Below are 55,528 nucleotides of genomic sequence, written 5' to 3'. Positions count from 1 at the left end.
GTCGTCAAGAACCGTTCCGGGCTCGCCCTGCCCCTCGCCGATTTCCGACAGAAGAACCTTCACACGCTCCAGCTTGCCGTTGATCTCCGCCTCGAACCATGCGCCCGGGAAAGGCGACAGACCGCGGATGTGGTTATGCACATCCGCTGCGGGTTTCGAAAAATCGATGCGCGTCTCGCCCTTGTCGATCTTGGCGGCATAAAGCACGCCTTCCGGCGATTGCGGCGTCAGCGGCAAGTCGTTGGCTTCGAGTTTTTCCATCGCCTCGACCATGGCTCGGGCACCAACCAGCATCAGCTTGTCGTGCAGTTCGCCTGCCGTCATGTTCTCGCCGATTTCCACTTCCCTCGTCAGCGCAACGGGGCCGGTATCGAGGCCCTTTTCCATCTGCATGACCATCATGCCGGTCTTCTTGTCACCCGCCATGATCGCCCGCTGGATCGGTGCGGCACCGCGCCAGCGTGGCAGGAGCGAAGCGTGGCCGTTGTAACAACCGAGTTGTGTGCCCGTCAGGATCGCTTCCGGCAGCAGCAGGCCGTAGGCGACGACGACGGCAACATCCGCCTTGAGCCCGCGGAATTTTTCGCGCTCTTCCGGATCCTTGAAATTCACCGGCGTAAAAACGGGGATGCCCAGCAGTTCGGCGGCCTGATGGACCGGCGACTTCACCAGATCGAGCCCGCGGCGGCCACCCGGGCGCGGCGGCTGGGTATAGACTGCGACGATCTCGTGCCCCGCGTGCTTGAGGCTCTGCAGCGTCGGCACGGAAAATTCCGGGGTTCCCATGAAGATGATGCGAAGAGACATGGACGTTCCGCGTCTCAAGAGACCGCGCCTTCTTAACTCGGATCGCCTGAGCGACGGTTCAGACCGCCTTGGACTTGGCAGCCTTGGTGAATTTCTTGATCACCATCTCGCGCTTCAGGCGAGAAATATGGTCGATGAAAAGCACGCCATTCAGGTGATCGATCTCATGCTGGAGGCAGGTGGCGAGCAGGCCATCGGCCTCCACCACATATTCCTTGCCGTCGCGGCCGAGATGCTTGACGCTGACGGTCGCCGGCCGTTCGACCTCCGCATAATATTCCGGAATGGAAAGGCAGCCTTCTTCATATACGGAGATGTCGTCGGAGGATTTGACGATCTCCGGATTGATGAAGACTTGCGGCTGCTTTTCCTCGCCCTCGCGCGCAATGTCGACGACCAGCAGGCGGCGTGGCACGCCGATCTGGATCGCTGCAAGGCCGATGCCCGGCGCGTCGTACATGGTCTCCAGCATGTCGTCGGCGAGCCTCAGAAGCTCGGCGTCAACACGCTCTATCGGCTTGGAAACCTGACGCAGGATCGGGTCAGGCAGAATAATCAGAAGCTTGATCGTCATGGCTTCCCATAACCCATCTTTTTTTCCGAAGAAATAGAAATTACGGCCGGAGGAAGTGGAATGTTCACGTTTTGATCTTTTCAAGTGGCAAAATTCTGTTAGTTTCCCGCCATGGATAACCTTGTTGCGAGCCTTTCCCGTTTCTTCGACGACCCGCGCGCTGCCGTCGTGGCGGTGATGTGTGGAGCGGCATTGCTGCTGTTATGGCTGTTTCTGACGCGCCGGGCATCCCTTCAGCGGCAGGAAGATGCGACATTGCGGGTGATGGAAGGCGAGGCCCGGCTTTCCGAACTTCTGAGAGCGCAAAGCGAGATGCAGGGTCGGTTGTCGGCAATGGCGGAGACGCTTTCGACACGGCAATCAGAACTGAACCAGTCGGTCAGCCAGCGGCTCGACGGCATGACCCACCGGATCGGCGCTAGTATCACCGAACAGACCAAGTCGACGCACGAGAACCTGCAGCGACTGCAGGAACGGCTGGCGGTGATCGACGCTGCCCAGAACAATATCCAAACGCTGGCAAAGGACGTCGTCGGCCTGCAGGCGATCCTGTCGAACAAGCAGACACGCGGCGCCTTCGGCCAGGGCCGAATGGAAGCGATCATTGCCGACGGATTGCCGATGGGGGCCTACGGCTTCCAGACCACGCTTTCGAACGGCACCAGGCCCGACTGCACGATCAGGATGCCGAACGGCGCGCCGCCCTTGGTGATCGATGCCAAATTTCCGCTCGAAGCCTGGAACGCATTTCGCGAGGCTGCGGCACCCGAAGCGAGAAGGGCCGCCGCCCAGGCCTTCAAGCGCGACCTCGAGGTTCACATCCGCGATGTCTCGGAAAAGTACCTGATACCGGGCGAAACGCAGGAAATGGCTTTCCTCTTCGTGCCATCGGAATCGATCTTCGCGGAGATCCACGAGCATTTCGAAAGCGCTGTGCAGAAGGCGCAACGTTCCCGCATCGTCATTGTCTCGCCCTCGCTGCTGATGCTGTCCATCCAGGTCATCCAGGCCGTGCTGAAGGACCAGCGGATGCGCGAGCAGGCACATCTCATCCAGGGTGAAGTGGCACTGCTGATCGAGGATCTTTCCCGCCTCGACGACCGCACCCGCAAACTGCAGACACATTTCTTCGCGGCGCAGAAGGATGTCGAACAGATCCTCACCTCCACCGACAAGCTCAACCGCCGCGGCGCCAAGATCGAGGCTCTCGAACTGGAGGCTCCGGCGGAGGCCGGGGCAGCCCGCGACCTGCCACAGGCGAAAGTGGTCGAAAGCCGCACCGGTCTTCTCAAACTGCGGGTGGTTGACGAGGAGTGATCCTCTCGGGCAGTGTCGCGCGACTTCAAATCAAGCACGCAGGCCCGCCATGATCACCGTCCTCGGCTCCATCAACATGGATCTCATCGCCACGACCGAGCGCCTGCCCCAGCCAGGGGAGACGGTTGCGGGATCGAGCTTTGCGACGGCTGCCGGTGGCAAGGGCGCCAACCAGGCGCTCGCCGCACGCCGTGCCGGAAGCGCCGTGCATATGGTCGGAGCCGTTGGGGAAGATGGTTTTGCTGTGCCGGCGCTGGCACTTCTCGATGACGCCAAGGTCGACCTCTCAGCGGTCGCGCGCGTAACCGATCCAACCGGCACGGCTCTGATCCTGGTGGGGGGCACGGGCGAAAACATGATTGCGGTGGTGGCCGGCGCCAACGGTACGGTGAGCGCGGCGCAGGCCGAGGCGGCGGTCGAAGCCATGAAGACCGGCGATATCCTGATGCTGCAGCTCGAAATCCCGGCCGAGACGGTAGAGACGGCGCTCAACGCGGCGCGTGCCAAAAGCGTGCTGACGGTGATCAACACGGCGCCGCTGACCGGCGATGCGGCCCGGCTTGCCCGGCTCGCGGATATCGTCGTCGCCAATGAAACGGAATTCGAACTACTGGCCGGAAGCCCGATCCCCAACGCTGCGGCGCGCCAGGAGATGTTGAAAAAGCTGCATGCGGAAACCGGCCAGACATATGTCGTCACGCTCGGCGGCGACGGCGTGGTCGCGATCCGCGACGGAGAGATTGTCACGGCCGAGGGATTGAAGATCGAACCGGTCGATACGGTCGGCGCCGGCGACACGTTTTGCGGTTATCTGGCCGCCAGCCTCGAGCAGGGGCTCGATTTTGCGAAAGCGCTCCGCCGCGCCGCGGTGGCCGGTTCGCTCGCCTGCCTCAGCCGCGGCGCCCAGCCGTCGATCCCGCCCGCCGAGGCGGTCGACGCCAGGGTCTGAGCTGCTTCGATCGAGTATTTCCCCCTACTTTCGCCGTTGCGGCAGAGCAAGCATTTGCAATTTTAGTCAACGTTAACATATCGCTTTTAGGGTCGCGGTCATATCTCTGCGGGGACGAGATTCGATCCGCCTCGCGGCCGCTCCATGAAGGAGCCTCACCCTGTCCGCACTCCGAGGCAATTGATGTTTTCGCTCAAGGTCAAGTCGCTCTCCACGAAGCTCATACTGGTAACGAGCCTGGTGATCGCAGGCGTTCTGGTTCTCTCCAACTTCTTCCTGATTTCCCAAACCCGCAACCGCGTATCGACGCTGACCATGGCGCAGGCGCAGGCCGAGGCGCGCTCGATCGCCAATGAGGTCGCCGTCGACATGGGCCAGCTTGCCGGCGCGGCACGCTCGATGGCGGGCGTGATCGGCCGCGGCCATGCCGCGGGTTATCTCGACCGCAAGGGCGTCACCGACGCTCTCAAGGCCAACCTGGAGCAGAATGCTTTTGCCTATGGCAGCTGGTTCGCCGAAGTTCCGGGCGTATTCGACGGGAAGAACGCCGAGCTCGTCGGCAACAAGGAGATGGGCGCCAACAAGAAGGGGGAGCTTGCTCCTTACTGGACCAAGAGCCGCACCGGCGATATCGCTTATAGCGTCTTCGACATCGACACCCAGGCGGAATGGTATTCGCTCGCGGCAACCTCGAAGAAAGGCTCGCTCACCCAGCCCTATATCGAAAGCACGACGGGTGATGCTGTCGCCATGAGCTCTGTCGCCTATCCCGTCATGTCCGGCTCCAAGCTCCTCGGCGTTGCCGGCCTCGACGTGTCGATGGCGACCCTGACAAAGAAACTCCAGGCGATGCGGCCGTTCGGTTCCGGCCGGGTTCTCCTGGTGTCCCAAGGCGGCAAATGGATCGTGCCTGTCAATCCCGACAAGCTGATGAAGCCGGTCGAAGGCGAAAAAACGAGCGAGCTGCTGGCCGCGCTGAAGTCGAACCAGCCGATCCAGCTCGACAACCTGACCGCCGATGCGGCGGAACCCTTTGAACGCGTCGTTTATCCGTTCACGGTTCCGGACCTCAACGCCACCTGGGCGATCGTCCTGGACGTGCCGCAGAGCGTGATTGCCGCGCCGGTTCAGGACCAGACGCTGATGATGGTGCTCGGCGGGATCGTCATCATGGGGGCCTGCATCGCGACCCTCTATTTCGGCAGCACCGTCTTCGTGCGGCGGCCTCTAGGCGCGCTGCTCGGCAGCGTCGACACCTTGAGCAAGGGCCGCTTCGAACAGCCGGTCGAAGGCCAGGATCGCACCGATGAAATCGGATCGCTGGCCGGAGCGCTCGAAGGCTTCCGCCACACGCTGGCGGACGGCCGCCGGCTTGAAACGGAAGCGGAGGCCCAGCGCCATGCGGCGGAAAACGAGCGCCACCGCTCCGAAGGCGAGCGCGAAGCGAACGCACAGCAGCAGCAGCGCGTCGTCACCTCGCTCGCCAATGGCCTGGCGGAGCTCTCCAACGGCAATCTCGGCTATCGCATCCAGGACGACTTCCCGGGCGAATAGCCAAGCTGAAGGTCGATTTCAACAAGGCGCTGGAAAGTCTTGAGGAGACGATCGCGACGGTCAGCTCCACCGTCTACAATATCGGCAATGGCAGCCGCGAAATCACCACCAGCGCTCAGGACCTGTCGCGCCGGACGGAGCAGCAGGCGGCAAGCCTGGAGGAGACCGCCGCCGCGCTCAACGAGCTCACCGCGCAGGTGAATTCGAGCGCCGAAAACGCCAGCTCCGCGGCCGCCACGGTCAACCTCGCCTGCGACGATGCGGAAAAATCCGGCGAAGTGGTGCAGAAGGCCGTCGCCTCGATGCACGGCATTGCCCAATCGTCGCAGGAAATCTCCCGCATCATCGGCGTCATCGACGAGATTGCCTTCCAGACCAACCTGCTTGCGCTCAATGCCGGCGTCGAAGCTGCCCGCGCCGGCGAGGCCGGCAAGGGGTTTGCCGTCGTCGCGCAGGAAGTCCGGGAACTCGCCCAGCGTTCCGCCACCGCCGCCAAGGAGATCAAGGCGCTCATCAACGCATCGACCAGCCAGGTCAGCGATGGGGTGGAACTGGTCGGCAAGGCCGGCGACACGCTGCAGAAGATTGCCGTGCAGGTGATGCAGATCAACGGGTTGATCCGCCAGATCTCCGCGTCGGCAAGCGAACAGGCCGTCGGCCTCAAGGAGGTCAATTCGGCGGTCAACCAGATGGACCAGGTGACCCAGCAGAATGCCGCGATGGTGGAAGAGACCACCGCCGCGAGCACGGTACTGAGCACGGAAGCGGAAACGCTGAAGTCGCTGGTCGCCCGGTTCCGCGTTTCGACGCATGCGACAGGCCATGCCCAGAGCGCGCCTCAGGCGCTGCGCCAGGTCGCGCAGACCATGCGGGCAACGCGGCCGACCCCGCCCGCACCGGCCCCACGCGCCAAGCCAGCGCCAAAGGCTGCGATCTCCCACGGTTCGGCCGCCGTCGCATCGGACGACTGGCAGGAATTCTGATCGCACCTAAAGCTGAAAGCATAAAAGCCGCCGTACAACCGGCGGCTTTTTCTTTGCCCGCTTATTCCGCCTCAGAGCCGGGCGACCCGCTCCGTCAGCAATTCAAAAAAGCCGTCGGCATCGACGTGGCGCATCACCTTGGCATTCGGCTTGCGGCCGGAGACGTGCCACCAGTCAACCACCGTCATGCCGACCGTCAGGTCCGATTGCGTCTCGATCTCGACATTGCAGTCGCGCCCGGAAAAGAGTTCGGGCCTGATGAGGTAGGCGATGACCGTGGGATCATGCAGCGGCCCGCCATCGGAGCCGTATTTTTCGATGTCGAAGCGCTCGAAGAAGGCGAGCCACGCGACCAGGACCTCCGCCGGATGGGTGCCGAGCGCGGCGATCTTTTCGACACGGGCTTTGGTCGTCAGCAATTGGTGGGTGACGTCGAGCGGCATCATGACGATCGGCATCCCCGAGGCGAACACGGTCTTTGCCGCTTCGGGATCGACATAGATGTTGAATTCGGCCGCCGGCGTGATGTTGCCGCCCTCGAAAAAGCCGCCGCCCATCATCACCAATTCCTTCGCGCGCCCCGCGATGTCCGGCGCTTTCTCCAGAGCGAGCGCGATATTGGTGAGCGGCCCGAGCGTGCAGAGCGTTACCGTTCCGGCAGGCTCGGTGCGCAACGTGTCGATGATGAAGTCGACCGCATGGACATCTTTCACCGGCATGGTCGGTTCGGGCAATTCGATACCGTCGAGGCCGGTCCTGCCGTGCACGTGCTCGGCGGTGACCTGCGGGCGCATGGTCGGCTTCTGCGCCCCCTCGTAAACCGGCGCATCCGGCCTGCCACAGAGTTCGCAGACGATCCGGAGGTTGCGGCTGGTGTAGGAAAGCGGCACGTTTCCGGCGACCGCGCAGAGCCCAAGCACCTCGATCTCGTCGGGACTCGCAAAGGCAAGCATGATCGCCGCGGCATCGTCCTGACCCGGGTCGGTATCGATGATAATCTTCCTGCGCTGCATGAATGCTCCTTTTTCCGGGGGTAGTGGTCCACAACCTGACATTCTGTCAAGTGCCGCATGAGCGGCATGGGGCAGCCGTGTCCATCAGCCCGGCGCTCATCCTTGCGGTCGCCGCCGTAACCTCCCATATAACGAACGAGTTGGCGGGCCGCCCGGCGGGCGCCAACATAGTCGCTTGTTGCAAGGACTGTCCGATGAGCCGAATGACGCCGTTTGCGAGCCCCCTGCTTCTGGGCTTCGACGCCATGGAAAAGACACTCGAACGCCTTGCGAAGGCGAACGACGGTTATCCTCCCTATAATATCGAACGCATCCACGCTGACGCTTCCGGTGCCCCTGAGAGGCTGCGAATCACGCTGGCCGTGGCGGGTTTTTCCGAGGCCGAGCTCGAGGTGACGACGGAAGAAAACCACCTCGTCATCCGCGGACGCCAGACGGAGCAGGGTGAGCGCGACTATCTTTACCGCGGCATTGCTGCCCGGCAGTTCCAGCGTATGTTCGTGCTGGCCGATGGAATGCAGGTTTCCGGCGCCTCGCTCAAGAACGGTTTGCTGTCGGTCGACCTTATCCGCCCCGAGCCCGCACGCATGGTGCGAAAAATTAACATTTCCGTCTCAGAGTAGGTCAATGGCGCTAATGCCGTTGCCCCTCAATGCTGGAGGCTGGAATGCTCCTGAAAGAAGCGAATACGCGTTTGACGCAGTCCGAACTTGCTCATCTGGGCGCTGGAGAGGTCGGATACATTCGCAAGATGCGGTCGGAAGAAGTTTCCCGCTGCTTCCCTGAAGCCCCGGATATCGATCCCAGTCTCGATCTTTGGGCCCTGTTCGGCGCAGATGGCACGCCGATTCTCCTAACCGACAATCGCTCCAGCACCTTCTTCAAGGCTGCTGAAGACGACCTGAAGACCGTCAGCCTGCACTGACCTTTCAGGCTTTCCTGAACGTCAGATAGGCCGAGGAACGACCTTCTCGGCGGGCCTTGTTCTCGTATCGCGTACCTGGCCAGCCGGCGAAGGGCGTCAGCCAGTCGGAAGATTGCTCCGCCTGCCATTGGAAACCGCCATGGTCGCGGCAATGGATCAGCGTCCAGTTGACATAGGTGTCGATGTCGGATGCGAACAGGAACAGACCGCCCGGCTTCAGCACGCGGTGGAAGCGGTCGAGATTGACCGCAGACACAAACCGCCTTTTCCAATGTTTCCGCTTGGGCCACGGGTCCGGATAGAGCAGGTCGATGCGATCGAGCGATGCATCCGGCAGCCAGTCCAGAACCTGCGTGGCGTCGTCGTCATAGACCCGGATATTCTTGAGCCCCAGTTCGTCGACGCGCGACAGAAGCTTCGCCATGGAATTGACGAAGGGCTCGACGCCGATAAAGCCGGTTTTCAAGTTCTCCTGCGCGCGGTGGACCAGGTGCTCGCCGCCGCCGAAACCGATTTCCAACCGCAGTTCCTCGACCGGTATCGGAAATATCTCCGAAAGCACCGCCGGCGCTGGCGCCTGAAGATCGAGCTTCAGCGCAGGCAGCAATGTCGCCATCCCCTCCGCCTGGCGTTCGCGGAGCTGCTTGCCCTTGCGGCGCCCGAAGAAGGCTTCGGTGCTGCGGCTCGGGTGCTGCGGTTCGGTCATAGGCTGGTCTCTCATGATAAAAGCGGGCGTCTCCGTCAGGAGGCACCCGCTTTACAGTTTTATGGAGCTATCCGTAAAGGCCGATCAGGCGGCCTTGAGGGTCTCTTCCTTCAGCGCATCCTTGAGCGGCTTCGCCAGATCGGTCTTCTCCCAGGAGAAGGAGCCGTCGCGGCCGGCCTTGCGGCCGAAGTGGCCGTAAGCGGAAGTCTTCGCATAGATCGGCTTGTTGAGGTCGAGATGGCGGCGGATGCCGGTCGGCGACAGGTCCATGACCTTGCGGATGGCGGCTTCCACCTGGTCTTCCGTCACGCCCTTGCCGGTGCCGTGCAGGTCGACATAGATCGACAGCGGCTGGGCGATGCCGATTGCGTAGGAAATCTGGATGGTGCAGCGGTCAGCAATGCCAGCGGCGACGACGTTCTTGGCCAGATAGCGAGCAGCGTAAGCGGCCGAACGGTCGACCTTGGTCGTGTCCTTGCCGGAAAATGCGCCGCCGCCGTGGGGAGCCGCGCCACCGTAGGTGTCCACGATGATCTTGCGGCCGGTAAGGCCCGCGTCACCATCCGGGCCGCCGATGACGAACTTGCCTGTCGGGTTGATGTACCACTTGCAATCCTTGGCGATCGGCAGGTCGCCGAGCGCTTCGCGGATGTAGGGTTCGACGACCTCGCGAACCTTCTTGGAGTCCCAGCTCTCGTCGAGGTGCTGGGTGGAAAGAACGATCGAGTCGACCGCGGCCGGCTTGCCGTTCTCGTAACGCACGGTCACCTGGCTCTTGGCGTCCGGGCCAAGCTTGCCGGCATCACCCTCGCCCTTCTTGCGGGCGATTGCGAGAAGCTGCAGGATCCTGTGGGAATAATAGATCGGCGCCGGCATGAGATCCGGCGTTTCCTTGCAGGCGTAACCGAACATGATGCCCTGGTCGCCGGCACCTTCATCGCCCTGCTTGTCGGCAGCGCTGTCAACGCCCTGCGCGATGTCAGCAGACTGGGAATGCAGCAGCACGTCGATCTTGGCCGTCTTCCAGTGGAAGCCGTCCTGCTCGTAACCGATGTCGCGGATCGCCTTGCGGGCGGCCGACTTGAACTTCGAGGGATTGATGACGTCCTTGCCGTCCTTGTCCTTCTTCATCAGGCTCGGCGGCAGGCGGACTTCACCGGCAATGACGACACGGTTCGTGGTTGCCAGCGTTTCGCAGGCAATGCGCACGGTCCAGGGATCGACGCCGGTCTTGGCCGCCTCGCGGTACACAAGATCTACAATTTCATCGGAGATACGATCACAAACCTTGTCCGGATGGCCCTCGGCAACGGACTCGCTGGTGAACAGATAACTTGCGCGCATTACGGGATTCCCCTCAAAGAAACGAACGCACCTGTGTTAGTGATTTCCATCGACAAACACAAGCGTACAACGACATAAATATATCTTTATGTCTACAAGTCTGACATTCCCGCAACACCTCGATGCTCCGGTGCGGGCAACAAAAAAGCGGCCCGGAGGCCGCTTCTGTGTAGATATCAATGAGCCTTATTCGACCTCGGCATCCGCTGCCAGGGCCTTTACGAGATCTACCACACGCCGGCGAACTTTCGGGTCCGAAATCTTCACGAAGGCCCGGTTCAGTTGCAGGCCTTCGGAGGAGGAGAGGAAATCGACCACGTAGTTGGAGCTTGAGGCTTCCGCCATGCCGCCCTGACCGCCCTGATCGCCCGGCGCATCTTCGAAGAAGAAGGAGACCGGCACGTTGAGAATGCTGGAGATGTTCTGCAGACGGCTCGCGCCGACGCGGTTCGTGCCTTTTTCGTATTTCTGAATCTGCTGGAACGTAATGCCAAGGCTTTCACCGAGCTTTTCCTGGCTCATTCCGAGCATGGTCCGGCGAAGGCGAATTCGGCTCCCGACGTGAATATCGATCGGGTTCGGCTTCTTTTTGTTTTCAATCATAACGATGTCCTGACACGTTTGTTGTTCAATCCTCACAACCCGGTCTGCGTGTGGAGATACACTTCGTGCGGCTGGTCACAACAGGCTCAACGTTTGAAGCATATGGCGAGACGAAAGGCTGTGACCACTATGCAATTTTAGGGGTTTTTGGTCAATTCGTCCGGAAATTAAAACCAGCGCGCGAGATGGCTGCAATCAACAACATCGTGACAAGAACCAACCAGAAGTGCTGTTCCCGAGCAATCACATCCCAATGCGGGATTGAAATACTGCTCAAGGTTGCGTCCATCACGCCTTTTTGATTATAGTCCAAACCCCGGATCAGCCTCCCGAAGGGGTCAACAACTGCTGAAATGCCGGTATTTGCTCCGCGAATCAACGGCAGGCCGTTTTCGACGGCGCGGATTCGAGCCTGCTGGAAGTGCTGATACGGCCCCGGCGTCGCTCCGAACCAGCCGTCATTGGTAACATTCAGAAGCGCGCTCACCCGCTCCACGTCCGGCCCGATCTCGTCCGGGAAGATCGCCTCGTAGCAGATCAGCGGATAGAAGGTCCTGCCCCCCGGCAGGGTCAGCATGGCCCGCACCGGCGCGGCACTGAAGCCACCCGGCATGGCGATGGCATCGGGGATGCCGAGATTGCGCAGGAGATCCTCATAGGGAACATATTCCCCGAAGGGGACGAGATGCAGCTTGTCGGAGGCCGAAACGATCTGGCCTTGGCTGTCGATCACATAGATGGAGTTGTAAAAACGCGGCGCGAAGCCCGCGTCTGCATCTTCCGAACGGACCGCGCCGGTAATCAGAACCTGGCCATCCTGCAGTACCTCGGCGATGCGGGTCAGCGCATCCGGATTCTGGGTCAGAATGAAGGGCACCGAGGTTTCGGGCCAGACGATGATGTCCGGCCGCCTGCCACCGTTCTCAGGCGGCAAAGCCGACAACGCCAGATGTTCCTCGAAGATCGCCGCCCGTTCGGCATCGTCCAGTTTTCGCGCCTGGTCGATGACCGGCTGAACGATGCGGACGACCGGCTGATTGTCGGCGGCAGGCGCCGGCGCGGCGTCGGCAATCTGCAGACGGTAGGCGCCATAACCCAGATGGGCGGCAAACAGCAGGATGGCGAGCGTCAGTCCGGTCCGCATGCCCTTTCTGGTGCCGATCAGGGCGGGTGCCGAAAACACGAAGACGGCAAGAACCGTCACGCCGAAAATGCCGAGCACGGCTGCGGACTGCATCATCAGGGGCATGGGCATCGCGCCATATCCGACCGCATTCCAGGGAAAGCCGGTGGCGACGAAGCCGCGAAGCCATTCGGCAAGACCGAATCCGAAGGCGAGCGAGGCCATCCGCCCGAAACCATCCGACCAGAAGATGCGGGCGATCGCCGTCGCAAGACCGTAAAATAGCGCGAGATAGGCAGGCAGACCAAGAACCGCGAGCGGCAGCGCCCAGGCAAATTCATCCGCTTCCACCAGAAGCGCGTTGCCGAGCCACCAGAGGCCGGCGACGAAATAGCCGAAACCGAAGACCCAGCCGATCCAGAAGGCCGACCGGAACCGCGCGAACCGTCCCCCATCCGGATTGCCGGTGGAACCGTCCATCAGCCAGACGAGCAGCGTGAAGGAGATGAAAAGTGCTGCGAAGAAGCCGAAGGGCGGCAAGGCGAGCGCGCCGATCGCTCCTGCGAGAAAAGCGACGACGACGCGCGGGAAGCCCCAGAGAAGCATGATCCTGCCCGCCAGCCGCTCCATCTATGTTCCCTTCCGCCCCCGAATCAGCGGCTGCAGTCTTTCAAAAAATGGCGGGCTTGTCGTGAGATCAAAGAGGCGGAGACCTCAGGGATCATTCAGCCTGGTGATTGCGCCGGTCGGCATCCTGAGCGGATGGCGCCGGCAGCAGGGCAGTTGTCGGCGTCTGATCGGTGAGCAGCATTTCGCCCTCCCCTTTCTGACGGCGGCGCGCGAGCGTCCGCTTGCGCAGGATCCGGACGCGCTTGATGCGGCGAGGATCGGCCTCCAGGATATGGAATTCGAAACCGGGCACCGCCTGCACCACTTCGCCGCGCACCGGAATACGGCCAAGCGCGGAGAAGATCAGGCCGCCCAGCGTATCGACGTCTTCGAGGCGGTCGCGAATGTCGAAATCGGAACCGATCGCCTTGGCGATCTCCTCCAGTTCGATACGCGCATCAGCGACAAAGACGTCCTCACTGGTGCGGGAGAACATGACCTCGTCATTGTCATGTTCGTCCTCGACATCGCCGATCACCATTTCGACGATATCCTCATGGGTGACGAGACCGTCTGTTCCGCCATATTCGTCGATGACGAGCGCCAGCTGGGTGCGGGCGGCCTGCATGCTCTGCATGAGGTCGGAGGCGAGCATCGAGGGCGGCACGAACAGAATCTTGCGGATCAGCCCGGCTTCGGCAACCGTCTGCTCGAGATCGACGCGGCCGAGATCGAAGGCAGGCCGCGGGGTGCGGACGGTCTTTTCCGCCTTTTCCGGCTTGTCGGTGGCAAGCGGCATCGGCTGTGCGGGTGCGGCGCGCGCGCTGGTGCGGCGCTTGTTGCGCGCCTGCTTGGCCAGATAGGAGAGGAGGTCGCGGATATGGACCATGCCGCGCGGGTCGTCGAGCGTGTCGTTGTAGACCGGCATGCGCGAGCGACCGGTTTCCTCGAAATGGATCATCAGCTCGCCGATCGTCATGGTCATATCGACCGCCTCGATATCGGCGCGCGGCACCATGATGTCTTCGACGCGGATTTCACGGAACCGAAGAATATTGTGCAGCATCGCCCGTTCCTCGGGCGAGAAGGCATTGCTGATATTGGTGTCGGTCATCAGCGCATCGGCGAGGTCCTCGCGGAGCTTCTCGCCCTGCGACGGCCTGAGTAGCCTCACGGCGCGCGACCAGAAAGAGCTTTGGTGTTTTTGGGCTTCCGCTCGAGACGGACTACTGCCCTCTTCCGAGGAACTCGAGTCGGCGTCCTTGCCCTCACGGGTCGGGTTTGTCGAAAAGTCGTTCATTGGTCCAGACTATACTATCGGGTCTTGCCCCGCATAGGGGTCAGATAGGCCAAGAGCGGCCAAAATGCGAGTCTCCAACGCTTCCATTCTTTCCGCTTCGTCCGTCTGCAGATGGTCGTAGCCGAACAGATGCAGGAAACCGTGGACGAGCAGATGGGTCAGATGATCCTCGAAACTTTTATCGAGATCAACCGCTTCCCGCTCGACTGTCTCGCGAGCGATGACGATATCGCCGAGCATCGGGCCCGGCATCTTGCCTGGTTCGAGCGGAAAAGCCGGGAAAGACAGCACGTTGGTCGGCTTGTCCTTGCCGCGCCATTCGGCGTTGATTTCCTTGATCGCCGCGTCATCGGTAAAGACCAGCGACAGTTCGGGGGCGACTTTCGGAAAAGGTTGCTTCTCTTCCTTCGCCAGGAATTCCGCCGCCGCGCCAAGCGTTTTTTCGCTTAAGGCCAAAAGGGCCGGCTCTTCGGGCCAGCCCTCGTCTTCAATGCTGATCTGTATATCGAGTTGGGGCATAAGGTTTGGAGCCGACCGTTACCGGTCGACTTCCTCGCTCTCCTCGTGGACGGCATATTGCGCATCATAGGCCCGGACGATGCGGCCGACCAGCGGATGGCGGACCACGTCGGTATCCTTGAAGCGGATCACCGAAATGCCCTCGACGCCCTTCAGGATCTGCAGCGCTTCCACGAGGCCGGATTTCACGCCGCGCGGCAAATCGACCTGGCTCGGGTCCCCGGTGATGATCATCCGGGCATTTTCGCCGAGACGGGTCAGGAACATCTTCATCTGCATCGACGTAGTGTTCTGCGCCTCGTCGAGGATGACGGCAGCGTTTGCGAGCGTGCGGCCGCGCATGAAAGCGAGCGGCGCGATTTCGATGACGCCGGCGGTGATCGCCCGCTCCACCTTGTCGCCCGGCATCATGTCGTAGAGGGCGTCATAGAGCGGCCGCAGATAGGGATCGACCTTGTCCTTCATGTCGCCGGGCAGAAAGCCCAGGCGCTCGCCGGCTTCGACGGCTGGACGCGACAGGATGATGCGATCGACAGCCCCGCGCTCCAGAAGCTGGGCGGCATGAGCGACGGCGAGATAGGTCTTGCCGGTACCGGCCGGGCCGACGCCGAAGACAAGCTCCGACCGTTCCAGCGCCCGCATATAGGCGTCCTGGGTGGGGGTGCGCGCGACGACCGTCTTTTTCTTGGTGGAAATCTGGCTCATGGAGAGCTTAGCTTTTTTCTCCAGCGTCGGCAGCTGCAGCTGGTCGTCGGCCGCCTGCGCCATGCGGATCGCACCGTCGACGTCGGAGGTCTCGACCGAGCCGCCCTTCTGGATGCGTTCGTAGAGGAAATCCAGCGCCCGGCGCGCCTGGTTGGTCGCCGTCAGATCGCCGGAGATGGCCACCGAATTGCCGCGTGCCCTGGCATCGATATGAAGCCGCTCTTCGAGAAGTTTGAGATTCTGATCGAATTGCCCGAAAAGCTCGCTGGCGAACCTATTGTTCTCGAACGTCAGGACAAAGTGATTGGCGTCGGTAGCGGCGGTGCGGGGCTGGCGCGCGGATGAAGAAACCAATTCACGTCCGTTCAAGTAGGGCAAGCTCCTCGATGTTAGCTCAGGCTCCTATTAAACTCTCTGCCGGGTCGGCAAACAAGCTGTTCGGGCCGGTTCCACTGATTCGTACCTGGATAATGTCACCGATTTGCGATGTTTTTGCATCAACATTCACAGATTGAAGCCAGGGAGAACGTCCGATTATCTGTCCTGGCATGCGACCGGGCTTTTCCAGCAACAGGTCGATGACTTTTCCAACGCAGGATTTGGCGAATTCGGCCTGCTGTTTCAAGAGCAGGGCCTGCAATCTTTCCAACCGCTCCGCCTTCACCTCTTCCGGCACCTGATCGCCGAGGTCGGCGCCGGGCGTGCCGGGACGGGTCGAATATTTGAAGGAATAGGCTTGGGCGTAGTTCACGTCCTCGACGAGGCGCAGCGTATCTTCGAAATCCTTATCCGTCTCGCCGGGGAACCCGACGATGAAATCTCCGGCGATGGCGATATCCGGTCGGGCATCGCGGATGCGCTCGATCAGGCGCAGATATTCTGCACCCGTGTGGCGGCGGTTCATGGCTTTCAGGATACGGTCCGAACCGGCCTGGACCGGCAGATGCAGGTAGGGCATCAGGGTGCGCAGGTCGCGATGGGCCTCGATCAGCCGGTCATCCATGTCGCGCGGGTGGCTGGTCGTGTAGCGCAGACGCGCGAGGCCCGGGATTTCCGCCAGGCGATAAAGCAGGTCGCCGAGGCTCCATTCGCCGCCTTTGGGGCCTTCCGCACGCCAGGCATTGACGTTCTGGCCGAGCAGCGTGATCTCGCGCACACCGCCATCGACGAGCCGCCAAGCTTCGTCGACGATCTGCTGGACGGGACGAGAAACTTCCGAACCGCGGGTGTAGGGCACGACGCAGAAGGTGCAGAACTTGTCGCAGCCTTCCTGAACGGTGAGGAAGGCGGTGACGCCGCGGGCGCGGATCTTCGCCTTCTCGGTTGCCGGCAGGTGCTCGAACTTGTCCTCGACCGCATATTCGGTGTCGACGACAGGCTTGCCACCGCGGGCGCGTCTCAGCGCTTCCGGCAGGCGGTGGTAGGTCTGCGGGCCGATCACCACGTCGACGGCTGGCGCACGGCGGATGATTTCCTCGCCTTCGGCCTGGGCGACGCAGCCGGCAACGCCGATCATTAGCTCCCGACCTTCGGCAGCGCGTGCCTTCTTCATGTCGCGAAGACGCCCGAGCGCCGAATAGACCTTGTCGGCGGCCTTCTCGCGGATGTGACAGGTGTTGAGAAGGATGAGGTCGGCTTCGCCCATCTCTTCGGTCGGCACGTAGCCTTCGCCCGCCAGCGCATCGCTCATGCGGCCTGAATCATAGACATTCATCTGGCAGCCGTAGGTCTTGATGAAGACCTTGCGGGAATTCGGGCGCTGGGCCGGCTCGTCGGCGGCCACGGAAAGAGAGACGTGTTCGTTCATGGCTCGCTCCATACCGCAAGAAGACCCGGAAATGAAGCGTTTCCTAGAGCGCTTCGTAGTCACGGCCCCGCAGATGGCGGATCAGCATGCGCCGAAGCCGGCTCGTCACGGCCATGCTCAGGTGCTTGCGGTTGTCGCCGGCGCGGAAATCGACCGTTTCCCCGAAGGCGACGTCCACGTCGAGCGCGCCTTCCTTCAGGACGCCGAGCAGATGCGGCACGAGTTCGATATCACCCGGCCAGGCCGCGATCGGCCGATGGTAACGGCCCATGGCCATGCCGTGGATGCGGGTATAGGCAATCGCCACCGGCTGGACATGCACGACACCTTCCGGCGTGCGCTGCACCGCGGCGGCGGCAGCGCCGAACAATGACGACTTGACCTCCAGAAGGCGATTGCCGTCGGAAGTGGTGCCCTCGGGAAAAAGCACGACGATCTCGCCGGCTGCCATGCGCTCGGCGATCTCGTTCACCTGATCGCCGGTGCGGCGCTTCTGCTCGCGGGCGACGAAGATGCTTTTCTGCAGCTTGGCGAGCGTGCCGAAGACCGGCCACTCCGACACTTGCATCTTGGCAATGAAGACCACGTCGGCGATTGCGCCGAGCACCAGAATATCCTTCCACGACGCATGATTGCAGGCAAGCATCAGCGGCCGGTGGCGATCCAGCGTTCCGTGGACATGAATGCGGATGCCAAGCAGAAAACAGGCAGTCTTATGCCAGTAGCGCGGGATATAGCGGCGGATCTTGAGGTCGAAGGCGAGGCCGAGGAGCTGAAACGGCAACAGGACCAGCGTAACTGCGAAAAGAGCAACGAAAACGAAGCCGATCCGCGCCCAAGTAATCACTTATCGTCCTTGTCCAGCGGGATGCCGTAGAGCTCCAGCCGGTGGCCGACGAGACGGAATCCATGCTCCCGGGCAATGCGTTCCTGCAGAGCCTCGATTTCGGCCGAGCGGAACTCGATGACATTGCCGGTATTGAGATCGATCATATGGTCGTGATGTTCCTCGGGCACGGTCTCGTAACGCGAGCGGCCGTCGCGGAAATCGTGACGTTCGATGATCCCTTCGTCCTCGAACAATTTTACCGTGCGGTAGACCGTCGAGATCGAGATACGCGGATCGACCTTGGAGGACCGGCGATAGAGTTCCTCGACATCCGGATGGTCAACGGACTCCTGCAGGATACGCGCGATCACGCGGCGTTGATCCGTCATTCGCATGCCTTTCTCGGCACACAGCTCCTCCAGGGTCTTGGAAAGGTCTGTCATGTCGTCTTGGCCTTCGAAACGTTCCCGTAGAAACTAACGGACTAACGAAGAACTCGGCTCATGACAAGCGCCGTGGATCGCGTCCCGTCCGGGCCGGCATAATAGGCGGGGCGCTCGCCCACTTTCTGGAAACCGAGCTTGCGGTAAAGCTCGACAGCCGGGCGATTCGCCGCCTCCACTTCCAGGAACATGCTCTCTCCACCACGCGCCGCCGCCTCGCGCAGGGCGGCCTGCATCAGACGCCAGCCGAGGCCCACCCGGCCGAATTTCTCGTTGACGGCGACCGTCAGAATCTCCGCCTCGCCGGCCGCCTCCCGCGACAGAACGAAACCGCCGAGCGGCTTGGAGAAAAACGCATTGGTCTGACGCGCGACGAAACCGAAGACATTTTGCTGCAGGAGCAGGTTCTGGAACTCCCCGTCACTCCACTGACGCGGAAATCGCTGGCCATGCAGCTCGGAGATCTCCAGGCAATCGCTCGCCTCCATCGGCACGACTTCGAAATACGGCTTCCAGGTCAGGTAATCGTCGAGCATCGGCGCAGTCTGTACATTCACGAACGGGCAAGGGCAAAACCGGTCTGCGGTTTCGCATCTGGTCCACGAAGATACAATGGTTTGGGACGTTGCGCATCCACAGGTTTTTCAGCGGCGATGCGGGCGACGACTGCAATGTCGAAGCGGTCCCGCCCCTCATGTTCGGCCACTCCCTTGCCAAGGGATTGCTCTATCCAGGAGCCTGTCATTGCTGCCGAAAGAGACCTGGCGAGTTCCGAAGCGTCTTCCGGCGAAAGTGCTGCGGGTTGGCTCAACGCTTCCCCGTTGGCGGAAAACGCCTGGGTGTAGACCTCGTTGCGCTTGGCATCCATGGCAACAACGACCGGCTGGTCGGGATGTTCGCCAAGAAACTTGAGCGCCAACGCCTCGAGCGTTGTTACGCCGATCGATTCGACACCAAGCGCGAGCGCGAAACCACGGGCGGCGGCAACACCGACGCGAATGCCGGTGAAAGAGCCGGGGCCTATGACGACCGCGACGCGCTCTACGGCTTTGAGAGGAAGACCGGCTGCAGCGAGCGCTTCGTCGATGACCGACATCAGCCTTTCGGCATGGCCCTTGCCGATCGTCTCGGTGACTTCAGACAGCACTTTGCCCGCGGCGCTGTCATAGAGCGCTGCGGAGCAATCCACCCCGGCGGTATCGATGGCGAGAACAATCATTCAACGGTGCCGGCGGGCTCAGAGCGCTTCGACGGCCTGCACTTCCGGAACGAAATGCTTGAGCAGGTTCTGCACCCCGTGCTTCAGCGTCGCCGTGGAAGACGGGCAGCCGGAGCAGGCACCCTTCATGTTGAGGTAGACCGTGCCGTCGCGGAAGCCCTTGAAGGTAATGTCGCCGCCATCCTGGGCGACGGCCGGGCGGACGCGGGTTTCGAGCAGTTCCTTGATCGTCGCGACGATCGTTTCGTCGTCCTCGTCGAAGAACTCGCCTTCCACGTCGGATGCTTCAGCAAGCGTGGACGTACCGCCCATGACCGGCGCGCCGGACATGAAATGCTCCATGATCGAGCCGAGGATCGCCGGCTTCAGGTGCTGCCATTCGGCGCTTTCCTTGGTGACGGTGATGAAGTCGTAACCGAAATAGACACCGGTGACGCCGGAGATGCCGAACAGGCGCTCGGCCAGCGGAGATGCTTCCGCCTCGCCGGCATTGCGGAAATCGGCGGTGCCTTTTTCCATGACGACTTTGCCGGGCAGGAACTTCAGGGTCGCCGGGTTGGGGGTGGCTTCCGTCTGAATGAACATCTCGTCTCTCCTGGGGCACGGCGCCCCTCGCAAATTTAGAACTCTTCAAAAGAAGATAAGCCGTATCAGCTTTTCGTTCAAGTGCTCCTTTGCCTGCGCAAGATCAAGTCCGCAATCAGGCCAGTGCGTCGATTTCCTCGGCCGTCAGCGTGTCGGGCAGCACGGTGACGGGAATCGGGAAGGCAGCAACGGCGGACACCAGGGGTCCCGGCCCTTCCTTGGTTGAGCCGGCCGCCAGCACGAGGACCGCAATGTCGCGGTCTTCCTCGACCAGCTGGATGATCTGCTCGCTGGCGTTGCCTTCGCGGATGACGATTTCCGGATCGATGCCGATCGTATCGCGCACCTTCTGGGCGGCCTTGGCCATCACCGCATCGGCCTCTTCGCGGGCCTCGGCACGCATGATCTGCTCGACGCCCAGCCATTGCTGGAAATCGCCTTCGGGAATGACGAAAAGCAGGACGAGACCGCCATTGGAGTTCTTGGCGCGGCGCCCCGCGTAGTGGACCGCCTTTTCACATTCCGGCGTGCCGTCGATGACCGCCATGAACTTGCGCCGGTGCCCTTCAAGCCGCGAAAGCCGTTTCGATACCATGCCGCCCCTCCTTCGCATGTAGACGACCCAAGCAGTCGTGATGCGGAACTTATACCAACCGGAAAAAATGAAAACCCGCCACGAATGTCGTGACGGGTATGCAATCTTTGCGTGGCCTGAAAGGCGCCGATAATCTCAGCGCAGGAAGCCGACGATGTCGAAGACGTCTCCCATGACCTTCTCGGCGCGGGCGCGGGCGCGCTCGCCACCATCCTTGAGGATGGCATCGATATGGGTCGTGTCGTCCATCAGCCGGCGCATTTCGGACGTGATCGGCGCAAGCACGTGCACGGCGAGGTCGGCCAGAGCAGGCTTGAAGACCGAGAACTGCTGGCCGCCATACTCGGCGAGCACGTCGGCCTTGGTCCTGTCCGCAAGGGCTGCGTAGATGCCGACCAGGTTGTCGGCTTCTGGACGGCCCTTGAGGCCTTCGAGTTCGCTCGGCAGGCCCTCCGGATCGGTCTTGGCCTTACGGATCTTCTTGGCGATCTCTTCCGGCTCGTCCATCAGGTTGATGCGCGACAGATCCGACGGGTCGGATTTCGACATCTTCTTGGTGCCGTCACGCAGCGACATGACGCGCGGCGCCGGCCCCTCGATCAACGGCTCGACCAGTGGGAAGAAACCATGGATCGGCTCCTCGCCGACGACCATGTCGACGCCGGTGCCGGCGGCGCGGATCTTCTCCTGGAAGTCGATGTTGAACTTCTGGGCGATATCGCGGGCGAGTTCCAGGTGCTGCTTCTGGTCGTCGCCGACCGGCACGTGGGTGGCGCGGTAGACGAGAATATCGGCGGCCATCAGGCTCGGATAGGCGAGCAAGCCGAGCGAGGCGTTCTCGCGGTCCTTGCCGGCCTTGTCCTTGAACTGGGTCATGCGGTTCATCCAGCCGATGCGGGCGACGCAATTGAAGACCCAGGCGAGCTCCGCATGCTGCGGCACAGCCGATTGGTTGAAGACGATATGTTTCTTCGGATCGATACCCGAAGCGATGAAGGCGGCGGCGATCGAGCGGATCTGCCCCCGCAGGTCGTCATGGACGAGCTGGGCGGTGATCGCGTGCAGATCGACGACGCAATAGATGCAGTCGTTATTTTCCTGCAGCGCCACGAACTTGCGGATCGCGCCGAGGTAGTTGCCGAGATGGAGATTGCCGGTCGGCTGGACGCCGGAAAAGACAAGCGGCTTGAAGCTATTCATATCGTCCTCAATTAGGCTGGTGGAGGGCCCCAGACCCGAAGGGTCATGTTGCTAACGCGCGGGCTTATGCACGGCGAAGCGCGGAGGATCAAGAGCATCAGCGAGCCGCGTGTTCAATCAGATCCCAGGTGTTGCCGTAGGGATCGGCAAACACCGCCACCGACCCGTAGACCTCGTGGCGCGGCTCCTCGAGGAAACGGACGCCCTTGGCGGTCATGGCGGCATGATCGCGGGCGAAATCGTCCGTCTTCAGGAAGAAGCCGACTCGGCCGCCGGTCTGGTTGCCGATTGCCGCCTTCTGCGTGTCGGTGACGGCCTTAGCCAGCAGCAGTGCCGCGCCCTCGCCGCCCTTCGGCTTCACCACGACCCAACGCTTGCCCTCCGGTTGCACGCTGTCCTCCAGGCAATCGAAGCCGAGTACGCCGCAATAAAAATCCTTGGCCCGGTCGTAGTCGTCGACGATCAGGGCCACCAGAAACAGCGATTGGACGGGCATCAAAAACTCCGGACTCGATTGACTTTCAGCCGACCGAAAATTGCGGGCGACGGCGGTCCTGGCAAGGGTGAAAGACCGCTTAAGGGCGCCTCCCGGAACACTACGGCGACAAAAGAACCACCACCATAACCATTCGAGGTAGGGCCGGGAAAGGGCTACCTCTTTGGGAGCATCTTGCCTACGTCAATACTCCTAAAGGGAAAATCTTTCCTGGGGTGCCTCCGAATAGATTAACGGATGTTAGTCTTTTAGGCAGCCATAATCCCATTTCTGAGCAAAAGTCTCCTTATTCGCGCCCCTTTTGGAAAGGAAATACCCAAGCGTACCACGGTTAACCGGTCATGAACGACCCGGTCTGTCCTCGGGGGATCCCCATGCGCATCATATTTCGCGTCGCGCTTTCCTGCCTATTGGCGCTAGGCCTGAATGTCACCGCAGAAGCTGGCGAAAGCCAAAAGCGAAGAAGTACTTCCTTCAAGCACGATTATTCAGCCTTCTTCACCGTGCAGCGGGTCAGCGTTCGCACGAGTTGCTTTCCGGAAAAACTGGGGGCCATCCTTGCGCATATCGCGCGAGAGACCGGCCGCAAGCCGATGGTCACGTCCGGCCATCGGCCGCATTCGGGCAGGTCGCAGCATAGTCATTGTTATGCGGCCGACATCCGGGTGCCGGGCGTATCGGAACGAGCAATCCTCGCCGCTGCAGCCAGCGCACCCGGCATCGGCGGCATCGGCCGCTATTGCAACGGCATCGTCCATGTGGACGTCGGGCCGAAACGCCGGTGGGCATATTGCGGGCGGCGCAAGCGGGGTTAGGCCTTCGGCTTCCGCTTGATGTTCCGGCGTATCATGCCGATGTCGGCGCCGCCGATCAGGAAGGCGCAGGCGAAATAGACGGCCATCGCCAGGACAAGCAGGCAGGAGAGCGCCGCGACCTGGTGGAGCAGCAGGGCATCCGGGGCCAGCCACGGGCCGGCATAGCGGAGTGCATAGATCAGCGCTGCGGACATGATCGCGGTCGAAACGAGCAGCAGGGCCGTACGCCTCGCGAGCGCCCATTCCCAGGTGAGATGGCCGCGCCAGACGAGCGTCGTGAACAGCAGGATGGTATTTGTCCAGCCCGCCGCAGCCTCGGCCGTCGCGATGCCGCGCTCGGCGATCAGCGGGAAAAGCGAAATCGCCAGGCCTGAATTGATGACGACCGAGAGCATGGTGAAACGCATCGGCGTCCTAGTGTCCTCGCGGGCATAAAAACCCGGCTGCAGCGCCTTGATCAGCACGAAGCCCGGCAGGCCTATGCCATAGATCGCGAGGATTGCGGCGACGACCGAGGTGTTTTCGGCGGAGAAGGCGCCGCGCTCGTAAAGCACGCGAATGATCGCGTCCGACAGAATCCAAAGCCCGGCTGCGGCCGGAAGCGTCAGGAACAGCACAAATTCGATCGAGCGGTTCTGGGTATTGGCGGCGTCCTTGAGATGCCCGCCCTTCAAGGCACGGGCAAGCTCCGGCAGGAGCACGACGCCGACGGCGACGCCGACCACTCCGAGCGGAAGCTGGTAGATTCGGTCGGCATATTGAAGGGCGGCGATCGCGCCTTCCTTGCCGGATGCGATCGCCTGGCCGATGATCTGGTTGATCTGGGTGATGCCGCCGGTGACGGCAGCCGGCACTGCGAGTATGAGGAGGCGCTTGACGTTCGGCGTCATCCTGGGGCGGCGGAAGCCGATGTTGATGCCGGCATGGCGAACGCCGGCATAAACCACCGCGAGCTGCAGGATGCCGGCGGCCAGGACGCTCCAGGAGAGATACCAGGCGATGGTCAGCGGATCGGCATGGGTCCAGAGGCCGTAGAGCAGCGCCGCGATCATCACCACGTTCAGGAAGACCGGAGCGATGGCGGCGGCAAAGAAGTGATGCAGTGAATTGAGCATGCCGCTCATCATCGCCGTCAGCGACATGCACATCAGATAAGGGAACATCACCACCGCTAAGCGGATGGTGATGGAGGTCTTTTCGGGATCGTCGGCGAAGCCCGGGGCGATGATCCATTCCACCAGCCATGGCATCATCAGTTCCATGACGATGGTGATGATCATCAAGGCGGAGAAGAGGACGCCGAAAACCTCTTCCGAAAAGCGCTTGGCGCCCTCGACGCCGTTCGCCTCGATCTCTTTCGAAAACAGCGGCACGAAGGCGGCGTTGAAGGCACCCTCGGCAAACAGCCGGCGGAAGAGGTTCGGGAAGCGGAACGCCGCATAAAAGACGTCGGCCATCGGGCCGGTGCCAAGCGCTGCCGCCATGAAGGTTTCGCGCGCAAAACCGAAAATCCGGCTGCCGAGGGTCGCTCCGCCGACTGTCGCGAATTTCCGGACTAGGCTCATCGAGAAAGGCTCATCGGACGGAACTCATACGCTGGCCTTGGACTTGCGCGGCTGGGACGACTGGTCCGGATTGGGGGCCGGCGCGATCATGCCCATCGGCATGCCGCTTCGCAGTTCGTCCTCCTGCTCGGACATCACAGCCTTCAGGCGCGCGGCGATATTGCCCTGGCGGTTCTCGTTGACGACCTTCTGGCCGACGAGATCGGTGACATAGAAGGTATCGATGACCTTTTCACCGAAGGTGGTGATGCGTGCCGAATGGATGTCGAGCGAGAGATCGGCGAGCACGGCGGTGATATCCGCCAGCAGGCCGGTGCGGTCGAGGCATTCCACCTCGATGACCGTGAACTTGTTCGACAGGCCGTTCGAGAGAATGACCGACGGCGGAATGGTGAAGGTCTTGTTGCGTTTGCGGGACTTGGCACGCGTCGCGATGACTTCCGGCAGGCGCTTCTTGCCCGACAGCACGTCCTCGATCATCCGGCTGATCGTGCCGGCGCGGCGCAATTCGTCCTCGTCCACCGGGAATTCCCGGTTGATCAAAATGGTGTCGAGTGCCCGTCCGTCCGAGGTCGTGAAGATCTGCGCATCGGCGATGTTGGCGCCCGCCGCAGCGCAGGCACCGGCAATGATCGACAGCAAGCGGGGATGGTCCGGCGCCAGGACGGTGATCTCGGTGATGGCGTGGAAACTGTCGGTCCTCACCATGGTGGCAAGTGCCTGGCCTGCCTTGTCCGTGTCTCGGAGGAACCTCGTGTGACGAACCTGGTCGTCCAGCGAGACCGACAGGAGATAGGGCTGGTAATGCAGTTTCGAATAGGTGCGGCGGTCCTTGGCGCTCCAGTCGGCCAATGCCTTGACGAGCTCTTCCTCGGCGACCTTGGCGCGCTCCTTGCGCGATACCTCGGAAAAGCCGCCCGATAGCAGTAGCTCGGTCTCGTAATAGAGCGTGCGCAGCAGCTGGCCTTTCCAGCCGTTCCACACACCCGGGCCGACGGCGCGGATATCGCATATGGTCAGGATCAAGAGCAGCTTCAGCCGGTCCATCGACTGCACCTTTTCGGCGAAGTCGGTGATCGTCTTGCGGTCGTGCAGGTCGCGGGTCTGGGCCGTCATCGACATCAGGAGATGCACTTCGATCAACCAGACCACGAGTTCGGTCTGCTTGGCATTGAGGCCGAGACGCGGGCAAAGCTTGCGCGCGATGCGGGCGCCTGCGATCGAATGATCCTCCTGGCGGCCTTTGGCAACGTCGTGCAGCAGCACGGCGACATAAAGCGCCTCGCGCTCTTCGACGCTCGGCATCACCTTGTTGGCGAGCGGGTGGATATCGGCAGCCTTGCCCTTGTCCACTTCCGAGAGCGCCTCGACCGAGCGGATCAGATGCTCGTCGACGGTATAGTGATGATACATGTTGAACTGCATCATCGCGACCACCTTGCCGAATTCCGGAATGAAGCGGCCGAGCACGCCCGCCTCGTTCATCCGGCGCAGCATCAGCGCGGGATCACGCCGCGAGGTCAGCATCGAGAGGAAAAGCCGGTTGGCCTCCTCGTTCTCGCGGACATCGTTGTCGATCAGCGAGAGCGAGCGGGTCATGCGCTTCAGCGCATCGGGATGGAGTTCCAGCCCGTTGATATCGGCCACATGGAAGAAGCGGATGATATTGACCGGATCGCGCTTGAAGACGTTCGGATCGGCAAGCGTGATGCGGCCGCGGTCCACCACGAATTCCACGGTGCCGGGGATCTTGTGAAGGCGTTTGGTGAAGCGTGAGATGACGCGGTTGGTGAGGCCGGGTGCCGCCTTCGCCTGCTGCTCCTCCAGCGCGGCGCAGAGAATGCGGGTCAGATCGCCGACATTCTTCGACACGAGGAAATAGTGCTTCATGAAGCGCTCGACGGCGGAGAGGCCGGGGCGCGAGTGATAACCGAGGCTTTCTGCGATCTCGCGCTGGATATCGAAGGAGAGACGCTCCTCGGCCTTGCCGGTCAGGAAATGCATCTGGCAGCGCACCGCCCAAAGGAAGTCGTCAGCCTTTTCGAACGAGCGCGCTTCCTCGCGGGAAAGAACGCCCACCTTGACGAGTTCCGTTGTTTCGCGAACCCGATAATAGTATTTCGCGATCCAGAAGAGGGTATGAAGATCGCGCAGTCCGCCCTTGCCTTCCTTGACGTTGGGCTCGACCAGATAGCGCGTATCGCCGGCCTTCTCGTGGCGATTGTCGCGCTCGGCCAGCTTGGCGGCGATGAATTCCGGACCGGTATCGGCGACGATCTCCTTGTCGAAACGGCTCTCGAGGTCGTTCACCAGCGCCTCGCGGCCGCAGATGTAGCGGCTTTCGAGAATGGCGGTGCGGATCGTCATGTCCGTCTTGGAAAGACGGATGCATTCTTCGACGGTGCGGGTCGCATGACCGACCTTGAAGCCCATGTCCCATAGCACATAGAGCAGGAACTCGACGGCCTTGCGCATGGTCTCCGTATTTCGGGGGGGCAGCAGGAACAGGAGATCGATGTCCGAACCAGGTGCCAGCGTATCGCGGCCGTAACCGCCGACGGCCGCCACGGCGATATCCGTGCCCTCGCTATAGAGGCCCTCGGCAATCGTCTCGTAGAGAACGCGGATCAGCTGATCCTGTAGCCAGGAGATGCGGCGGGCGCAATTCAGCCCGCTGCCGTCCTTGGAAAGGAGCTGGCGGGCCTTTTCGCGGCCCTCGACGCTTGCCCGGCGCAGCAACGGCAGAAGCGCCGCCCGCAATTCGAGCTGGGGGCGATCCTTGTCCTTGACGATCGCCCTGCAATCGGCCCGAAGACGGGCCACGTCGAGAAGTTCAGAAAAATCGATGTCGTGTCTGGCCATGTTATCCTGCCGGTGCCCGGCCTGCGGAGGGAGGCTATAATCGTTTTGAGGCACCTTGACCAACGATTATCATCATCGGACGTTTCAAAGTTGTTGCTTCCTGCGTCGAAGTTCAAGCCGATGTTTTTCTGGCACCGGCGTCTTGCGCGGCCCTTGCCTCCGCCCTCCACTGCTTGGGGTTCGTCCCCGTCACCCGACGAAATTCCCGATTGAAGTTCGATTTCGTCGAAAATCCGACGTCCAGCATAATCTGGATCACCGTCCGCTCGGTTTCCTGCAGAAGGCGGCAGGCTTCGGCGACGCGGCGGTCGTTGACGAACTGCGAGACATTCAGCCCGGTCATCCGATTGACGGCGGCAGAGACCTCACGGGCCGGAAGCCTCGCCTTGCGGGCGAGCTTTGCGAGGCTCAGGTCCTCGCTCCTGTAAAGCTCCCCCTCCTCCAGGGCCGCTTCGATACGGGATAGCGTGGCCTTGTCTTCTTCAGTCGGCTTGAGTGCGGGGGAAACGGCACTTGGTTTGGGCGGGGAGAAATCGGGGGCGAAATAATAGACAATCACGGCGGCTATCGCCGCGAGGTTCATCATTGTGACAGCCAACGGTACATCGCCGGCGCCGTAGATATCGGTGTAAACCGCCAATGCGGCATCGCTGACGGCGAAAAACAGCATCAGGCCCGCGGTCAATCGGGCGGCGCGCACGGCTGGGCGAACCCGCTGCAGGGAGGCCTCCGCCATCACGTCGTCGCCGCCCGAAAGGGTCAGACGGTAAAGCGCGACGCCATAGGCGAAAAAGATCACCAGCAGCAGCGGGTCGACAAGATCACGGAAGAAGCCAACCGCCACGGCCACGACACAGGGCACCGCGGCGTGCAACCAGGGCCGATCGAGGGGTTTTGCGGTCAGGCCGCGGAACGCCAGGAAGGCAAGCGGCGGCATAATGGACGCGGTGATCGGCAGTAAGGGCACCAATCCATTGACGCCGTAGCCGAAGCGCAGCCCTACGCCGACGCCCTGAAATGCATAAAGCACAAGGAAGGCATGGAAATAACGCCGCGTGCCGGGCAGTTCGACGCCCTTCAGGCTGCGATAAAGCGTCAGCGCGAAGACGAGACCGGCAAGAAAAGGCAAGGGAACGGACAACACGCAGGATACCCGATGAAACGGCCTCGATCATGATCTCGGAGGCCTTTATCACGTTCCGGGTCGAAAGGCAGGTGGGTCGACTGCTTTGATGCGGCACATCAACGGAAACCGCTGTCGAAACGTCAGGCCTTGAGCTGCTTCTTCAGCGCGTAGAGCGCCTCCAAGGCTTCGCGCGGGGTCATGTCGTCCGGGTTGATGGCCTTCAGTGCATCCTCGACCTTGGAAGGCCCGGCGCGCTTGGCTTCTTCGCGGCGGACCGCGACCTGGAACAGCGGCAGGTCGTCGATCAGCTGGCTCGCGGGGTTCTTGCGGTCGGAATCCTCGAGTTTGGTCAGCACGTCGCGGGCGCGGGCGACTACAGAGTCGGGAAGACCCGCCAGCCGCGCGACCTGGATGCCGTAGGAGCGATCGGCAGCACCGGGGCCGACTTCATGCAGGAAGATCACCTCGCCATCCCATTCCTTCACCCGCATCGTGGCGTTGGAAAGCCGGTTCAGCTTTTCGGAGAGCACGGTCAGCTCATGGAAGTGGGTGGCGAAGAGGCCTCGGCACCTGTTCGCCTCGTGCAGGTGCTCGACCGCCGCCCAGGCGATCGACAGGCCGTCGAAGGTCGCCGTGCCGCGGCCGATCTCGTCGAGGATGACCAGCGAACGATCGCTCGCCTGATTAAGGATGGCGGCGGTCTCGACCATCTCCACCATGAAGGTGGAGCGGCCGCGGGCCAGATCGTCCGAAGCGCCGACGCGCGAAAAAAGCCGGTCGACGATGCCGATATGGGCGGAGACCGCAGGCACGAAGGAACCCATCTGCGCGAGGATGGCGATCAGCGCGTTCTGACGCAGGAAGGTCGACTTACCACCCATGTTCGGACCGGTGAGCAGCCAGAGCGCCCCGAACTCGCCGCCACTATGCGGCGAGAGATCGCAATCATTGGCGATGAACGGGCCGACGGACTGTCTGCGTAGCGCCTGTTCGACCACGGGGTGGCGGCCGCCCTCGATCGCGAACATGCGGGAGGCATCCACGACCGGCCGACGATAGCTCCACTCGTCGGCGAGCATGGCAAGAGCCGCAGCGACATCGATCACAGCCAGCGCCCGGGCGCCGGCCTTGATCGCCTCTGCCTCCGAGGTCACTGCTGCGACCATCCTGTCGAAGGCTTCGAGCTCGATGGTCAGCGCCTTGTCGGCGGCATTGGCGATGCGGCTTTCGAGATCGGCAAGTTCTGTCGTCGTGAACCGCATGGCACTCGCCATGGTCTGACGATGGATGAAGCGCGCCTTGCCTTCCGGCGTATCGGTCATCGTGCCGGAATTGCCGGCCGTCACCTCGATGAAATAACCGAGCACGTTATTGTGCTTGATCTTCAGCGACTTGATGCCGGTCTCCTCTGCATATTGGAGCTGGAGCGCGGCGATGACCCGGCGCGACTGGTCGCGCAACGCCCGCACCTCGTCCAGTTCCGAATGAGCGCCATCGGCGAGGAAGCCCCCGTCGCGCTTCAGAAGCGGCAGTTCCTGCGCCAGCATGTTGCCGAGCATGGATTCCAGATGAAGCGGCAAGGCCTTCAGGTCGTCGAGGGCCTGCCCCAGTTCCTCGGGCAGCATGGCCCTGTCGAGAAAGCCCGCGACACCGCGGGCCGCTTCCAGCCCCTGCAGGATACTGCCGAGATCGCGCGGGCCGCCGCGGTCGAGCGCCAGGCGCGACAGGGCGCGCGGCATGTCCGGCACATGCTTCAGGCCGGAGCGCAGTTCACCGCAAAGCGACGGCTCTTCAAGCAGGAAGGAGATGGAATCGAAACGCCGGTTGATGCGGTCGGGATCCGTCAGCGGCGACATCAGCCGTTCAGCGAGCAGGCGAGCCCCGCCGCCGGTCACCGTGCGATCGATCGCCTTCAGGAGCGTACCCTCACGCTCGCCCGACAAAGTCTTGGTCAGTTCCAGGTTGCCGCGGGTCGCGGGGTCGATGAACAGCGTCGAGGCGCCGCTTTCGCGCTCGGGGCGTCCGAGCGGCGGACGTTCGGCGATCTGGGTCTTTTCCACATAAGCGACGGCGGCAGCGGCAGCGGCGAGCTCGGCGCGCGAAAAATTGCCGAACCCGTCGAGCGTGCCGACGCCGAAATAACGGGTGATGCGGCCCTCGGCGCTGGCGCTGTCGAAGAGCACGGACGGCTGCGGGACCGCGACCTTGCCGAGCACGTCGAAGACGGGCTTCAGCTCAGCGTCGTGAAACATCGTATCCGGCAGGATCAGTTCGCGCGGTTCGATGCGCAGGATATCGGCAAGCAGCCGCGACTGATCGGTCTCCGCCAGCCGGAAGACACCGGTCGAGATATCGATCCAGGCGAGCGCCAGAAGCGGTTCGGCGGCACCCTTGATGCGGGCAAGCGCCATCAGGTAGTTCGACTCGGAGGGCGAAAGGAGCTTTTCCTCGGTAATCGTGCCCGGCGTCACCAGCCGGACGACGTCACGCTTCACCACCGATTTCGAGCCGCGCTTCCTGGCCTCCGCCGGGTCTTCCACCTGTTCGCAGACGGCGACGCGGAAACCGAGCGAGATCAGCTTCTGCAGATAGTCGTCGGCAGCGTGCACCGGAACGCCGCACATCGGGATTTCGCGGCCGAGATGCTGGCCGCGCTTGGTGAGCGTGATGCCGAGTGCACGGGACGCATCGACCGCATCCTCGAAGAAGAGCTCATAAAAATCGCCCATGCGGTAGAAGAGCAGCGAACCCGGATTGTTCGCCTTGATCTCGATATATTGCTCCATCATCGGCGTTGCCGACGCGCGACTTTCCTCCGAGGCAAGCTCGGCAGTATTCAGGGCTTCGATGGGGAATCTTTCAAACTGGGTCACGGAACCGATTTTTTGTTGCGCGCTGGAACTTGCGACACTATCGATGAAGGCACCTGAAAGACAACATCTGCCGCGGCCTAGAGGACGGCTGCCCACAAAAAGCTGGAGGAGACATGCCTGCTAAGGACAAGGCCACGGGGAAGGCCGCACGTGCGCGGGCTTCCGTGACTGAACAGGAAGCACTCGATTTCCATTCGGAAGGCCGCCCGGGTAAACTCGAAATCAATCCCACCAAGCCGATGGCCACCCAGCGCGATCTGTCGCTCGCCTATTCGCCTGGCGTTGCCGTCCCGGTCCTGGCAATCGCCGCAAACCCGGCAACCGCCTATGACTACACGACGCGCGGCAACATGGTGGCCGTCATCTCCAACGGCACGGCGATCCTCGGCCTCGGCAATCTCGGAGCGCTTGCCTCGAAGCCGGTGATGGAAGGCAAGGCCGTGCTGTTCAAGCGCTTCGCCGACGTCGATTCCATCGACCTTGAAGTCGATACGGAAAATGTCGACGAGTTCATCAACTGCGTGCGGTTCCTCGGCCCCTCCTTCGGCGGCATCAATCTCGAGGATATCAAGGCGCCGGAATGTTTCATCATCGAGAGCCGCCTGCGCGAGTTGATGGACATCCCGGTCTTCCATGACGACCAGCACGGCACTGCAATCATCGCCGCCGCCGGCCTGATCAATGCGCTGGAACTGACCGGCCGGGACCTCAAGACCACCAAGCTCGTCTGCAACGGCGCCGGTGCTGCGGCAATCGCCTGCGTCGAACTCATCAAGGCGATGGGCTTCAATTCCGAAAATGTCATTCTCTGCGACACCAAGGGCGTCATCTATCAGGGCCGCACCGAAGGCATGAACCAGTGGAAGTCCGCCCACGCAGTGAACACTGCCAAGCGGACCCTCGCCGAGGCCATGAAGGACGCGGATGTCGTGTTGGGCCTTTCCCAGAAGGGCGCCTTTACCGAAGAGATGATCCGCTCCATGGCCGAAAGGCCGATCATTTTCGCGATGGCCAACCCCGATCCGGAAATCACGCCGGAAGAAGTCGCCCGCATCCGCGACGACGCAATCATGGCGACCGGCCGTTCGGACTATCCGAACCAGGTCAACAACGTGCTCGGCTTCCCCTATATCTTCCGTGGCGCGCTCGATGTGCGGGCCAGCCAGATCAACGACGCGATGAAGATCGCCGCCGTCAACGCGCTCGCCAATCTCGCCCGCGAAGACGTGCCTGACGATGTTGCCGCCGCCTACCAGGGCAACCGCCCCCGTTTCGGGGCGCAATACATCATCCCGGTCCCGTTCGATCCGCGCCTCATCTCGGCGATCCCGGTCGCCGTTGCCGAAGCGGCGATGGAAAGCGGCGTCGCCCGCAAGAACATCGCCGATCTTGCCGCCTACGCCTCGGAGCTCTCCGCCCGCCGCGATCCGATCGCGGCGACGACACAAGGCATCTACGAGCGCGTCCGCCGCTTCCCGAAACGCGTCGTCTTTGCTGAGGCCGAAGAAGAACAGGTCATGCGCGCGGCGATTTCCTTCACCAACCAGAAGCTCGGCACTGCCATCCTTCTCGGTCGTGACGACGTCATCCGCGCAACGGCGGAAAAGGCCGGCATCGATCTCGACCGTCCCGGCATCGAGGTCGTCAATGCACGCCTCTCCAATCGTGTCGATGCCTATATCGACCACCTCTATGCCCGCCTGCAGCGCGAAGGCTTCCTCCACCGCGATGTCCAGCGCCTTATCCACAACGACCGCAACCATTTCGCCGCGACCATGGTCGCCATCGGCGACGCGGATGCGATGGTGACCGGCACGACCCGCAATTATGCAACGGCGCTCCAGGACGTCCGCCGCTGCATCGATCCGAAACCGGGGCACAAGATAATCGGCGTATCGCTGGTGATCGCGCGCGGCAGAACGATTTTTGTCGCCGACACCGCCGTCCACGACATGCCGAACGCCGAGGATCTCGCCGACATCGCCGTCGAAGCCGCCCGCGTCGCAAAGCGGATGGGGTATGAGCCGCGTGTCGCACTCGTTGCCTATTCGACGTTCGGGCAGCCGATCGGCGAACGGTCGGAGCGGGTTCGCGAGGCGGTCAAGATCCTCGACCAGCGCCGCGTGGATTTCGAATATGACGGCGAAATGGGTGCGGATGTGGCGCTCAACTCGCACCGGATGGAGCAATATCCGTTCTGCCGGCTCTCGGGCACAGCCAACGTGCTGGTCATGCCGGCGATCCATTCCGCCTCGATCTCGACCCGCATGCTGCAGGAACTCGGCGCTTCGACGGTGATCGGCCCGCTGCTTGTCGGTCTCGACAAGTCCGTGCAGATCACCTCGATGGGTGCGAAGGACAGCGACATCGTCAACATGGCGGCAATCGCGGCTTACAACGCCGGGACGTGAGTTTCTTGTAAACAGGACCCAAGTGGACTAAGTTCAGTGAACTAAGTCCACTTGGAGACTTGCTCCGTGAAAACCGTCAACATCCATGAAGCCAAGACGCATTTGTCGCGCCTCGTCGAAGAGGCTGCGAAGGGCGAAGCGTTCGTCATCGCCAAGGCCGGCAAGCCGATGGTGAAGGTCGTGCCGCTGGAGGAAGCGCCCGTAGGGGAACCGAAAAAGAAGCGTAGGGTCGGCTTTCTGAAAGGCCAGATCTCGGTTCCGGACGACTTCGACACGATGTTCGCCAAGGAGATCGAAGACATGTTCTATGGCGAGCACAAGTGAGGATTCTTCTCGATTCGCACCTTCTTGTGTGGATATCCGAAGAGTCGCCAAGGTTGCCTAAAATCGTCGAGCGCCTTTTGGAAGATGGCGAACACCGTTTCTTTTTCAGCGCCGCAAGCCTCTGGGAACTTGCAATCAAGAGCGCACTCGGAAAGAGCGATTACCACGTTGATGTCATGCAGCTCTATTCCGAGTTGCTGGACAACGAATATGAAGAGCTCCCCCTGAGCAGCCGGCACGCTTTTGCCTTGGCGGGCCTGCCTCCCATCCACAAAGACCCATTCGACCGGATGCTGATCGCGCAGAGCATTTCGGAAGGCATGCTGCTGCTAACCTCGGATGAGACGATCGCGCGATATAACGGAACGATTCAGCTTGTAAGATAATTTCGCCGTGTGGGCAGAGGCCGTCATTTTAGCGGATAACTCAGCTCGCGAACCGTCCCGCGTCGGCGCCGAAGTGGGTGATGTAGCGGTCCGAGATCGAGGCGATCGGCAGGACGATCAGCACGTCGGTGGTGTTGAATGCGTGGTCGATGACCGCACCGTCGCCTACCATTGCACCGAGGCGCAGATATCCCTTGATCAGCGGCGGCAACAGGGAGAGTGCCTTGCGGGTGTTGACGCCCTCCATCGGCATCAAGTCCATCGAGCGATAGAGTTCCGGCAGTGCCGAAACCGCCCAATCGCCCTTGGTCGAGACCGTGTGGTGCAGGAAAGACAGCGCCATGGCGTGTTCTTCGGGCGAAACGCCCGGGAAGGATGCGCAACCGAACATCGCGTTCATGCCGTGCTTCAGCGAATAGGCCCAATTGCCCTGCCAGAGCAGTTCGACGGTGCGCTTGGTGCGATAGTCCGGCAGCACGCAGGAGCGGCCGAGCTCCATGAACTGTTTGTCGGGGTGACGCGCAAGCAGCGGCTCGATGTCGAATTCCGACGCCGAATAGAAGCCGTTATTGGCCAGCGCCACTTCCTGGCGCAGCAGGCGGTAGGTGCCGACGATCTGATCTTCGATATCACCCTCGATTGCGTTGTCGACGACCAGAAGGTGGTCGCAGATCGCATCAAAGGCGTCGACGTCGCGGCGGCGGCGCATGGCGTCCGGGCTCAAGGTCGCGTGCATTTCTTCAACGAAGACGCGATAGCGAACCGCCTGCGCGGCATCGATCTCACGCTCGCTGCGGGCAAGCCGCGTTTCGAGCGTGCCAATGCGGCCGAAGACATCGCCGCTTACCGGAGCAGAGGCCGGCGCCTGGGTTGTTTCAGGTATCACTTCACGGTTCAGGAGTTCGATTGCCAAGGTGATTCTCCCCGTCCCGGTTCGATCACCGCCTTAAATCACTTCTCTGCGACAAGAACGTGACATTCGCTGTCACAATAGGTTCCAGGGATGGTCGCGTCAACGCGCCTGTTGGCGCTCGGTGGAGAGAACTCCCAAAATTCGAACCTCCTCCAGAAGCGTCAGCGGATCGACCGGCTTTGCGAAGACGCGGCTGGCCCCGTTCAGAAGCACCTCGCGATGCGTCGCTTCGCGGCTCTCGCCTGTCAGCACGATCACCGGGACCAGAGGCCGGGCGCCCTCCTGCTCCTTGGCACGCAGCGCCGCCAGGAGATTGAAAACATCTCCTCCGGGCATGTACATGTCGGAAATGATGAGATCGAGCGGCATGTCCCGGTTGAGTACAGTCTCGATCAGCGTCGGGAAATCGTCGACGAGACGGACCCGATGTCCGGCCTTTGTCAGAACCGAACGGATGATCAGCGCGTTGACGGGGTCGTCCTCACCGAGCAGCACGTCGAGCCCTTCGCCATGTTTTTCGATAACGGGCGGTGGCGGCAGGGCCTGGTTGTCGTTCAGCGCGTCGCGTGTGCCGAAGCCGCGCAGGCGGCCGCTCAAGACATCGATCAGGGATTTTTCCCGGAGCGGCCGGATAAGCCAGGCGTCGAAGAAATCCTGCGGCTGTGAGGCGCGTTCCTCGGGGTTGACGAGCAGGATGCGGTGGAGCGGCGCATGCGCCTTTTCATTGGCATAATCGGAGGCCAGCCGGTGATCGACGATCAGGTCGGTATAGGGCAGCGGGCCTGTTTCGGCGCGGTCGATCAGCATCTGGGCGTCGGCCGTGTTGGCGACGTGCCGGCAGCGGCCGCCAAGCGTTTCGATCGTCGCGACCGTCGCCTTGGCGGCAGGTCCTTCCGGGGCCAGAAGCAGAACCCGGGACATGGCCAGCAACTGGTTGCGTTCACCGGTACCCGATTGCGCCGTTTCCGCGAAATGCAGAGGGAATCGGATCGTGAACGTGCTGCCGGCCCCCTTCTGGCTGGCGACGGAAAGAGATCCGCCGAACTCCGTCAGAATGCGCGAGGCGATGCCGAGACCTAGACCGGTGCCGCCGCTGCGGGCCTCGGCGGAACCTGCCTGCTCGAATTCGCCGAAAACCCGCGTCAGTTCATCGGCCGCCATGCCGGGACCGGTATCGATGACGGCAATGGCGACGTTGCCTTCTTCGACCGCCGCCCGTACCAGCACCCCGCCATGGGCGGTGAATTTCACCGCATTGCCGATAACATTGAAAAGCACTTGCCGGATGCGGCCCGGATCGAGATCGAGAAGATCGGGGAGATCGGCAGTCATCGTCGCGGCGATCTCGATGCGTTTCTCGTGGGCGCGCGGCGCCAGCATCTCGACGACGTTTTCGATGAGGTGGCGGAGATTTTCCGCCCGGTTGTTGAGCCGGAAGCGGCCGGCTTCCAGCGTCGAATAGTCGAGCAGGTCTTCGACGAGCTGCGCCAGCGCATAACCGGACTGGCGAATGCCGCTTAGATAGTTCTGCTGTTCCGCCGTCAGCTTGGTCTGGCCGAGAAGATGGGTCATGCCGAGAATGCCGTTGAGCGGCGTGCGGATTTCGTGGACGACGGTGGCGATCTGCCGGGATTTCGCAGCGCTGGCCGCCTCGGCATTCTTCAACGCATGCTGGAGCCGGGGAACCGTGCGCTGGCGGCGCCACTCGGATATCCGGGAAAAGAGCGAGGCAAAGACGCTGCGCGGCGCCCTCTTTTCTTCATCCTGCAGCAATCCCAATGCGGGCACGACCTTTTCCGCCGCCGGTTCGGCCATATCGGCCGCGGCGGGAGACGCGAACGCCTTCGAGATCCGTTCATGTATGTCGGCGATATCTCGCATTGGGAAAGACTAACCGGGTTTCTTTCCCAATTCTTAGAGCAATCAGGTAAAATTTTACTGATCGGCCTTTTTCGGGCCGAACAGCTCGTCGAGGATGACCAGGCCTGCCCCGATGGTGATGAAACTGTCCGCCAGATTGAAGACCGCGAAGGACCACGTCTCGGTGTGAAACAGGATGTAGTCGATCACGTGGCCATAGGCGAAGCCGTCGATCAGGTTGCCGATCGCGCCGGCAATGATCAACGCGAAGCCGCTGTGGGCGAAAGGACGATCCTTCGGGGTGCGGCGCCAGAGCCAGAGCACGAAGGCGACGATCAGCACCCGCATGCCGACGATGAATTCCCGCTCCATGCCCGACAGCAGGGAAAAGGCGACGCCGAGATTGTAGGTTCGGTAGAGCGCCAGCACCGGCAGAAGCGGCACTGCCTCCTGCATCGGAAGATAATTCTCGACGGCGATCTTCACCGCCTGATCGAGAATGACGGCAATGACGATGACGATCAGAGCCACCAGGGGCCGCGAAAGAAGGACTACGCGTGCGGTCATTTCTTCTCGTCCAGGGTCAGCAGGTGGCGGCGGGCCTCGAAGAGCATCACGGCGGACGCGACGGCGAGGTTGAGCGAGTCCGCCCTGCCCTGCTGAGGAATGCGAACGGTGCGATCGGCAGCCCTGGCGAGGCTATCCGGCAGGCCGGACTGCTCGTTGCCCATCAGCAGCACGACCGGCTTTTTCGAGTAATCCACGGTGCGATAATCGACGGCGCCGGCGAGATGGGTCGCCACGACCTGGGTGCCGGAACGCTTCTGCCAGATCAGGAATTCTTCCGGCGAACATTTGACGACCGGTACCGCGAAGACCGAGCCCATGGTGGCACGCACGGTTTCCAGCGAAAACGGGTCTGTGCATTCGCCGACCAGGATTACCCCGGTCGCGCCTGCCGCATCGGCGGTGCGGATGATGGTGCCGAGATTGCCGGGATCGCGCACGCGGTCGAGCGCGACCAGCGTCTCGTCCCTGCCCGGCTTCAGATCGTCGAGCCTTTTCCAGCGCTGCTCGAAAATGCCGACGACCATCTGCGGATTGTCGCGGCGGGTGACCGACGAGAGCACCTTCTCGCTGACTTCCAGCACGAGGCCGCCATGGGCGACCGTCTTTGCCGCCACCTGCTCGACAAGCGTCTTGCCCTTGGCCGCCTTGGCATAGACCAGCGTACGGATTTCCCAGCCGAGCTCCAGCGCGTCGATGACGAGCTTCAGGCCTTCGGCCATGAAGGTGCCGCTCTCTTCGCGGTCCCTCTTGTTGGTGAGCGCCTTGATGTCCTTGATGATCGGATTGGAAAGCGAGGTGACTTCCTTCACCTGGCCGACCCGCCGTGGTCCGGACTTCTGAAAATCGTCGTTCATGCCGGCACCCAGCGACTGAAAAGGGAAGTGGAAAGCGCACGGCCCGGCGTTTTGCCGTCCAGCCCCGCCTCGCGGATGACGAGTTCGCCCGATTCCACGGCGCCGCCGGCGCCGCGCATCGTCTCGCGCATCAGTTCATGGATGGAATAGAAGCTGGCGCGGATGGAATAAGCGGTCAGGACAAGGCCGATCGCCTTCGGTGACAACAGCTCGCGGCAGATGTCGAGCATCAGCGGCAGATGATCGAAAAGCTGCCAGACTTCGCCGTTCGGGCCGCGGCCGAATTTCGGCGGATCGGTGAGGATGATGTCGTAGCGGTTGCCGCGACGCTCCTCGCGCAGGATGAACTTCATCGCATCCTCGCAGATCCAGCGGATCGGCGCCTTGTCGAGGCGGGCGAGCGATTGGTTCTCGCGCGCCCAGCCGATCGCCTTCTTGGAAGCGTCGACATGGGTGACTTCCGCCCCGGCAGCCGCCGCGACCAGCGATGCGACGCCTGTGTAGCCGAACAGGTTCAGCACCTTCACCGGCCGCTTCGCCTCCTCGATGCGGTTCTTCATCCACTCCCAGTGAACGATCTGCTCCGGGAAGACGCCGACATGGCGGAAGGACGTGAAGCGGCCGAGAAAATCGGTGCCGAGCAGCGACAGCGGCCAGGTTTCGCCAAGCGCTTCCTTGGTAAACCGCCAGCGGCCCATGCCGTCCTCGTCCGTGTCGCCGGTGAAGAGCGCATCCGCCTTTTCCCAGACGTGGGCGGGAAGAGACGGTTGCCAGAGCGCCTGAGCTTCCGGCCGGACAATGCGATAAGGGCCGTATTGCTCGAGTTTGAGCCCGTTGCCGCTATCGATCAGGTGAAAGTCACCGGCACCGGACGATTCGAGAATGATCGGCACGCGCTCCGGCGGCCGCTCGCCGCTGCGCGGCAAAAGCGGACGGGTTTCCGCCGGTACTGCGGCCGGCGCGGGTTTGGCGGCCCTTTCCGGCGGCCGTGGGGCCTGCCTGACTGCCGCCGGTTTTGCGGTGGCGTGCCCGCGGGAGGACCGGTTGCCCGCCTCGCTCCGGGCTTTTTCACCCGGCCGCCTTTCCTTGTTCTTCAATACGTTCATCCGCCTGGATTTTGAGACTTGCGGCAGCAGATAGCATTTGCTCGCCATTCTTCAAAGCCGGGGAGCCGATGGCGGCGTGTTTTATTGATGACCCGGCCTGTCCGCCTTTTGTCCCCCTTGGCAAAGATCACCACCCTTGCAATAAGGCTAGCAACGGCGGATGGAGGATCATCGCATGGATATGGGCGGCGAAGAACGTATTGCAGCACCCCGCGAAGTGGTCTGGGCGGCGTTGAACGACCCGGAAATCCTTCGCCAGTGCATCCCGGGTTGCCAGACGCTCGAACAGAAGTCTCCGACCGAACTCTCCGCGACCGTCAAGCTGAAGGTCGGTCCGGTTTCGGCGAACTTTTCCGGCGAAGTGACACTTTCGGACATCAACCCGCCGGAAAGCTACACGATATCGGGCGAGGGCAAGGGCGGCATCGCCGGTTTTGCCAAGGGCTCCGCGACCGTCACTCTGGTCGAAGACGGCAGTGATACGCTGCTGCGCTACTCCACAAAGGCTCAGGTGGGCGGCAAGATCGCGCAACTCGGCTCGCGGCTGATCGATTCTACGTCGCAGAAGCTCGCCGGCCAGTTCTTCGCGGATTTCAACAAGGCCGTGGTCGCCAAGGCCGCGCAAGCCTGATCCAGCCCGCCTTACTTTACCTGGAAGGAAGTTGGGTCGAGGCCGGGCGTCCAGCGACGACGGCCTTGTGTTCGTTCTGCCACCGGACCGCTTCGCGCGCTTCGACACGAGCCTGCTTGCGGTGCTTGCCCTGGCTCCACCAGGTCACGAACGAGCCGATGAACAGCCCGATCAGCAAGGCCAGGAACAGGAACAGGAAAAACGGTGCGCTCACCGCCAGCATGCCGTCGTCCGGCCGGAAGGGATTGAGCGCCAGGGTGACTGTCTGGCGGTTTGCGACGGCGAGCACGATCAGCACGATGCCGAGCGGCACGAAGACCACGAGCGAGACGATCTTTTTGAACTTGTCCATGTGAATCTCCGGCAGCAGACTGTCTGCTGTTTTACCAGCGTCTGTTGCAGAATAGGCGCGCTTTGTGGGGTTTCAAGGGCGACGGAAGCTGCGTCGAAGGGATCAATCTTCTTCGTCGTCAAGACCCGGATTCAGGCGCTCGCGCAGTTCCTTGCCTGTCTTGAAGAAAGGAACCCATTTTTCCTCGACGAAAACGCTCTCGCCGGTGCGCGGATTGCGGCCGGACCGGGAGGGACGGTTCTTGACGGAAAACGCGCCGAAGCCGCGCAGTTCGACACGATTTCCGCCTGCCAGGGCATCTGTGATCTCGTCGAGCACGGCATTCACGATGTTCTCGACGTCGCGGTGGTAGAGATGCGGATTGCGAGCCGCGACGATCTGCACCAGTTCTGACTTGATCACGGTTGCCCCCTGAAAAGTTTAGATTTTCAACCGCGCCCAACCTGCCAAACGGAGACAAGACCGTCAAGAAACAACTTGTCTGCGCCGAAGGTGCGAAGGGCGTCGGGAGTGATCGCCTGGCCGAAACCGGAAAGCTTGAACAACTCGCTGACGGCGCTCGCCAACCAGAAGGACGAGGAGGAATTACGCTCCTTCCAATCGACGACCGGCAGGTCCTTGGAAACGCCGCGCGATTCAAAATAGGCGCGGATGTCCTCCTCGCCGCCCAGCTTGTCGACAAGCTTGGCGCTGAGCGCCTGGCGGCCGGTAAAGATCGTGCCGTCCGCGAGCTTCAGAACCTCGTCGCGCGGCAGCTTGCGGCGATCGGCAACGAGATCGACGAACCAGGCGTAGCTGTCCATGACCATGTTGCGGATCATCGTCTTGGCTTCCTCGCTTGCCGGATGGAAGGGCGACGGCTCGGCCTTCAGCGGGGCAGACTTGATCTCCTGCAGAGAGACGCCGATCTTCTTCATCACCTCGTCGATCTGCGGGTATTGGAAGATCACCCCGATCGATCCGGTGATCGAGCTTTCGCCCGCGACAATCTGGTCGCCGGCCATGGCGACCATATAGCCGGCAGAGGCGGCCAACGTGCGTATATCGGAAACGACGGGCTTCTTTTCGGAAACCTTCCGGATCGCCTTGAAGATGCGCTCGCCGCCATAGGTCGTCCCACCCGGCGAAGAGATCGAGACGATCAGCGCCTTGGCCTGGCTGCTTTCGGCGATCTTGTCGAGGCGCTCCAGCAGATCCTTGTCATCCATGATCATGCCGGAGATTTGGATGCGGGCAACATGCGGCACCGCGGATCCGACACCGTCGCCGGCAACGACACGGTAAAGCGCGAACCCGATGCCGACGAGGAAAACAAGTGCGACGATCCGCCAGAAACTCAGCTTGCGGCGCAGGGAACGCCGGTCCGCAATTGCCATTTGATCCATAAAATCACCCTTCGAGCTGAACCGCCGTTGCTAAATAGGCTCTCTAGCGTGTTTTGCAGCAGACCACATCACGTTTTTATGTTGCCCATTATTGTTTGTTGATTGAATCAAAACCATATTGGCGGACAAAGCAAAGCTCACAACCGCTCCATCCGGCACAACCGGGATGAGAACGGAGATGGGCTAGTAAGGAACTATCCGGCACTCATGCTGCAGCATATTCGAAAAACGGCAGGCTTTACGTCGGCGCTGGAGCCGCGCCCGGATGCCTATCAGGCGGCGCTGGCGCATTCCGCCATCGTGCGCAGGCTCAAGATACTGCTGCCGATCCTGGCCGGCGTGATTTCGGCTGCCTTCATCGGGGTCTCGATCATCCGCGCCTATCTGCCGGAGAACCTCTCGATTGAAAACGCCCGAATCGAAAACGGCAAGATCGTCATGGAACGGCCGGCGATCTCTGGCCGCAACAAGGACGGCATCAGCTACTCGATGACCGCCAACCGCGCGCTGCAGGATATCCAGAACTCGAACATGATCACGCTCGAGGACGTCAAAGCCGCCGTTCCGGTCAACGACGACGTGATCGCGCGGGTGACCGCGACCGCCGCCGACTTCGACCGCGGCACCGACATGCTCGATCTCAACTCCCCGTTCGACGTCAATATGAGCAACGGGATCACCGCCCGCTTCAAGTCCGCGCACCTCGATATCAACGCGGGTGTGATGGAATCACCCGAGCACGTCGATATCTCCATGAAAGAAGGCTCTATTGTTGCAGAGTCTTTAAAGATAACGGATAAGGGGCGTACCATCACCTTCAAAGGCCAGGTTCGCCTCCATCTCGATCCAGCCACCATCCGCAACCAAGGCAAGTAGAGCCCGGCCGTCATGATCAATCGCCGCCTTCTTACACGCAATACCGCAGTTCTGATCGCGGCAGGATTTATCTCCTGTCTGGCAGCGACCGCACATGCCCAGACCACCACCAGCCAGATGGAAGGCCTGAAGCTTTCCGGCGACCAGCCGATCCAGATCCAGAGCGACCAGCTCGAGATCAAGGAGCAGGAAAAGAAGGCCTATTTTACCGGCAACGTCCAGGTCGTGCAGGGCACGACCACGATGAAGGCCGGCAAGATGACGGTTCTTTATACGGGTGAAGGTGGCTCGGTGACCTCAGGCAGCGCCAATATCGACAAGATCTTCCTTGACGAGACGGTATTCCTGACCTCGGGAACGCAGCAGGCGACCGCCGAGAAAGGCGAGTTCGACATGAAATCCCAGACCTTCGTGCTTTCCGGCAAGCAGGTCGTGCTCTCGGAAGGCCCCAACGTCTTCAAGGGTTGCAAACTCACCGTACTGATGGAAACCGGCCAGGCCAAGCTCGACGCCTGTGGCGGGCGTGTGGAAATCCTGCTCGACCCGAAATCGCGACCAAAGCAATAATAGACATTTGACGTGAAAATACCGTTCCTCCCCAGTCTGTCGGCAAGGAAGCCGTCCGCGCCCGAACCCTTCGTCGTACGCGATAAAGCGCGCTACGAAGGTACGCTGGTCGCGCATGGTCTTTCGAAGACCTACGATACCCGTCGCGTCGTCAACGGCGTGTCACTGGTCGTGCGCCGTGGCGAGGCCGTCGGGCTGCTCGGGCCGAACGGTGCGGGCAAGACGACTTGCTTCTACATGATCACCGGTCTGGTGCCGGTGGACGAAGGCATGATCGCGATCAACGGCAACGAAGTCACCCACATGCCGATGTATCGCCGCGCCCGCCTGGGCGTGGGTTATCTGCCGCAGGAAGCCTCGATCTTCCGCGGCCTGACCGTCGAGGAAAACATCCGCGCGGTGCTGGAAGTGCACGAGCCCGACAGGGACAAGCGGGAAAGCAAGCTCGACGAGCTGCTGGAAGAGTTCCACATCAGCCAGTTGCGGAAATCGGCGGCCGTGGCGCTTTCCGGCGGCGAACGCCGGCGCCTCGAAATTGCCCGGGCGCTTGCGACCGACCCGGCCTTCATGCTGCTCGACGAACCTTTTGCCGGCGTCGATCCCATTTCGGTCTCCGACATTCAGAACCTCGTACGCCACTTGACGGCGCGCGGGATCGGCGTTCTGATAACGGATCACAACGTCCGCGAAACGCTGGGCCTGATCGACCGGGCCTATATCATCCACGCGGGCGAAGTGCTGACGCATGGCCGGGCAGACGATATCGTCAACAACCCGGATGTTCGCCGTCTTTATCTCGGTGACAAGTTCAGCCTCTAGGCGCGAATTGGTCGTTGCAGCGTGACAAAGAAATTTACTTTCCCGCACTGCAGCGCTTGACCAAATCTTTCAAAAAAGCAATTCTTGTGCCAGATGCAAATTTGGCCTTGTGGGGCTCGGCGAAGTCGAGCGTCCACCACTCCATGACCGGGTGGTTCAAGGGGATTGCAGGGGAGTTTCGCGTCCGCCATGGGTTTATCCGCTAATCTTTTCCTACGCCAAACCCAATCGCTGGTGATGACGCCGCAGCTGATGCAATCCATCCAGCTGCTGCAGATGACGCATTTCGAGCTCAACCAGTTCATCGCCCAGGAAGTCGAAAAGAACCCGCTGCTCGAAATTACGTCAAGCGAGAGCGAAAACGACGCGGAAACAGGCTTCGACCCCGCCGACGACTTTGCCCCGACCGAAGGCCGCGAGAGTTCGGCAGCCGCCGAAGTCGACAGCGACTGGTATGAGGGCTCCTCCTCGATCAGCGCCGAGAGGCTCGGCGAAGGGCTCGATACGGGCTTCGAAAACGTCTTCCCGGACGACGGCCCGGTGCGGCGCGCCGATGCGCCGGAACTGCTCAGCCAGTGGAAATCCATGCCGGGCGGCGAGTCCGGCGAAGACTACGACCTGGATGATTTCGTCGCCGGCCAGGTGACGCTGCGCGACCACCTGAACCAGCAGATCCCCTTCCTGATCGTCGATGCGGCCAGCCGCCTGATTGCTCAGCATCTCGTCGATCAGCTCGACGAGGCGGGCTACATGCTGGGCGACATCGAGGAGATTGCCGCCCGCCTCGGCAGAAGCGCCGAGAATGTGGAAGCCATCCTGCACTCGCTGCAGACACTCGATCCGCCGGGCGTCTTTGCGCGATCGCTCAGCGAATGTCTGGCAATCCAGCTTCGGGAAAAGGACCGGCTCGACCCGGCCATGGATGCACTGATCAGACATCTGGATCTGCTCGGCAAACGCGACTTCGCCTCGCTTCGAAAGATCTGCGGTGTCGACGACGAAGACCTGATCGATATGCTTGGGGAAATTCGCGGCCTCAACCCGAAGCCCGGCGCGGGTTTCGAGCGCGGCATGTCGGAGACGATTTCGCCGGATATCGTCGTGCGGGCATCGCCCGACGGCGGCTGGATGGTGGAGCTCAATCCGGACACGCTGCCGCGCGTTCTGGTGAACCATACCTATTTCCAGACGGTCTCCAAGAACTGCCCGAAAAACGGCGACGATCACAATTTCCTTTCCGATTGCATGCAGAACGCCAACTGGCTGACGCGCAGCCTCGACCAGCGCGCCAAGACGATCATGAAGGTGGCGACCGAAATCGTCCGCCAGCAGGATGCCTTCCTGATGCACGGCGTCGACCACCTGCGGCCGCTCAACCTCAAGACCGTTGCCGAAGCGATCAAGATGCATGAATCCACGGTCAGCCGCGTCACCTCCAACAAATACATGCTGACGCCGCGGGGCCTGTTCGAACTCAAATATTTCTTCACGGTGTCGATCGGCTCGGCGGAGGAAGGCGGCGACAGCCATTCGGCGGAGGCCGTGCGCCACCGGATTCGCCTGCTCATCGCCCAGGAGACGCCGGAGGCGGTGCTTTCGGACGACGATATCGTAATCAGCCTGAAACGCGGCGGCGTCGAACTTGCGCGCCGGACCGTCGCCAAATACCGCGAGGCGATGAACATCCCCTCCTCCGTTCAGCGCCGCCGCGAAAAGCGTGCGATCGCCGGGGTCGCGGCATACTGAAACGCGGCCGAAACAGGCGGTTTTCCACAGGCCTACGCAGAAAACCCGAGACCGGCCGCCGTTGACATTTAAAACATCGGGCGCTAGAAGCCCGCCGCAACTGCACGGGACATGGCACGAAACCTATCCCATCATCCAGACAGGCATCGATTGCAGCAATTTAGCGCGGTGGCGTGTGAACGGCTTGGATGAGGGGACGGCTTGGCGTAGACTGGAACACGCAAGTCACGACAAGAAGGAAGAACTCCATGAGTGTGCGTGTATCCGGTAAGCATATGGAAATTGGCGATTCGTTCCGTCAAAGGATCGAGGACCAAATCGGAGAAGCGGTTACAAAATACTTCGACGGAGGCTATTCGAGCCAAGTCATCGTGGAAAAGGCTGGTTCGCGCTTTTCTGCCGACTGCAAGGTGCATCTCGATACCGGGATCGTCCTGCATGCGGCTGGCGAGGCGAATGATCCGCAGATCAGTTTCGACGCCGCAGCGCAGCGGATCGAAAAACGTCTGCGCCGCTACAAGCGGCGGCTCAAGGATCATCATGCCGGCAACCATGTGAATGGTTATGCGGAAGTTGCCTACACTGTTATGGACAGCGTACCGGATGAAGGGGAGGAAGTGCCCGAGGATTTCGCGCCGACCATTGTTGCGGAAAGTTCGAAGCAGTTGAAGACGATGACGGTCGCAAGCGCCGTCATGGCACTTGATATGACAGACGAGCCTGTTCTTCTGTTCCGCAGCCCCGGCAAGGAACATCTGAACATTGTGTACCGCCGCAATGACGGCAATATTGGCTGGATCGATTCCACCAATATCAAGAACTGACACCTGGGGAGAGCGTCGGAGACGGCGCTCCCCTTCGCCTAGGGCACAAGCTCTTGCGGCACGAAGGATGACGAGAATGGCATTGGCAGATTTGCTGCAGCAAGATGCGATTATTCCTGCCCTAAAGGTAAATTCCAAAAAGCAGCTATTGCAGGAGCTGGCGGCCAAGGCTTCCAAGCTGACGGGCGTGAGCGAACGAGAAATCTTCGACATCATCCTGCAGCGCGAAAGGCTCGGTTCCACCGGCGTCGGCCACGGCATCGCCATCCCGCACGGCAAGCTCAACAGCATCTCGTCGATCAAGGGTATTTTCGCGCGCCTTGAAGCGCCGGTCGATTTCGAAGCGCTCGATGACGAGCCGGTCGATCTGGTGTTCCTGCTGCTCGCACCCGAAGGCGCCGGCGCCGATCATTTGAAGGCGCTGTCGCGCATCGCCCGCGTGCTGCGCGACCAGGACCTTGTCGCCAAGCTGCGCAAGACGGATTCCGCTTCGGCGATCTATGCCTTCCTCAACGAGGAGCAGGCAAACCACGCCGCCTGACCGCATACACATTCGTGGGGACGAAACGAACCGCCCGGCCGCTGACAAAGCGCCGGGCGGTTTTGTTCTTGAGCAGCCGTTTTGACGGGAAGATTTACGTGGACCTGGCGGAGCGGGCGCTTGCCGTCAAGGCTGCGAAACGCCGACGGAGCGTCTGGCGCAAAGCGAGAAGCGGGCTTGCGCCCGCTTTTCAAAGCTTTCAGGCGTTCTTCTCGCCAGCGGCTTCCGCGGAGGCTTCCGCCTTCGGGCCACCCTTTGCGACACCGACCATGGCAGGCCGGAGCACGCGTTCGCCGATCGTGAAGCCGGCTTGGACGACCTGAACGACAGTATTGTTCGGGACGGCGGGGTTCGGGATCTCGAACATGGCCTGGTGGAAGTTCGGATCGAACTTCTGGCCTTCAGGATCGATCTTCTTCACGCCGTGGCGCTCCAGAGCGGACAGCATCGAGCGCTCGGTCATCTCGACGCCCTCCAGGAGCGTGGTCAGCGAGGCATCTGCCGTGGCGCGCATTTCGGTCGGCACGGCGTCCAGCGCCCGGCGCAGGTTGTCCGAAACGGCGAGCATGTCGCGCGCAAAGCCGGCCGCCGCGTAGGACTTAGCGTCCTTGATTTCGCGTTCGGTGCGGCGGCGCAGGTTATCCATTTCGGCCGCCAGCCGCAGAAAGCGGTCGCGCAGCTCGTTATTTTCGGCTTTCAGCAATTCCAGCGGATCCGGTTCGGCGGCAGGCGCCTCGGCATTCTTCTGGTTGGCCGCGTCCTCAAGAGCAGATGCTACGGCTTCCACGGTGTTCTCCGCGGCAGTTGCGTCAGGTCCGTTCTTGTTGGTTTCGTCGGTCATGACGGTCTCCGGTATTCTTGGCTTGGATTTACGGGCTTGGATTTGTGCCCGATATCGAGGTTTAAAGTGAAAAAATCAAGGCTTGGTGGGAAAGTTGGGGCGGCTCGGTCGCGAATTCAGCGCGACAGCCTGGCAAGCAGCTGCGCGGTGTAATCCACCATCGGCACGATGCGCGAATAGTTGAGCCGCGTCGGCCCGATGACGCCGACGGCACCGACGATCCGGTCTTCGCCGTCACGATAGGGCGCCACGATGAGCGAAGAGCCCGACAGGGAGAACAATTTGTTTTCCGAGCCGATGAAGATTCGCACGCCCGGTCCCTTCTCGGCGAGATCGAGGATCTCGATCAGGCTATCCTTCTTTTCGAGATCGTCGAAAAGCAACCGCAGGCGATCGAGATCGGCAACATCCGCCAGACCTTCGAGCAGATTGGCTCGGCCGCGGACGATGAGCTGGGTCGGCTTGCCTTCCTCGCTATCGCCGGACCAGACCGCAAGGCCGCGCTCGACCAGTTCCTGCGAGAGCGCATGGAGCTCGCCCTGCACCTGATCCTTGAGCGTCTTCAGCTGGCCGCGCAGTTCCGGCAGCGTCTGGCCGCTGAGGTGGGCGTTGAGGAAATTGGCCGCCTCGGTAAGCTGCGACGACGTCACGCCGGCCGGAAGTTCGATGACACGGTTTTCCACCTGGTTATGATCGCCGACGAGCACCGCAAGCGCCTTGGTCGGCTCCAGGCGGATGAACTCGACGTGCTTCAGGACCGGGTCGCTTTTGGTGGTAATGACGATCCCGGCGCCGCGCGAGACGCCCGACAACATGCGGCTCGCCTCCGCCATCAGGCTTTCCATCGGCTGATCGCGATCCGCAGGCCGGATCTGCCGGTCGATATTGGCACGCTCCTCGGCGGAGAGGTCACCGACCTGCATGAAAGCATCGACGAAAAAGCGAAGCCCGGACTGGGTCGGAAGGCGACCGGCGCTGATATGCGGGGAGTAGATGAGCCCGAGTTCCTCGAGATCGCTCATCACATTGCGCACCGAGGCGGGCGACAGCGATATCGGCAGCAGGCGGGAAAGATTCCGGGAGCCGAGCGGTTCGCCGGTCTCCAGATAGCTTTCCACGATGCGGCGGAAAATTTCGCGCGAACGGTCATCGAGCACAGAGCCGCTGTCCCTACCCGTCGATGCCGAAAATCCCATCTAAAACTTCACCGTTCCGTTGTTCTTTCGACAAAATATAGTCACTCGCCGCGCCTTCTCCAAAGGGAAAATCGCCACGGGCATAATCAATCGCCCGCAGAGAGCCTTAGGCCTTTTTCTTTGCAAAAGCCTGGCCGGGGCCGTAGAAGGCGGAAACAGAAATCCAGGGAGTGAAGCATGCGGCCTTCAGGCAGACAGTTGAACCAGATGCGCAAGGTCTCGTTCGAGCGCAATTTCTCCAAACATGCCGAAGGTTCCTGCCTCGTCAAGTTCGGCGACACGCATGTGCTGTGCACCGCGAGCCTGGAAGAAAAGACGCCGCCGTGGCTGCGCAACAGCGGCAAGGGCTGGGTCACCGCCGAATACGGCATGCTGCCGCGCGCCACAGGCGACCGCATGAAGCGCGAAGCCGCTGCTGGAAAGCAGGGCGGCCGCACCCAGGAAATCCAGCGCCTGATCGGCCGCTCCTTGCGCGCCGTCATAGATCTCGAAGCACTCGGCGAAAAGCAGATCACCATCGACTGCGACGTCATCCAGGCGGATGGCGGCACGCGCACGGCGTCGATCACCGGTGGCTGGATTGCGCTCTACGACTGCTTGAAGTGGATGGAAGCCCGCTCGATGACCAAGGTCGACAAGGTGCTGAAGGACCATGTCGCGGCGATCTCCTGCGGCATCTTTGCCGGCCAGCCGGTTATCGACCTCGACTATATCGAGGATTCAGCTGCCGAGACGGACGCCAATTTCGTGATGACCGGCACCGGCGGCATTGTCGAGGTGCAGGGCACGGCTGAGGGCAAGCCTTTCAGCCAGGAGGAATTCCTGAAGCTTTTGGCACTGGCTCAGGACGGCACGCAGGAACTGGTGGCGATGCAGAAGCAGGCGATTGCCTGACTTTCGCTGAAAGAGGTGCTGTTTGATCGAAGGCATTCTCGAAACTGCACTTTATGCTGACGATCTCGATGCCGCCGAGACCTTCTACGGCGGCATTCTCGGGCTTGAAAAGGTTCTGCGTGCCGGCAACAGGCATGTGTTCTTCCGTTGCGGGCCGGGCATCCTGCTGATCTTCAATCCCGCCGAGACGGTGAAGCCACCACCGGCCGGTGCGTTGCCGGTTCCGCCCCACGGTGCGACGGGACCCGGACATATCTGCTTTCGCATGACGAGCGAGGCGATTGACTTGCTCAAGGAAAAGCTCAACAAGGCAGGCATTGCCATCGAAAGCGATTTCCGCTGGCCGAACGGTGCCCGCTCAATCTATTTCCGCGATCCGGCCGGCAACAGCCTGGAATGCGCAGAGCCAAGGCTCTGGAATATCGAATAGGAATTGTAATGCGCAAGCTCGATACGAAAACGATCGTCGTCGCCAGCCACAATGCCGGAAAAATCCGCGAGATTGCAGAGCTGATCGGTCCCTTCGGCTTTTCCGCGAAATCCGCCGCAGAGCTGAAATTCGAAGAGCCCGACGAAACCGGCACGACATTCGAGGAAAACGCCGCGATCAAGGCACTCGCCTCTGCCAAAGCCTCCGGACTGCCGGCGCTGTCGGATGATTCCGGCATCGTCATCGACGCGCTCGACGGGGCACCAGGCGTCTATACCGCCAACTGGGCGGAGCGTGAGGACGGCAGCCGCGACTTTCAGATGGCGATGGAAAAGGTCGAGAAGGCGCTGGAGGAGCGCGGTGCAACGAAGCCTGAGCAGCGTAGCTGCCGCTTTGTGAGCGTGCTGTGTCTCGCCTGGCCGGATGGACACACGGAAATGTTCCGTGGCGAGGTGGAAGGCACCGTGGCGTGGCCGCCGCGCGGCACCCAGGGTTTTGGTTATGATCCGGCCTTCCAACCGCAGGGCTATGATATTACCTTCGGTGAAATGAGCAGTGATCAGAAACATGGCTGGAAACCCGGCGAGCCGGAAGCGCTTTCGCACCGCGCGCGGGCCTTCAAGCGTTTCGTCGAAACCTGCCTGGAGGCTTGAGGCGCTTTGAATTCAGCCGCCCCTCTCCTTCCCGATACCCTTCTGCCCGATACCGGCGAACCGGGCTTCGGCATCTATGTGCATTGGCCGTTCTGCGCGGCCAAGTGTCCCTATTGCGATTTCAACAGCCATGTGCGCCACCAGCCCGTGGACCAGCCGCGCTTCACCGCCGCCTTTCTGAAGGAAATGGAAGTGATGCGGCGGATGAGCGGCCCGAAAACCGTCACCAGCATTTTCCTCGGCGGCGGCACGCCCTCGTTGATGGATCCTGCCACGGTCTCGGCGATACTCGACGGCATCGCCAAGCACTGGCATGTTCCTGACGGTATCGAGATCACCATGGAGGCCAATCCCTCCAGCGTCGAAGCGACCCGTTTCCGCGGCTATCGGGCTGCAGGCGTCAACCGCGTCTCGCTCGGCGTGCAGGCACTCAACGATCCGGACCTCAAATTCCTCGGTCGGCTGCATGACGTTGCCGATGCCCTGAAGGCGATCAGGCTGGCGCGGGAGATTTTTCCGCGCATGTCGTTCGACCTCATCTATGCACGACCGAAACAGACGGTCGAGGCTTGGGAAGCGGAGCTGAAGGAAGCGGTTTCCTACGCCGTCGACCATTTGTCGCTCTACCAGCTCACCATCGAGGAAGGCACGCCCTTCTATGGCCTGCACAAGGCCGGCAAGCTGATCGTGCCGGATGACGACCAGTCGGCTGCCCTCTACGAGGCGACGCAGGAAATTACCGAGCGGTTCGGCATGCCGGCCTACGAGGTTTCCAATCACGCCCGCCCCGGTGCTGAAAGCCGCCACAACCTGACCTATTGGCGCTACGGCGAGTATGCGGGCATCGGACCCGGCGCCCACGGGCGCCTGATGCGTGGCAGAAACAAGATCGCGACCTCCACCGAACGGCGTCCGGAAACCTGGCTGGAACAGGTGGAGCGTGTCGGGCACGGCATGCTGGACGAAGAAATCCTCGGCTTCGAGGAACAGGCCGACGAATTGCTGCTGATGGGCCTGCGCCTGCGGGAAGGCGTCGATCTCGCCCGCTGGCAGCAGCTTTCCGGCCGGGACCCGGACCCGATCCGTGAGGAGCGGCTGCTGGAACACGGCTTCATCGAGCGCATCGGCAATTCGCGGCTGCGCTGCACGCCGTCCGGCATGCTGATCCTCGACGCGGTGGTTGCCGATCTGGCTTGCTGAAATCCGGCGTTTACACTTTTACCGCCAGAACATGCAGCCAGTCGGTCGGCTTTTTGTCGTAACCGCTGCCTTGCACCTCATCGATATCGACAGAAGCCCAGGCGAAAGCCCCGTAGGCCGCGCTTAGCCAGGCCTTGGACGGATAGTTATAATAACGTCCGAGGCCATCATAACCTTCGGCTTCGCCAGCCTTGAAGCTCGCGTAGAAGACGCCGCCCGGGCGCAAGGCCTTGTGGATGCGGCCGAGAATACGACCGAGCTCTGCCCGCGGCGCATGCAGAAGGCATGCATTGGCCCATATGCCGTCAAACGCCGAGACCGCGTCGATCTCCCCGAAACGGAGCACGGCAACCGGCTTGCCCAGATGTCTGGCGGCCTCCTCCGCCATCTCCGGCGTGCCATCCGTGGGCGTGACGTCGAAACCCCGCGCGATCATGACCGCGCTATCCCGCCCGCTGCCGCAGCCGAGTTCGAGGATGGCAGCACCAGGCGCAAGTTTTGACAGGAAGCTATCGAGGCGGTGCGTGCTCGGTGCGGAACGCGCCGCGTAGGTCACCGCGTTTTCGCTATAGAAGCTGGCCGTCGGATCCTTTTCGATAGCCATTGATGATCCTCAGCGCTGCGACATCAGCAGCTTGGTGCCAAAGCCGACAAAAACCATGCCGACGCCCAGATCGATCTTCTTCTTCGCCTTCAGATAGGCTGCGGCCACGGTTCGGTGGGTGATCAGCGCGACCAGGAAGGTATAATAGACCGTCGAGACGGCGACCATGACGGCAATCGCCGCCAGGCCATACAGGAAGGGCGTGCCGGCCGGCATGGTCGCGGCGAAAAGACTGGCGACGAAGAGCGCCGATTTCGGATTGGCAAGATTGGTTGCCAGCCCCATCCGGTAGGCGGTCTTGAGCGGCACCTCGATGCGAGCCGCCACGATATCGGCCGACTGGCGCGACTTTCGCGCATCCAGGAATATCTTAAACCCGAGCCAGACGAGATAAAGCCCGCCGACGATCTTGAGCGCCACATAGGCGAAGGGAGCCGCCTGGAAGAGGGCATTGATCCCCAGCCAGCCGGCGAAACCCCAGCAGAGCGTGCCGGTAATGGTCCCCATCGCCGCCAGGATCGGCACACGGCGCGGCGCGGTCAGCGCATAACGCATGACCAGAAGCGTATTGGGCCCTGGCGTTATGCACGCCACGGCCCAGATCGTTGCGACAGAGAGCAGAAACATGGATTTTAAGCGTTGTTCTCGTTGATCAGCCGTTTCAGCAGTTCTACCTCGTGGCTGAGCTTCGTGTCACCCGAAATCAATTCCTCGATCTTGCGGACGGCGTGCAGGACGGTCGTGTGGTCCCTGCCGCCGAAGCGGCGGCCGATCTCGGGGAAGGAGCGCGGCGTCAGCGTCTTCGACAGATACATGGCGATCTGGCGCGGCTTGACGATGACGCGAGTGCGGCGGTTCGAGACCAGTTCCTGTCGCGACACATTATAATGACGGGCGACGATGCGCTGGATGTCCTCGATGCGGACGCGCTTGGCCTCGCCTGCGCCCACCAGATGGGCGAGCAGCTCATCGACACGCTCGATCGACAGGGAGGGCTCGAAGGAGCGGCGGAACAGAAGCTGGTTGAACGCGCCTTCCAGCTCGCGACCGCTGGCGGTCACATTGCGAGCGACGTGGCTCAGGATTTCCGCCGGGATATCGAGCGACGGATCGTCCTGGCGGGCAGTCGCCAGGCGGCCCTTGATCATCTCGAGACGCATCTCGTAGTCCGGCGCCTCGACTTCGATCGCCACACCGCCCTGCAGACGCGAGCGAACGCGCGGATCGAGCGATTCCAGCTCCCAGGGCGCCCGATCGGCGGCAACCACCACCTGCTTGGCGCTGTCGAGCAGCATGTTCAGGAGATGGCAGAACTCGTTCTGGATCATCTTGCCCTGCAGGAACTGCATGTCGTCGATGATCAGCAGATCGATATTGCGCAGCGAGTCCTTCAGCGTCAGCGCGTCGTTGTCGCGGATCGCGGTCGCAAAGCGCCACATGAAATATTCCGCCGTCAGATAGACGACCCGCGGCATGCGCTCGCTGCCAACGGCCGCATTGGCGATCGCCTGCAGAAGGTGCGTCTTGCCGAGACCGACACCCGAATGAATGAAGAGCGGATTGAAACGGACCGCGCTGGCGCCCGCTTCAGCGATGGTCTTCGCGGCAGCAAGCGCTACCCGGTTCGACGGGCCTTCCACGAAGGTGTCGAAGGTAAAGCGGCTGTCGAGCGGAGAGCCGAACAGCGGTCCGGGAGCCTGGGTAGAACGCGTCGGCGCAGCAGACGGCGACGGGAAAGTGGCGATCTTGCCAATTTCGCGGGGGCCCTGAGAACGTGGAAACGAAGCAACAACAGCAGGTTCCGGAGCCAGACTGCGCTCTTCACCTGCCACGGGCGCCTTGATGCTGCGACTTGCGCTGCGCACCAGGATTTCCACCTTCAGGATCTCGGCGTCTTCCGCCTGGAATATGGTGGTGATCAGATCGAGGTAACGATTGTTGATCCAGGATTTCAGAAAAGTGGTGGGTACCGTGAGCCGAACAACGCTCTTTGAGACGGAATGCAGCTTCAAACGCCCGAACCAGCTTGCATAAACATCCTGACCGACCTGTGCTTTCAAACGCGCACTAAACCGCTCAAAAAGAGCATTATGCTTCAT

At 61.6% G+C, this 55,528-nt stretch carries 55 protein-coding genes and 1 pseudogene (1 of these 56 cut by a window edge); 20 read left to right on the top strand and 36 right to left on the bottom strand.

Going from position 1 to position 55,528, the window contains the following annotated elements; translation table 11 throughout:
* Both fmt and def read right to left on the bottom strand, forming a co-directional pair.
* A protein-coding gene (gene fmt, locus ACSQ3G_RS00280) for a methionyl-tRNA formyltransferase (RefSeq protein WP_436108651.1) crosses the window boundary here: on the bottom strand, positions 1–807 show its 5' portion. The gene continues 129 nt to the left of window position 1, outside the view; 807 of the gene's 936 nt are visible here — the first part of the coding sequence; the start codon lies at positions 805–807; its stop codon lies off the left edge, out of view.
* A gap of 58 nt (positions 808–865) precedes the next feature.
* Positions 866–1,381, bottom strand: coding sequence for a peptide deformylase (def, locus tag ACSQ3G_RS00275; RefSeq protein WP_436108650.1), 516 nt, complete (start codon positions 1,379–1,381; stop codon positions 866–868).
* A 111-nt stretch (positions 1,382–1,492) separates the two neighbouring features.
* On the opposite strand from def, the gene ACSQ3G_RS00270 reads away from it, so the two are divergent.
* The 3 genes and pseudogenes from ACSQ3G_RS00270 to ACSQ3G_RS00260 all read left to right on the top strand — a co-directional run bounded on the left by ACSQ3G_RS00270 (position 1,493) and on the right by ACSQ3G_RS00260 (position 6,184).
* Positions 1,493–2,698 (top strand): DNA recombination protein RmuC, encoded by a 1,206-nt coding sequence (locus ACSQ3G_RS00270; RefSeq protein WP_436108649.1) that lies wholly within the window; start codon positions 1,493–1,495, stop codon positions 2,696–2,698.
* Positions 2,699–2,747: 49 nt separating this feature from the next.
* The gene (locus tag ACSQ3G_RS00265) at positions 2,748–3,647 is read left to right on the top strand and encodes a ribokinase (RefSeq protein WP_436108648.1); all 900 of its coding nucleotides are present in this window, start codon (positions 2,748–2,750) and stop codon (positions 3,645–3,647) included.
* A 183-nt stretch (positions 3,648–3,830) separates the two neighbouring features.
* Positions 3,831–6,184, top strand: a pseudogene (locus ACSQ3G_RS00260) (methyl-accepting chemotaxis protein).
* Positions 6,185–6,255: 71 nt separating this feature from the next.
* Here the strand turns inward: ACSQ3G_RS00260 and ACSQ3G_RS00255 are convergent.
* Positions 6,256–7,197 carry a nucleoside hydrolase gene (locus tag ACSQ3G_RS00255; protein WP_436108647.1) on the bottom strand — a complete coding sequence of 314 codons (942 nt, stop codon included), beginning with the start codon at positions 7,195–7,197 and terminating at the stop codon, positions 6,256–6,258.
* Positions 7,198–7,391: 194 nt separating this feature from the next.
* On the opposite strand from ACSQ3G_RS00255, the gene ACSQ3G_RS00250 reads away from it, so the two are divergent.
* A complete protein-coding gene (locus ACSQ3G_RS00250) occupies positions 7,392–7,820 on the top strand; it encodes an Hsp20 family protein (RefSeq protein ID WP_436108646.1) in 429 nt (142 codons plus the stop codon).
* 44 nt (positions 7,821–7,864) lie between these two features.
* The gene (locus ACSQ3G_RS00245) at positions 7,865–8,122 is read left to right on the top strand and encodes a BQ00720 family protein (protein ID WP_046630469.1); all 258 of its coding nucleotides are present in this window, start codon (positions 7,865–7,867) and stop codon (positions 8,120–8,122) included.
* Positions 8,123–8,126: 4 nt separating this feature from the next.
* Here ACSQ3G_RS00245 and trmB read toward each other — a convergent pair whose 3' ends face one another.
* The 16 genes from trmB to ACSQ3G_RS00165 all read right to left on the bottom strand — a co-directional run bounded on the left by trmB (position 8,127) and on the right by ACSQ3G_RS00165 (position 22,205).
* Complete coding sequence (gene trmB / locus ACSQ3G_RS00240) at positions 8,127–8,828, bottom strand: tRNA (guanosine(46)-N7)-methyltransferase TrmB (protein ID WP_105438614.1); 702 nt, start codon at positions 8,826–8,828, stop codon at positions 8,127–8,129.
* Positions 8,829–8,912: 84 nt separating this feature from the next.
* Positions 8,913–10,172, bottom strand: coding sequence for a methionine adenosyltransferase (gene metK, locus ACSQ3G_RS00235; protein WP_436108645.1), 1,260 nt, complete (start codon positions 10,170–10,172; stop codon positions 8,913–8,915).
* 186 nt (positions 10,173–10,358) lie between these two features.
* Positions 10,359–10,775 (bottom strand): helix-turn-helix domain-containing protein, encoded by a 417-nt coding sequence (locus ACSQ3G_RS00230; protein ID WP_037079404.1) that lies wholly within the window; start codon positions 10,773–10,775, stop codon positions 10,359–10,361.
* Between the two features lie 151 nt (positions 10,776–10,926).
* Entirely contained in the window at positions 10,927–12,528 is a 1,602-nt protein-coding gene (lnt, locus tag ACSQ3G_RS00225) for an apolipoprotein N-acyltransferase (RefSeq protein ID WP_436108644.1), read from the bottom strand.
* Positions 12,529–12,619: 91 nt separating this feature from the next.
* Positions 12,620–13,807 carry a hemolysin family protein gene (locus tag ACSQ3G_RS00220; protein WP_436108643.1) on the bottom strand — a complete coding sequence of 396 codons (1,188 nt, stop codon included), beginning with the start codon at positions 13,805–13,807 and terminating at the stop codon, positions 12,620–12,622.
* Positions 13,808–13,816: 9 nt separating this feature from the next.
* Complete coding sequence (gene ybeY, locus ACSQ3G_RS00215) at positions 13,817–14,326, bottom strand: rRNA maturation RNase YbeY (RefSeq protein ID WP_436108642.1); 510 nt, start codon at positions 14,324–14,326, stop codon at positions 13,817–13,819.
* An 18-nt stretch (positions 14,327–14,344) separates the two neighbouring features.
* Entirely contained in the window at positions 14,345–15,400 is a 1,056-nt protein-coding gene (locus ACSQ3G_RS00210; protein WP_038539202.1) for a PhoH family protein, read from the bottom strand.
* A gap of 25 nt (positions 15,401–15,425) precedes the next feature.
* On the bottom strand, positions 15,426–16,838 hold the full coding sequence (miaB, locus tag ACSQ3G_RS00205; RefSeq protein WP_436108641.1) for a tRNA (N6-isopentenyl adenosine(37)-C2)-methylthiotransferase MiaB: 1,413 nt from the start codon (positions 16,836–16,838) through the stop codon (positions 15,426–15,428).
* A 43-nt stretch (positions 16,839–16,881) separates the two neighbouring features.
* Positions 16,882–17,685 carry a lyso-ornithine lipid O-acyltransferase gene (olsA, locus tag ACSQ3G_RS00200; RefSeq protein WP_436108640.1) on the bottom strand — a complete coding sequence of 268 codons (804 nt, stop codon included), beginning with the start codon at positions 17,683–17,685 and terminating at the stop codon, positions 16,882–16,884.
* The gene (locus ACSQ3G_RS00195) at positions 17,682–18,110 is read right to left on the bottom strand and encodes a Fur family transcriptional regulator (protein WP_046603134.1); all 429 of its coding nucleotides are present in this window, start codon (positions 18,108–18,110) and stop codon (positions 17,682–17,684) included. Before ACSQ3G_RS00195 ends, olsA begins: the two co-directional genes overlap by 4 nt.
* 41 nt (positions 18,111–18,151) lie before the next feature.
* Positions 18,152–18,646, bottom strand: coding sequence for a GNAT family N-acetyltransferase (locus ACSQ3G_RS00190; protein ID WP_105424817.1), 495 nt, complete (start codon positions 18,644–18,646; stop codon positions 18,152–18,154).
* 17 nt (positions 18,647–18,663) lie between these two features.
* Positions 18,664–19,329 (bottom strand): tRNA (adenosine(37)-N6)-threonylcarbamoyltransferase complex dimerization subunit type 1 TsaB, encoded by a 666-nt coding sequence (gene tsaB / locus ACSQ3G_RS00185; RefSeq protein WP_436108639.1) that lies wholly within the window; start codon positions 19,327–19,329, stop codon positions 18,664–18,666.
* A gap of 18 nt (positions 19,330–19,347) precedes the next feature.
* The gene (locus ACSQ3G_RS00180) at positions 19,348–19,914 is read right to left on the bottom strand and encodes a NifU family protein (protein ID WP_105404192.1); all 567 of its coding nucleotides are present in this window, start codon (positions 19,912–19,914) and stop codon (positions 19,348–19,350) included.
* A 115-nt stretch (positions 19,915–20,029) separates the two neighbouring features.
* Complete coding sequence (locus tag ACSQ3G_RS00175) at positions 20,030–20,509, bottom strand: universal stress protein (RefSeq protein ID WP_038539180.1); 480 nt, start codon at positions 20,507–20,509, stop codon at positions 20,030–20,032.
* 135 nt (positions 20,510–20,644) lie between these two features.
* Complete coding sequence (trpS, locus tag ACSQ3G_RS00170; RefSeq protein ID WP_046630447.1) at positions 20,645–21,709, bottom strand: tryptophan--tRNA ligase; 1,065 nt, start codon at positions 21,707–21,709, stop codon at positions 20,645–20,647.
* A 97-nt stretch (positions 21,710–21,806) separates the two neighbouring features.
* A complete protein-coding gene (locus tag ACSQ3G_RS00165; protein WP_436108638.1) occupies positions 21,807–22,205 on the bottom strand; it encodes a VOC family protein in 399 nt (132 codons plus the stop codon).
* A gap of 374 nt (positions 22,206–22,579) precedes the next feature.
* On the opposite strand from ACSQ3G_RS00165, the gene ACSQ3G_RS00160 reads away from it, so the two are divergent.
* Positions 22,580–23,020: a peptidoglycan L,D-endopeptidase MepK gene (locus tag ACSQ3G_RS00160; RefSeq protein WP_436108637.1), complete on the top strand. Its 441-nt coding sequence runs from the start codon at positions 22,580–22,582 to the stop codon at positions 23,018–23,020.
* On the opposite strand, the gene murJ is transcribed toward ACSQ3G_RS00160, so the two are convergent.
* The 4 genes from murJ to mutS all read right to left on the bottom strand — a co-directional run bounded on the left by murJ (position 23,017) and on the right by mutS (position 31,362).
* The gene (gene murJ, locus ACSQ3G_RS00155; protein WP_436108636.1) at positions 23,017–24,585 is read right to left on the bottom strand and encodes a murein biosynthesis integral membrane protein MurJ; all 1,569 of its coding nucleotides are present in this window, start codon (positions 24,583–24,585) and stop codon (positions 23,017–23,019) included. The genes ACSQ3G_RS00160 and murJ overlap by 4 nt on opposite strands.
* A 24-nt stretch (positions 24,586–24,609) precedes the next feature.
* Positions 24,610–27,447, bottom strand: a complete 2,838-nt coding sequence (locus ACSQ3G_RS00150) for a [protein-PII] uridylyltransferase (RefSeq protein ID WP_436108635.1) — start codon at positions 27,445–27,447, stop codon at positions 24,610–24,612.
* A gap of 112 nt (positions 27,448–27,559) precedes the next feature.
* Positions 27,560–28,591, bottom strand: coding sequence for a helix-turn-helix domain-containing protein (locus tag ACSQ3G_RS00145; protein WP_436108634.1), 1,032 nt, complete (start codon positions 28,589–28,591; stop codon positions 27,560–27,562).
* A 122-nt stretch (positions 28,592–28,713) separates the two neighbouring features.
* On the bottom strand, positions 28,714–31,362 hold the full coding sequence (gene mutS, locus ACSQ3G_RS00140) for a DNA mismatch repair protein MutS (protein WP_436111642.1): 2,649 nt from the start codon (positions 31,360–31,362) through the stop codon (positions 28,714–28,716).
* Positions 31,363–31,559: 197 nt separating this feature from the next.
* Between mutS and ACSQ3G_RS00135 the strand changes: the two genes are divergently transcribed.
* The 3 genes from ACSQ3G_RS00135 (at position 31,560) to ACSQ3G_RS00125 (ending at position 34,567) form a co-directional block, all read left to right on the top strand.
* Positions 31,560–33,857 (top strand): NADP-dependent malic enzyme, encoded by a 2,298-nt coding sequence (locus ACSQ3G_RS00135; protein WP_436108633.1) that lies wholly within the window; start codon positions 31,560–31,562, stop codon positions 33,855–33,857.
* A gap of 66 nt (positions 33,858–33,923) precedes the next feature.
* Entirely contained in the window at positions 33,924–34,181 is a 258-nt protein-coding gene (locus ACSQ3G_RS00130; RefSeq protein WP_436108632.1) for a type II toxin-antitoxin system Phd/YefM family antitoxin, read from the top strand.
* Positions 34,178–34,567 carry a type II toxin-antitoxin system VapC family toxin gene (locus ACSQ3G_RS00125; RefSeq protein ID WP_105432802.1) on the top strand — a complete coding sequence of 130 codons (390 nt, stop codon included), beginning with the start codon at positions 34,178–34,180 and terminating at the stop codon, positions 34,565–34,567. Before ACSQ3G_RS00130 ends, ACSQ3G_RS00125 begins: the two co-directional genes overlap by 4 nt.
* 40 nt (positions 34,568–34,607) lie before the next feature.
* On the opposite strand, the gene olsB is transcribed toward ACSQ3G_RS00125, so the two are convergent.
* The 5 genes from olsB to ACSQ3G_RS00100 form a co-directional block, all read right to left on the bottom strand.
* Positions 34,608–35,480 (bottom strand): l-ornithine N(alpha)-acyltransferase, encoded by an 873-nt coding sequence (gene olsB, locus ACSQ3G_RS00120; protein WP_046667409.1) that lies wholly within the window; start codon positions 35,478–35,480, stop codon positions 34,608–34,610.
* 99 nt (positions 35,481–35,579) lie between these two features.
* Positions 35,580–37,361 carry a hybrid sensor histidine kinase/response regulator gene (locus ACSQ3G_RS00115; RefSeq protein WP_436108631.1) on the bottom strand — a complete coding sequence of 594 codons (1,782 nt, stop codon included), beginning with the start codon at positions 37,359–37,361 and terminating at the stop codon, positions 35,580–35,582.
* A 54-nt stretch (positions 37,362–37,415) separates the two neighbouring features.
* Positions 37,416–37,907 carry a signal peptidase II gene (lspA, locus tag ACSQ3G_RS00110; RefSeq protein WP_436108630.1) on the bottom strand — a complete coding sequence of 164 codons (492 nt, stop codon included), beginning with the start codon at positions 37,905–37,907 and terminating at the stop codon, positions 37,416–37,418.
* A complete protein-coding gene (locus ACSQ3G_RS00105) occupies positions 37,904–38,764 on the bottom strand; it encodes a TrmH family RNA methyltransferase (protein WP_436108629.1) in 861 nt (286 codons plus the stop codon). Before ACSQ3G_RS00105 ends, lspA begins: the two co-directional genes overlap by 4 nt.
* Positions 38,761–39,870, bottom strand: coding sequence for a class I SAM-dependent methyltransferase (locus tag ACSQ3G_RS00100; protein ID WP_436108628.1), 1,110 nt, complete (start codon positions 39,868–39,870; stop codon positions 38,761–38,763). The genes ACSQ3G_RS00105 and ACSQ3G_RS00100 overlap by 4 nt, the downstream gene beginning before the upstream one ends.
* Before the next feature lie 175 nt (positions 39,871–40,045).
* Here ACSQ3G_RS00100 and ACSQ3G_RS00095 point away from each other — a divergent pair, with 175 nt between their 5' ends.
* Entirely contained in the window at positions 40,046–40,501 is a 456-nt protein-coding gene (locus ACSQ3G_RS00095; RefSeq protein ID WP_037079466.1) for an SRPBCC family protein, read from the top strand.
* A gap of 16 nt (positions 40,502–40,517) precedes the next feature.
* Here the strand turns inward: ACSQ3G_RS00095 and ACSQ3G_RS00090 are convergent, their stop codons facing one another.
* The 3 genes from ACSQ3G_RS00090 to sppA all read right to left on the bottom strand — a co-directional run bounded on the left by ACSQ3G_RS00090 (position 40,518) and on the right by sppA (position 42,238).
* Entirely contained in the window at positions 40,518–40,853 is a 336-nt protein-coding gene (locus tag ACSQ3G_RS00090) for a lipopolysaccharide assembly protein LapA domain-containing protein (RefSeq protein ID WP_436108627.1), read from the bottom strand.
* A gap of 102 nt (positions 40,854–40,955) precedes the next feature.
* A complete protein-coding gene (locus ACSQ3G_RS00085; RefSeq protein WP_007759833.1) occupies positions 40,956–41,255 on the bottom strand; it encodes an integration host factor subunit beta in 300 nt (99 codons plus the stop codon).
* Between the two features lie 26 nt (positions 41,256–41,281).
* Entirely contained in the window at positions 41,282–42,238 is a 957-nt protein-coding gene (gene sppA / locus ACSQ3G_RS00080; RefSeq protein WP_105438636.1) for a signal peptide peptidase SppA, read from the bottom strand.
* 207 nt (positions 42,239–42,445) lie between these two features.
* On the opposite strand from sppA, the gene lptC reads away from it, so the two are divergent.
* From lptC to ptsN, 6 genes are all read left to right on the top strand, one after another.
* Positions 42,446–43,114 (top strand): LPS export ABC transporter periplasmic protein LptC, encoded by a 669-nt coding sequence (lptC, locus tag ACSQ3G_RS00075; RefSeq protein ID WP_436108626.1) that lies wholly within the window; start codon positions 42,446–42,448, stop codon positions 43,112–43,114.
* 12 nt (positions 43,115–43,126) lie between these two features.
* A complete protein-coding gene (locus ACSQ3G_RS00070; protein ID WP_046630413.1) occupies positions 43,127–43,681 on the top strand; it encodes an LptA/OstA family protein in 555 nt (184 codons plus the stop codon).
* 12 nt (positions 43,682–43,693) lie between these two features.
* On the top strand, positions 43,694–44,500 hold the full coding sequence (lptB, locus tag ACSQ3G_RS00065; protein WP_371412008.1) for an LPS export ABC transporter ATP-binding protein: 807 nt from the start codon (positions 43,694–43,696) through the stop codon (positions 44,498–44,500).
* A 189-nt stretch (positions 44,501–44,689) separates the two neighbouring features.
* Positions 44,690–46,246 (top strand): RNA polymerase factor sigma-54, encoded by a 1,557-nt coding sequence (gene rpoN / locus ACSQ3G_RS00060; protein WP_105404211.1) that lies wholly within the window; start codon positions 44,690–44,692, stop codon positions 46,244–46,246.
* Positions 46,247–46,494: 248 nt separating this feature from the next.
* Complete coding sequence (gene hpf, locus ACSQ3G_RS00055; protein WP_037079483.1) at positions 46,495–47,070, top strand: ribosome hibernation-promoting factor, HPF/YfiA family; 576 nt, start codon at positions 46,495–46,497, stop codon at positions 47,068–47,070.
* 76 nt (positions 47,071–47,146) lie between these two features.
* A complete protein-coding gene (ptsN, locus tag ACSQ3G_RS00050; protein ID WP_038539110.1) occupies positions 47,147–47,611 on the top strand; it encodes a PTS IIA-like nitrogen regulatory protein PtsN in 465 nt (154 codons plus the stop codon).
* 199 nt (positions 47,612–47,810) lie between these two features.
* On the opposite strand, the gene grpE is transcribed toward ptsN, so the two are convergent.
* Complete coding sequence (gene grpE, locus ACSQ3G_RS00045) at positions 47,811–48,452, bottom strand: nucleotide exchange factor GrpE (protein ID WP_105438639.1); 642 nt, start codon at positions 48,450–48,452, stop codon at positions 47,811–47,813.
* Between the two features lie 116 nt (positions 48,453–48,568).
* Entirely contained in the window at positions 48,569–49,648 is a 1,080-nt protein-coding gene (gene hrcA / locus ACSQ3G_RS00040; protein ID WP_105424563.1) for a heat-inducible transcriptional repressor HrcA, read from the bottom strand.
* Between the two features lie 177 nt (positions 49,649–49,825).
* On the opposite strand from hrcA, the gene rph reads away from it, so the two are divergent.
* The 4 genes from rph to hemW are packed head-to-tail and all read left to right on the top strand — an operon-like array spanning position 49,826 to position 52,825.
* Positions 49,826–50,542 (top strand): ribonuclease PH, encoded by a 717-nt coding sequence (gene rph, locus ACSQ3G_RS00035; protein ID WP_046603110.1) that lies wholly within the window; start codon positions 49,826–49,828, stop codon positions 50,540–50,542.
* Between the two features lie 22 nt (positions 50,543–50,564).
* Positions 50,565–50,972 (top strand): VOC family protein, encoded by a 408-nt coding sequence (locus ACSQ3G_RS00030; RefSeq protein ID WP_436108625.1) that lies wholly within the window; start codon positions 50,565–50,567, stop codon positions 50,970–50,972.
* An 8-nt stretch (positions 50,973–50,980) separates the two neighbouring features.
* Entirely contained in the window at positions 50,981–51,625 is a 645-nt protein-coding gene (gene rdgB, locus ACSQ3G_RS00025) for an RdgB/HAM1 family non-canonical purine NTP pyrophosphatase (RefSeq protein ID WP_436108624.1), read from the top strand.
* Between the two features lie 6 nt (positions 51,626–51,631).
* Positions 51,632–52,825, top strand: a complete 1,194-nt coding sequence (gene hemW, locus ACSQ3G_RS00020; RefSeq protein WP_436108623.1) for a radical SAM family heme chaperone HemW — start codon at positions 51,632–51,634, stop codon at positions 52,823–52,825.
* Between the two features lie 10 nt (positions 52,826–52,835).
* On the opposite strand, the gene ACSQ3G_RS00015 is transcribed toward hemW, so the two are convergent.
* The 3 genes from ACSQ3G_RS00015 to dnaA all read right to left on the bottom strand — a co-directional run.
* Positions 52,836–53,429 (bottom strand): class I SAM-dependent methyltransferase, encoded by a 594-nt coding sequence (locus ACSQ3G_RS00015; protein WP_436108622.1) that lies wholly within the window; start codon positions 53,427–53,429, stop codon positions 52,836–52,838.
* Between the two features lie 9 nt (positions 53,430–53,438).
* Positions 53,439–54,056, bottom strand: coding sequence for a LysE family translocator (locus tag ACSQ3G_RS00010; protein WP_436108621.1), 618 nt, complete (start codon positions 54,054–54,056; stop codon positions 53,439–53,441).
* 5 nt (positions 54,057–54,061) lie between these two features.
* Positions 54,062–55,528 (bottom strand): chromosomal replication initiator protein DnaA (dnaA, locus tag ACSQ3G_RS00005; protein ID WP_436108620.1); only part of this gene is annotated, 1,467 nt, incomplete at its 5' end.

The sequence above is a fragment of the Neorhizobium tomejilense genome (assembly GCF_964254135.1).
Lineage (GTDB): Bacteria > Pseudomonadota > Alphaproteobacteria > Rhizobiales > Rhizobiaceae > Neorhizobium > Neorhizobium tomejilense.
Note: the sequence above shows the minus strand (reverse complement) of the source record. Positions and strands in the feature narration are given on the sequence as shown.

What these genes read in the sequence shown, in the direction of transcription:
- def (WP_436108650.1), bottom strand. Translation starts at nt 1,381, where the DNA reads ATGACGATCAAGCTTCTGATTATTCTGCCTGACCCGATCCTGCGTCAG.
- ACSQ3G_RS00270 (WP_436108649.1), top strand. Translation starts at nt 1,493, where the DNA reads ATGGATAACCTTGTTGCGAGCCTTTCCCGTTTCTTCGACGACCCGCGC.
- ACSQ3G_RS00265 (WP_436108648.1), top strand. Translation starts at nt 2,748, where the DNA reads ATGATCACCGTCCTCGGCTCCATCAACATGGATCTCATCGCCACGACC.
- ACSQ3G_RS00255 (WP_436108647.1), bottom strand. Translation starts at nt 7,197, where the DNA reads ATGCAGCGCAGGAAGATTATCATCGATACCGACCCGGGTCAGGACGAT.
- ACSQ3G_RS00250 (WP_436108646.1), top strand. Translation starts at nt 7,392, where the DNA reads ATGAGCCGAATGACGCCGTTTGCGAGCCCCCTGCTTCTGGGCTTCGAC.
- ACSQ3G_RS00245 (WP_046630469.1), top strand. Translation starts at nt 7,865, where the DNA reads ATGCTCCTGAAAGAAGCGAATACGCGTTTGACGCAGTCCGAACTTGCT.
- trmB (WP_105438614.1), bottom strand. Translation starts at nt 8,828, where the DNA reads ATGACCGAACCGCAGCACCCGAGCCGCAGCACCGAAGCCTTCTTCGGG.
- metK (WP_436108645.1), bottom strand. Translation starts at nt 10,172, where the DNA reads ATGCGCGCAAGTTATCTGTTCACCAGCGAGTCCGTTGCCGAGGGCCAT.
- ACSQ3G_RS00230 (WP_037079404.1), bottom strand. Translation starts at nt 10,775, where the DNA reads ATGATTGAAAACAAAAAGAAGCCGAACCCGATCGATATTCACGTCGGG.
- lnt (WP_436108644.1), bottom strand. Translation starts at nt 12,528, where the DNA reads ATGGAGCGGCTGGCGGGCAGGATCATGCTTCTCTGGGGCTTCCCGCGC.
- ACSQ3G_RS00220 (WP_436108643.1), bottom strand. Translation starts at nt 13,807, where the DNA reads ATGAACGACTTTTCGACAAACCCGACCCGTGAGGGCAAGGACGCCGAC.
- ybeY (WP_436108642.1), bottom strand. Translation starts at nt 14,326, where the DNA reads ATGCCCCAACTCGATATACAGATCAGCATTGAAGACGAGGGCTGGCCC.
- miaB (WP_436108641.1), bottom strand. Translation starts at nt 16,838, where the DNA reads ATGAACGAACACGTCTCTCTTTCCGTGGCCGCCGACGAGCCGGCCCAG.
- ACSQ3G_RS00195 (WP_046603134.1), bottom strand. Translation starts at nt 18,110, where the DNA reads ATGACAGACCTTTCCAAGACCCTGGAGGAGCTGTGTGCCGAGAAAGGC.
- ACSQ3G_RS00190 (WP_105424817.1), bottom strand. Translation starts at nt 18,646, where the DNA reads ATGCTCGACGATTACCTGACCTGGAAGCCGTATTTCGAAGTCGTGCCG.
- tsaB (WP_436108639.1), bottom strand. Translation starts at nt 19,329, where the DNA reads ATGATTGTTCTCGCCATCGATACCGCCGGGGTGGATTGCTCCGCAGCG.
- ACSQ3G_RS00180 (WP_105404192.1), bottom strand. Translation starts at nt 19,914, where the DNA reads ATGTTCATTCAGACGGAAGCCACCCCCAACCCGGCGACCCTGAAGTTC.
- ACSQ3G_RS00175 (WP_038539180.1), bottom strand. Translation starts at nt 20,509, where the DNA reads ATGGTATCGAAACGGCTTTCGCGGCTTGAAGGGCACCGGCGCAAGTTC.
- trpS (WP_046630447.1), bottom strand. Translation starts at nt 21,709, where the DNA reads ATGAATAGCTTCAAGCCGCTTGTCTTTTCCGGCGTCCAGCCGACCGGC.
- ACSQ3G_RS00165 (WP_436108638.1), bottom strand. Translation starts at nt 22,205, where the DNA reads ATGCCCGTCCAATCGCTGTTTCTGGTGGCCCTGATCGTCGACGACTAC.
- ACSQ3G_RS00160 (WP_436108637.1), top strand. Translation starts at nt 22,580, where the DNA reads ATGCGCATCATATTTCGCGTCGCGCTTTCCTGCCTATTGGCGCTAGGC.
- murJ (WP_436108636.1), bottom strand. Translation starts at nt 24,585, where the DNA reads ATGAGCCTAGTCCGGAAATTCGCGACAGTCGGCGGAGCGACCCTCGGC.
- ACSQ3G_RS00150 (WP_436108635.1), bottom strand. Translation starts at nt 27,447, where the DNA reads ATGGCCAGACACGACATCGATTTTTCTGAACTTCTCGACGTGGCCCGT.
- mutS (WP_436111642.1), bottom strand. Translation starts at nt 31,362, where the DNA reads ATGATGGAGCAATATATCGAGATCAAGGCGAACAATCCGGGTTCGCTG.
- ACSQ3G_RS00135 (WP_436108633.1), top strand. Translation starts at nt 31,560, where the DNA reads ATGCCTGCTAAGGACAAGGCCACGGGGAAGGCCGCACGTGCGCGGGCT.
- ACSQ3G_RS00115 (WP_436108631.1), bottom strand. Translation starts at nt 37,361, where the DNA reads ATGCGAGATATCGCCGACATACATGAACGGATCTCGAAGGCGTTCGCG.
- lspA (WP_436108630.1), bottom strand. Translation starts at nt 37,907, where the DNA reads ATGACCGCACGCGTAGTCCTTCTTTCGCGGCCCCTGGTGGCTCTGATC.
- ACSQ3G_RS00105 (WP_436108629.1), bottom strand. Translation starts at nt 38,764, where the DNA reads ATGAACGACGATTTTCAGAAGTCCGGACCACGGCGGGTCGGCCAGGTG.
- ACSQ3G_RS00100 (WP_436108628.1), bottom strand. Translation starts at nt 39,870, where the DNA reads ATGAACGTATTGAAGAACAAGGAAAGGCGGCCGGGTGAAAAAGCCCGG.
- ACSQ3G_RS00095 (WP_037079466.1), top strand. Translation starts at nt 40,046, where the DNA reads ATGGATATGGGCGGCGAAGAACGTATTGCAGCACCCCGCGAAGTGGTC.
- ACSQ3G_RS00090 (WP_436108627.1), bottom strand. Translation starts at nt 40,853, where the DNA reads ATGGACAAGTTCAAAAAGATCGTCTCGCTCGTGGTCTTCGTGCCGCTC.
- sppA (WP_105438636.1), bottom strand. Translation starts at nt 42,238, where the DNA reads ATGGATCAAATGGCAATTGCGGACCGGCGTTCCCTGCGCCGCAAGCTG.
- lptC (WP_436108626.1), top strand. Translation starts at nt 42,446, where the DNA reads ATGCTGCAGCATATTCGAAAAACGGCAGGCTTTACGTCGGCGCTGGAG.
- ACSQ3G_RS00070 (WP_046630413.1), top strand. Translation starts at nt 43,127, where the DNA reads ATGATCAATCGCCGCCTTCTTACACGCAATACCGCAGTTCTGATCGCG.
- rpoN (WP_105404211.1), top strand. Translation starts at nt 44,690, where the DNA reads ATGGGTTTATCCGCTAATCTTTTCCTACGCCAAACCCAATCGCTGGTG.
- hpf (WP_037079483.1), top strand. Translation starts at nt 46,495, where the DNA reads ATGAGTGTGCGTGTATCCGGTAAGCATATGGAAATTGGCGATTCGTTC.
- ptsN (WP_038539110.1), top strand. Translation starts at nt 47,147, where the DNA reads ATGGCATTGGCAGATTTGCTGCAGCAAGATGCGATTATTCCTGCCCTA.
- grpE (WP_105438639.1), bottom strand. Translation starts at nt 48,452, where the DNA reads ATGACCGACGAAACCAACAAGAACGGACCTGACGCAACTGCCGCGGAG.
- hrcA (WP_105424563.1), bottom strand. Translation starts at nt 49,648, where the DNA reads ATGGGATTTTCGGCATCGACGGGTAGGGACAGCGGCTCTGTGCTCGAT.
- rph (WP_046603110.1), top strand. Translation starts at nt 49,826, where the DNA reads ATGCGGCCTTCAGGCAGACAGTTGAACCAGATGCGCAAGGTCTCGTTC.
- rdgB (WP_436108624.1), top strand. Translation starts at nt 50,981, where the DNA reads ATGCGCAAGCTCGATACGAAAACGATCGTCGTCGCCAGCCACAATGCC.
- ACSQ3G_RS00015 (WP_436108622.1), bottom strand. Translation starts at nt 53,429, where the DNA reads ATGGCTATCGAAAAGGATCCGACGGCCAGCTTCTATAGCGAAAACGCG.
- ACSQ3G_RS00010 (WP_436108621.1), bottom strand. Translation starts at nt 54,056, where the DNA reads ATGTTTCTGCTCTCTGTCGCAACGATCTGGGCCGTGGCGTGCATAACG.